This window comes from Brasilonema angustatum, from assembly GCF_059505445.1.
In genome coordinates, this window is sequence record NZ_JCACKO010000006.1 from 1 (window position 1) to 57,671 (window position 57,671).

Consider the following 57,671-nt stretch of genomic DNA (forward strand, 5'->3'; position numbering starts at 1 on the left):
TAAAAACCTGGCTTCTTTGTTTTTATTGATTAATTTATTCTTTGGAAGTCCCTTAAGGTGTAAATATCGTCAGATTTCGCTCCTGTTGACCCATTGAGTAATTCGGCTAAAGTTATTCCCGGCTGCGATGACACAATTACAAGTAATGATTGAGCGATCGCTTCTTCCACTGCTAGGGATTCGGCTCGGTAATAATCTTCTAAGAATTGCAGATTACGTTGCACAACCCAATTGATTTCGCGATCGCAACGGATGCGGTAATAAAGCCCAAACTGGCTAGCATAGACTTCTCCTGGCGGACAATGCCATTGATTATCTTCTTGAGAGTAAAAGTAACGATTGGGGTTTTTCTCTGCTAGTTTTTTCAACTCCTGCTCAGTTTTACACTCTTCCCAACCAGCCGAATTGCTTCGGATGATAAAGAAATCTGGGGTGTGTAAAACGCCTAATCTACGTCCGTTACTTGCTTGATAGTCAAGTTTAATTTGTGGTGGTTGATCGTAGAATTCTAGAACATCTTTATCGTGTTCTGACTGATAGATAATTGGTAGTTCAACCCGATGAGACTCAAATTGAATCGTGACTCCCATCTTGCGACTAGGGTAGCGTCCTGAAACATTCTTGCTACCGCCACCAACGCGACGCGATGGTTCAGATGAGCGAACTTTCTCAATAATTTTTTGCCCTGCCTCGGATATTTGAAGGCGAGCAACCCATTGTTCAAATTGCTCTTTCATATAGTTTTTACTAAGCACTTTGCGCTTTATTTTATGAATCTATCAAAATAAGACCATAAAGTTAGGAACTTGCTTGTCTGATGCTATACTACTTAAGTTTATAACACTTATAGTGTGCAAAAGTCCACTGATAGTAGATGGATTTAACGGCGATACTGGTTCAGTATTGTTTTGTGACACAGAAACACTCCAGTATTGAGTACCGCTTTGGCAAAGCGATTAGGCGGCGAAGGCGAGAGCTAGATTTATCCCAAGAAGAACTGGCTGAAAAGTCAGGGCTTCATCGCAACTACATCTCAGGAATCGAAAACGGAGAGCGTAACCCCTCGTTAAAAAATATTGTTAAGTTAGCGGCAGCTTTGGAGATATCTGTCTCCGATTTCTTTGTTAATTACGGCATTGAGGTTAAGAGTGAATTAAACTAATTTCTGAAATTTGGCTTTTAAAATTAAAGTACCAGCATTTAGGTTAATCCAAGAGGATGACTATTTACTCAGAACATTGGAGCCTAAAACCTCCAGAAATCCCGCAACGGAGTCGGTTATTTTCTCTTGAACCTGTGGCGGTGGGAACTCCTCACACAGAAAGTCTCAGTAGCTATCTCCATCGTTTGGCGCAGGCGCATTGTTTAACCTCTCAAAAGCTCTTAATGGGAGAAATTGCGCCACTTATCCTCAAAGATGAGGATAAATCTGAGCTATTGTCAAAAAATCTGAGTAACCTACTGGGAAATAGCGATGCTAAACCGACTATCAACGGAATGCGAGAAATGACAGGGAAGTTAGTCACTGTCTTAGAAGAGTTAACAATGCGTGAGGATTTACGCTTTTTGACCCTTTTAAGCTGGAAAGGAATGATTTATGATCAGGGGTTATTTCGGAACTATCGCGCTTGGTGTCCTTGTTGTTGGGAAGAGTGGAAGCAGGAGAACAAAACTATCTATGAACCATTATTATGGTCATTTAAGGATATAGAATTTTGTTTGATTCACAAACAGCGATTAATAGAAGAATGTCCTCATTGTGGTTCGCGTTTACCCGTGATGGCTAGGTTTTCATCTGCGGGGTTTTGTTCTCGTTGTTACGGGTGGTTAGGACAGGAAATTAAAGGCGAAGAGGAAATAGAGAAATATCGAGTTAATATTCAAGGAATTGGCGAACTAATTGCACTTACTTCCCAATTAGGATATAAACCCATCCCGATTGAGTTAACCCGAAAATTACAATTAATTTTGCTAGTTTTTGAACAAGTAATTGAAAAGGATTTGAAGTTATTGGGAGATTTAGGAGGAATCATGGAATCTTTGAGGATAGCCTCAACAACAAATCAAAGTCAACCTTATCATTTGGTGAAGTTGATTATTCCTGTGTGCGAAAAGGCGAAGATTAGTGTATCACAGTTGTTTGGGTTAGATTTTAAGGAATTGGGCAAGATATTGTTCGGGAATTTTAATCTGAAATTAAAGTTGTAGAAGTTTTTATTAGTATAAATAAGGATTGTGGCTAATTTTCTTCGCCGTATCGCCGAAGGTGCGCCTTTCGCCATCGCCTGAGCAACCATCGGTTGACCAGGCTGCCAGGTAGCCTACTTCTGCTTAACTGGAAACTGATAGCTTGATTGCCCCTGGTCTGGTGCCAGGTATCGAGTTTGTAAACAACAGATGAATTCGTGAGAAACCTTCCCAGAAAAAGTTTACACAAAGCTACCAGCGTCCAATATAGATGGATGTAAAATAGACTATGAGGGAACAAAGAAAAAGGGAAGGTGAATCAAACAAAGAAGATCGTGTGGTAAAATACACATACAAATACCACACCCCGTAAGCTTGTGTGACCAACGCCACCCAATTACACCACCAACGTAACGAATAACGCCGCAAAGACACTCCCAAAAAGAGGAAAACCCAAAACATACTATACCACCCACACACTATCCCCCAAAGACTGACAATCTCCCCCGACCCACTACCCAAAGGAATTCCTCCCAAGAAGAAAAATATACCCAAAGCTGTGCTTCCAAGCAGCACACTTCGCCGAGCTTTTTTTGAGGATAGAAATCTTACCTGTCTTGGTTGAGGTTGTGAAGGAACGTTTTCTTGTGGTTGCTGTCTAAGTCGTTCATCTTCTTCTCGCTTCAGCCTTTCTTCTGGTCGTTTTTGATGCTCTTGTTTTTCTAGTTGCTTTTGTAACTCTAACTGTCTAGCTCTTTCTGCTTCTTGTTCTTTGCGTCTCTCTTCTTCCTTTAGTTTCTCCTGATACTTAGCAGCCAGAATCGGTTGTTCAATTCGCTGTATATCTTCATGTCTAAGTTCTAAAGACTGCTGCCAACTGTTGATTTGCTGCCAAGCATGACTGCTCAAAGGATATTCTCTTTCCACAGCTTTTGAGAATTCTTGTTCGTATTGACGAAGGTTATCATTATACTCTTCCTGTGCTTGTCGTTCTTTTTGTTTTTGTTTTTGCTGTTGCTGTATTTCAGGAATAATCTTCTGCCTGATTGGCTCTACTTCTTCATCCTGAAGTTCATATCTTTCCTGAATTCGCTTTAATTCTTCCCAAATCCAATCACTATTAAGAGAACCTTCTTCAGCTAATGCTTCTCTCAAAGCCTTTTCATATTTCTTTAGATTTTCTTGTTTCTTCTGAACAGGAGCGAAAACTTCTTGTTCTATTGATTGGGATTCGGCTTGAGATATTTGTAATCTCTCGCGCAAATCTTCTAACGAACTACGAGCAAAAGTAGGAATTTTACCTTGCTTCAAATAACGCTGAATTTCTTTTCGATACCTCTCGCTAGGATCAGTAGTTTTGGCTTTAAAAAGAAGAATCTTAGCTCCTTGCCTCACTGGATAAAACTCTGGGTTCATTTCGAGTTTTGCTTCAGATATTTTGTTCTTGGCATATTCATGTAATTCCTCCAGAGAAAGCCACTCATTGCCGTTTTGATCTGCTTTTCCTGTACGAACACCTTCTAGGAGATAATGGGTATAGACAGAAAGGTCAAATTCATCCTTAGCCCAAGCATATTCCGTGGCACTAGCAGCCGTGAGTATGGCACGTCCCTCACCTCCTAATTGCTCTTTAATTAGAGCGTTAGCAGTACCTTTAGCACTTAATCCCTTAGCAAACGCTCCACTATGACAACAGTCGAGGATAATAGCAACTCGTTTGGATGGACATTGATTCATCCACTGATGTACCCAATTTGATGATATGGCAGTGGTAGGGCGTAATTTACCATTTTCCTTGCGAGTCTCATAAGTAGAAAAAAAGAATATCCAACTTTCATCAGTAATTCCATGACCAGAGAAGTAAAATAACAGGAGATCATCCTTTTTTCGTTTACCTTTATCAAATAAATCATAAACAGCATCTTCCATTCGCTGTTTATTAGGGTGCTTCAACACAGTAATGTCAGATTCTTCAAACCCCCCTAACTCTGGATCTATCAACGCTTCTTTCATTGCATCCACATCCGTAGAGCTTTTCGGTAAAGAGGCTAAATCTCCCGAATAGAATTGACCTACTGCAATTAATAAAGCAATTTTAGCCATCTGTGTTAGCCTTCTCTTCGGTGGTGGAATTACCTTTTGTCCATTCTTGTGCTTTTTGGTAAACAAATTCAAACTCTTCTCTGCTGCTGGCTTTGAGGTTGATTTCTCTACCGTCAGGAGTTTTGAGTGCTAACTCAATCTGTTTATTCCCCAAGCGATCGCCCAAGAATCCCATTAATTTTTTAATATTAGCGGCATTAACCTCTGCGTTTAACAATCCTAAAATGAAGCCACCGAAAGCTTTTGAACCTGCTGGTGCTTGATTAACTGCCACCAAATCTGCGCTTTCTACGATTTCACTTTCCTCAAGTTGTTCTCGCAAGTTCTGAGTTTCTTCTTGTAACTCGTCGTTATCTAAATCTGCATCTTGAATGGCGATAGTGATCTTAAAGTTAGCTTGTTGTGTCATGTTTTCAATTTCCTTAAATAGAGCTTTCTAATAAGTTACTAGGTAAAGCAGACCGTTAATTTTCTTTGTTATGTTCCTCTAGAGCCGCCATTCTCTGCTATATTTAGCTTTCTAACTCAGCCATCTGCTGGCTTAACGGCACACACAATCTCAGCACAACCGAGGTCAGTACCGATCGCGCTGACGACCACATCGGTTTTCGACGTGCCAGCCCGCTCGACCCAGCTGTTGAGCTTGTCATAACGAACTTGGGGTACTTAAAATGTTTTTGACCAAACCTTTTAACTCTAATATTTGAGCTTCCAATGCTGCTACTCTCTAGCTCAAGGTCATTTCTTCGCTTGCACCCAGATACTGAGCTAAAGCATTGAAAATCACTTCTGTTTTGGTTAAGTGAGTCTCGGCAATGTAGACTTCTAACCGTTTGTGAAGATTAGTTGGTATTCGGATACCAATAGAAATATTAGGCATGAGTAGAGGAGGTGAGAAACTGTCTAACAATGTAGCACGAGGTTTACATCCACCTTGGCATCTATCTAAAATTTTTACATTCCTTGGAAATGCGCGATACGCGCAGCGTCAGCCCTTTGGGCTATAGCTGTGCGAATATCTTGAGGACTTACAGCAGTTTTAGTCCGAATCTCAAATAAATCCCGTCTTGTAGTTCTGCTAATTACCAGAACTGATGAATTAATTGCTAAAAGGCTTTTGATACTCTGCCATCTGTGCAAGCGGCATCCTACATCTATGGCAAAACTCATCTTCCCAAAACGCAGGCATCTTGAAAGGTGCTTCACAGATAGTTGTCACAGCGGGTATTTCTTGACCCCACATGGTCAACCCAATAAGGTAAGGTTAACCTGCCTCGATTATCCCTAATCGTCCACTGTCTCACCCCCTCTAGATAATCTTGGGAGACAAGTTTCATCCTTTTAATCAACTGGTCACTTTCTCCCAAAAATAAACAACCAAACCGTCTTACTAGCTCAGGATGGTCAAACGCTAACTGTATCCTCTCCCTTAAACTTGGTTGTATCTTCTCCCCGTCAGAACGAACCCAAATCAAACACTTCAGATTAGACAAAATTTCTTGATAACAGGGAATAACATTCTCTGGATGGCTAAAATCAGTATTCTTAAACCGTCTCATTTGACGCAAAATTCGCGACTTTTTGGGGCTAGATAACATCGCGATCGCCAATTCTACCCCACAGTGGCGATAGACATTCGTTTCCCCTACCAAAGACAACAACATTCCATACACTGTCGCTGGAGGAGGGACAGGATAGGTTTTTCCCATTTCCCTTGCATGGGACTCCCGAAAAGTCGTAAATGGAACATCCAAATAGAGAATTAATGGTGCAATCATTTTGATTCTTATAACCCCAAATCTCTTTTAATGACTGTTTTCAAAGCTTCAATCAGTTCATTTCGATTACGATAAATATGCGTATTCTTAAAATGATAATTCTCAAAATTATCCAATTGCTGTAACTCCTTAACAATTGTTCCCCCAATCCACAATTGACTAGGGTCAATCTGTCCGCATTCTACTTCATCTATAAATTCTTTTGTAAGTTTTGCTTCCTTAGTCTTAGGATCGCAATATTCAAAGCAATAGGAAATATATGAAGCAAAATGATTTGTCCAGTGAAATACCAAACTATCGGGACAGAAAGGATAATTAAAAATATTACTACTCCCTCCTACTTTGGGTAAATCCATAATTCCATCTATCAGAGGTAAAATTCGTGAATAATCTTTGAGATGAGTGGCATTAATCCCAAAATAATGCTGATTTTTACGCCAAATCCTCTAACTTTAAACTGTTTCCCTTCTTTATTGATGGTTAATTGTCTTCGTTGAGGTGTTCCATCTTGTCGGGTAAGAAATTCAATTTTTCCTTGTATTTCTAAATTATCCAGTTGCCGTTGAACAGCTTCAATAAAGTTAGTAGAGTCTTGAAATCCTTTAATTACCACTAATCTGGAATAGACACTTTCTGAAGAAATTAACGGTTTGTAGTCGGGAATATCTAGTTGATAAAAATTTTGACCTATATGAAAAGCTTGACCAGCTAAATAAGGATAAACTAAAGGAATTTGTTGATGATAAATCCGAATTTTTAGACGAGATTGATGAGTGAGTTCAAGCAAATTGTTTCTGCTCGGTATTCCAGCGATCGGATGAATCCCAATAGACTTTAGTTCGTGAAGGCTAGGACAAATACTGGACAAAGCACTATAGATAACATAACCATTATCAAGAGGAATCGGTGCGCCTGTTAGCTTAAACGTTAAGTCTACATATTCCTCACTGTGAATTAATATGGCTGCCATAGATGGAAATTTCGAGAAAAATTTAAAGATGTTAGAGTTTGTTTAATACATCAACATCCTCTTGTGCAAAGTTATCCTCATTGTTATCGCCAACTACTTTGGTTAGAAGGATCTTCTAATACTCCAGTAGTTACTTAGAACAGATGGATAGCCGAAAGTTTCTATTCCATACCAGCATTATCCCATACCAGCATGAACCGCTTTTGCTCCATTATAAAAAATCCGGCGCTTTCCTGCTTTCTATGCTTGATTGGACTCACGGCAAGCTTATCCTTCCAGTTTGGATTAGCGGCAAAGTTATGGTTCCAAACTGTCAATTTCATCCAAAATTAGCTGACGCAAGAATGAGGGTTATAGTGTTATTAACGGCAAAGTTATGCTTCCAAGGGCGGCAAAGTTATGGGTAAAGTCACATTGAAAGTCTCTTGGTGACCGTGTTTTATCATGAGTTCGTGTCCTAATCTACCTGGCGACTGCTATACATTAAAAAATTCTTGTCCTTTTTAAGGAACTAATGTCTTGATGACATTCTCCCCACTCTGCCTAATGGCTGAGGGTCACGTCCACAATATAAGAAATACGGTGTGGAACAAAATGGATATAGGTTTGTAACTCATTGGAGTTTAGACTAATTTTACCTATCAAACCGCCAAATCCTTATCCAGACAGGGATTGATGATTTCTTTCTAGGCTTTTTTTGTTTCAGAAGTCTAAAATGTTTGCCAAACAAGGGTTGTAGCCGAATAAATCGAATTTAGTCTAAACTCCAGTAACTCACTCCGCCAACAAAAACGGGAGATACTCCTATGACAGCACTTACATTAAACCTCAACTCTGTCATTAAACTGACAAGAGAGCAGTTTTATCAACTGTGTGAAGAAAACTCCGATTTAAAATTAGAACGAAATGCCCAGGGAGAATTAATTATAACGCCACCGACGGGAGGAGAAACAGGGAGAAGTAATGTTAATTTAATTCTTCAAGTAGCATCATGGAATGAAAAAAAAGAACTTGGCGAAGTTTTTGATTCATCAACTGGATTTACTTTACCTTCAGGGGCTGACCGTTCTCCAGATGTTTCTTGGGTGGAAAAATCTCGTTGGGATGCTTTGACTAAAGAGCAAAAAGAAAAATTTATTCCTCTATGTCCTGATTTTATCATCGAGATACTTTCACCTAATGACAGCTTGAAAAAAACTCAGAATAAGATGCAAGAGTATATTGAAAATGGATGTCGTTTGGGTTGGTTGATAAACATAAAAAAACAGGAAGTAGAAATTTATCGTCCCAAACAAGATGTGGAAATTTTAAAATTACCTCAAACTCTTTCAGGGGAGAATGTTTTACCTGGTTTTATACTCAATCTACAAAAAATTTGGGGATAATATCATTGCCAGACCCGAAGGAAAAACACCAATTGCTGATGTCAATTGGTGGTTTCAATGGTTATGGTTGTATGCTTTTGTACATCCTAAAACCGGGAAAATTTATTGAAAGATGAGAAAAGCGAACAGACTATGATTACTAAAGAAGAAATTACCATCAAAGTGCCGTCTGAGCTAGCAGAGGCATACCGCAATGCCTCTGAAGAAGAGCGTGAACAATTGCAACTCAAAATTGCGGTAATTATGCAGTCTCAATTTACTACTGATAGACAAGAGGCGATCTGCGCGCAGCGCAGCAGCGAAGCTATCGCCCGTCTGAGAAACACGATGGATAAAGCTAGCCTTGAAGCACAAGAGCGAGGATTAACGCCTGAAATCTTAGAATCGATTTTGAATGATGACGAATAAACAACGGTTTTTTTTGATACTAACGTATTGATTAGCGCATTTTTGTTTAGTCAAAGCAAGCCACGTCAGGCATTGGATCAAGCTCAAGATATTGGTGTTCTCATATTCTCCAGTTCTGTCTTCTCAGAGTTAAGAGAGGTTTTATATCGTCCTAAATTTGATAGATATCTCACCGAGGAAAAGCGGCAATAATTGCTAGAGGATTTAACTCAAACCGCTCAGTTTATTGATGTGACTGAACAGATTTCGGAATGCCGAGATCCAAAAGATAACAAGTATCTGGAATTGGCACTGAGTGGTCAAGCAGAGTGTATTGTTACCGGAGATGATGATTTACTAGTGCTAAACTCATTTCGGGGCATTGAGATTCTGACTGTTCAAGAATTTTTGGCGAGGAACTAGTACCGCTATTAGTTATCAGTTCACTGTTCACTGCTCACTGCTCACTGTTCACTGTTATAAGACTGGCGATTATCGCGTAAGTATTTTAAACTTTTACGGATAGTGATTGTGTTGGGATGATTGACTCCTAAGCTGAGTGAAGCAATTTCCAATGCTTTGATGAACAGAGGTTCTGCTTGGGTGTACTGTCCAAGAGATTTGTAGACTGCTGCTAAATTGTTGAAACTGGTGGCGACATCGGGATGCTCATCTCCCAAACGAGATTGTATCACTAATATACTTTGCTCTAACAACAGTTGAGCCAGCGTATACAAACCCTGTCCAGAATAAAATCTATCCAAGCCAACAAAAATCAGAATTAATTTTTCATCACTGACTGCATAAATCAGATTTTGTGCCACTTCTGCTAAATGTGGAATAGCGTCTTTGACTGACTTAATTATCTCCTGGGTTGGCGACTGGGGAATTGTCTGAGCAATCGCGATAAAAGTTTCTGCAAAAGCGCGTTTAATATTTTCAGGTGTTCTTGGCTTAAACAATTCATTGACTTGTAGAAACTTCCAAATGATTCCAAAAAATTCTTTTGGACGCTTTTGTTGTGCCAATGCTGCTAATTTAGCCTGTAGAAACTCTCTAATTAAAGGATGAATTTTGTAACAAGCCTCTTTCTCTTCTACTTGTTGAATTAGGTGACGCTTGTAAAGTTGCTTTTTCGCTTCATTAATATCTGCCTTTGCCCAATTTAGTTTATCACCCACAGACTCTACTAATCTCCAAGGAATTATATTCGGGGCGAACAAACTTAACAACTTACCGACAAGCTGTGTCATTGAGCCAAGTTCAAGCCAGCTTAATTCAAATGCAGCTAAAACTCCCAACTGCGCTACACTCAAAGTTAGCTGTTGGTGTTCAAGTGCTTCATCTTTCAGTCGCCGCGCCTTCAACCGCTCCAACATCTGTGTCAATGATAAATCTGGATCTTCCGCCAAATACCGCCCCACCAATTCCAAACCCAAAGGGAGATATCCCAGCCATTCACACAAGAGTTTCGCTGTTTGCTCTTCCTTTTGCACCCGTCTTTCACCCACTAGCTTTGTCAATAATTGCAAAGCCTCTTCTTCTGACAGCACATCCAGAGATATCTCCTCAATGTTGGTGTCGAGGTTTGGCAACCGTGTTGTCATCAACACGCGGAAGCGATGAGCCGTTGGCAGGAACTCTCGACAACTCCCCAAATCTGTAATATCATCCAATACTACCAACGCCAGTCTTTCTGGTGGTTGCCAGTGCTGCCAACACCAGTGTACTTGTTCGATGAGACTTAGCTGTCTTCCTCGAAAATTCTGCTGCGGTACTTCCAGATTCATTTTTTGCAAGGCGAACTGCACTATTTCTGCAGCCAGATTCGATGTTCTGGCATTTAACCAGCAAATCCCACCAGGATAATCCGCTTCATGTTGACGTGCATATTGGGTTGCGAGTTCAGTTTTGCCAACACCACCCATACCAGAAACTGCAGAAATTGCGACTGCGCCTGGTTGCAGCAACCTTTCTCGCAGTCGGGAAAGTTCATGCTGTCTGCCAACAAAGTTGGCTGAGCCTTGAAACTGAACATTATTTGGGGGATTTAACTTTGCCCGTTCCCGTTCGGGCGACTACAGTCAAAAAGTCCCACCAATTATAGTATTTCCTTGAAAGACGTTTTTAATTTCCTCAGCTAACTTAGTGTTATTTATAACAGTTGCTGGTTGAGAATTGATGTTAGTTTCTAACTGTTGAAGAACCTTTGAAGCAACTTTTGGATCAGTTTTGGCTGCTGCTACCAATTCCTGCACAGCTTGATTGACTTCAGGATTAGCTTTAGCTGCTGATTCCACATCTAATACAGCTTTACCATAATCGAGTGGTTGAGAGGGCGCTTTTTCAATAGCAACAACAGTATGGGGAGAGTGTTTTTTGAGAGTGACGAGAAACTCACCAGTTTTATTCCATAGAGTTTCTCCTACCTTTTCGCCCGTTTTTTCCAAAGCCTTAGTCGCTATCACAGTTCCAATTGCGATCGCCCCTGCAGTGAGTGGTTCTATATGCTACTTTACATATACGTCTTAATACTTGCTTATGACTACATAATTTGACTTAGATGTTCCGGAAACGTGCTCAAAAAAATCTCACAAAAACTAGGGGATAAAGGTGTAAGGGCTTCAAGCGCAATAACATACAATATTAATGTATTCCCCATTTTTCAGCCCCATGTTTCAACAATTATGGTACAAACAATTCAAGCACGAGATATCAGTCTTTACGATTTAGAAGAAAAATTTGGATTGGAATTAATTACAAGCGCTGATTTTTTGACAGAATGGGTAGAGAACTTACCACCACTAACTGATAGAGAAAGATTCTCTTTAGAGCGAGTTAAAAGCAACTATTTCAATTTAACTAAACGTCGCCCAATGTCAGAAGAAGCAGTGAAGATGATAGTGCTGTCTCCACTGCTAGATTTAGCTGGCTTTTATCAACCACCTTTCGAGATTGAAACCGAAACTTCTACTGAGATTTCTGCTGAAGATGAAAGCATTCTAGTCAAAGGCAATATTGATGTTTTAGTTATACAAAAGCGTCTTTGGATCTTGGTTATAGAATCAAAAAGCACTAAATTTGATGTGATAACTGCATTACCCCAAGCACTAGCTTATATGCTTGATACTCCCAATATTGAACAGCCGACTTTTGGGTTACTTGTCAACGGTAGAGAGTTTGTTTTCGTAAAATTAGTTCAGCAAGAAAAACCAAAATATGCTCGTTCTTATGCTTTATCGATAGAAAAAGAAAGTGAACTACAACAGGTTTTAAGTGTATTAAAAGTTTTGAGTGAATTAGTAGTTAGTCAGTAGAATATAAGCGAAACTTTCTAGATAATAGGTTGTCACGGTTGGAGATGAAGTCATAATAAAGACAATCTCCGCTTCCCGGAACCACCGCGAGTTATCTCCTTGTTGCAAATCTACCTCGCGTAAGTACAACGCTAGAAAGATTACTTATAAAATGGTAACTTGGGAAACTAGGACTTAATTCCTCTTGCCCATTTTTTCGCAAATTCACCCCATGCCATATTTGACTTCAGCTAGCGAAATGCGTTCTCTTGTTGCTGAATATACTCAAGCTCATACTTTGTGGATTGATACAGAAATCGCAGAATACAAAAGTCGTAGTCCGAGACTATCGCTGATTCAGGTATTAGATGATCCAACAGACTTGAGTGGCGATCGCATCCATATTTTAGATGTACTCGACCATCCTGATATTGTGGCAGAGTTTATCGACAAAATTATGGTCAATCCCGAAATTGAAAAAGTCTTTCATAATGCTAACTTTGATGTGAAATATCTGGGTAACAAAAAAGCTACAAACATCACTTGCACTCTGGAAATGGCAAAAAAAATTCCCTACTATGCCTTACCAGTACCTAACTACCAATTAAAAACATTAGCAGCAGAACTTTGTGATTTTAAGAATATAGAGAAACAAGAACAAACCAGTGACTGGGGAAAGCGACCACTCACAGAAGAACAAACAGAGTATGCTTACCTAGACTGCATTTATCTTGCTCAAATCCATCAACGTTTGATAGAATTAAACAAAGAAATTAATCCAGAGCCTACCACAGAGAACTTAACATCACTGAATGCAAGATATGCACAAATTGAGCAACAATGGAAACTTTTAGATTCGGAATTTACACATTTAAAAGAGCGAATCCAAAAAGCTATGCTTGCTCTGAATCTACCAGAAAGTTCGTACTTCAAACTTTCTTCCTCTGAGCGAAAAACAGTGAAGGTAGCATTTGTAGAACTCGCAAAGCTAATACAAACTCAAGATATAGATTTCGATTTTCCGATTACACTAACTCAAAAGCTACAAAAAGATTTAGGAGAAAATTTGGAACAATTGTCTGTAAATATTGAGAAAACCACTGCTTGGCGACTGATTCCTAAAAATCAGGAAAGTCAGGAAAATACTGACGAGTGATGAACAGTTATCAGTTATCAGTTATCAGTTATCAAGGAAGCGCAGTATCAGTTATCAGGTAGGAAACGGACTCGTCCACCCCTTGTTCACTGTTCACTGTTCACTGTTTACTGTTGCCTGTTCCCTGTTCCCTGTTCCCTATGTTTCTTCAAAGGATGACTGGTAAAGAATGAAAGCTGTCTGCATAGCTGCGTTCACCGTATTTGTCGCCCTTGCAACCGTTTCCTGTAGCAACAGTGACGATGTTTTAGTAACAGAAATTGGAGTTCGTCCTGCTGGACGCCCTACAGCAACACCATCTCAAGCTAAAGACTTTTATATTCAAGGTCAGTATAAGCAAATTCAAGGGGATTCACAAGGAGCGATCGCTTCTTATACCAAAGCAATTAACCTCAGTCCCAACTATGGAACTGCATATAACAGTCGGGGACTTGCTCGCTTTGATATAGGAGATCAGCAGGGGGCAATAGAAGATTACGAGCAAGCGCTGAGCATAAATTCTAACGATGCTCAAGCTTATAATAATCGAGGTAATGCTCGCGCCGCACAAGGAGACAGAAACGCAGCGATAGAGGATTACAGCCAAGCGATTCGCCTCAATCCTAAATATGCTGTTGCTTACAATAATCGAGGTAATGCTTTTTCAACAAATGGAGATAAAAACCAGGCTGTAAAGGATTACAGCCAAGCGATTCGCCTCAATCCTCAATATGCTGTTGCTTACAATAATCGAGGTAATGCTCGCAGTGCTCAAGGAGATACACAGGGAGCAATCACAGATTATAACGAAGCGATTCGTCTTGCTCCTAACTTTGCCGCAGCATACAATAACCGAGGAAATGCCTATGCTGCACTAGGTGATAAAGAAAAAGCTAGGCAAGACTTGCAGCGAGCCGCAGAAACCTTTGATAAACAGAATAATAAACTACTCTATCAACAAGTGATGAATAATATTAAAGAGTTAGGGCAATAGTGCTAGACACTCTCAAGTATTTGGAACAACACTATGGTGGAGTTTACAGTAGCTTAATGTTGGATTGCATTTGTTAAAATAGGCAACAAGGTAAAAGTCATTTAACGCTATGTCAAATAGTCTCACTGATATTGGCACTCTCATCGACAGTCATCCTGGAATTCATGGAGGCTGTCCTCTGATTGCTGGCACTGGTGTAACAGTGCGACGAATTGCTATTTGGTATAAACAAGGTCTTAGGGCAGAAGAAATTGCCGCTAGGATTGGGCACTTAACGATAGCACAGGTTTATGCAGCTTTGACGTATTATCATATCAATCGAGAAGAAATCGATGCCGATATTGCTGCCCAAGAGGCAGAAGCTGACCGTATAGAGGCATTACATAAGGCCAGCAGACAGTCGTGAGTCAAATTCGCTACATGGACGAGGATTCCGGTGATATTGCATTAGTACTGGCTCTACAAAATCGTGGTGTAGATGTAATCACAACTCTAAGTGTAAACCGATTAAAATATCCAGACGAAGAACAATTAATTTGGGCAAGGTCGCAAGGTCGCGTTTTGTACAGTTCTAATATTCAAGATTTCTATCGTTTACACATAGCTTTTTTGAGTCAAGAACAACCTCACTCAGGGATGATTTTAGTGCAGCAGCAACGTTACTCAATCGGAGAACTGATGCGTGGTATTTTGAGATTGGTTGCGGCTAAATCAGCAGAGGAAATGGGAAACCAAGTAGAGTTTCTTAGCACTTGGATAGAGGAATAAATGTCAGGGATACCGCTCACACAAATATGGTGCGGGGCTTACCGCGTAGAAGCTAACACTTATTTGTTGTTCTTTGGCACGTCGCTGTAGTATTTGGCATGCGGTAGAAGACGTCATACAGGAGATTCATTCAGATAACCGGTGAGCAAATTAATCAGTTACATGAGATGCTGGTTGATTAATTAGTTTTTACTGACAAATGTCTGTTATTCCTTCTGTATCTATCACTGTTCCGGGGACAACTGCTAATCTAGGACCAGGTTTTGATTGTATTGGTGCGGCTCTCACGCTGTACAACGAGTTTAAGTTCACTCGCTTTGATATACCTTCTTCCCAAGGGAGGGTGAAAATTACTGTCATGGGTGCGGAGGCTGAACGAGTTGTCACTGATGAAAGTAATTTACTCTATCAAGCGTTTTTGAAATTTTATCAACACACAGAGCAGACACCGCCACCTGTCGAGATTGAAATTCATCTTGGTGTTCCACTGGCGCGGGGTTTGGGAAGTTCGGCGACAGCAATAGTTGGTGGGTTGGTTGGTGCTAATTTGTTGGCGGGGGAGCCTTTGAGCCAGTTGGAAGTGATGGAGTTGGCGATCGCCCTTGAAGGACATCCAGATAATGTGGTACCAGCTTTGTTGGGGGGATGTCGGTTGGCGGCGACGGGGGTGGAAGGTGAACCGCAGAGGCGCAGAGAACAAAAGAGTTGGGAGATTTGTGAGGTTTCTTGGTGTGAGGAGATTGTGCCAGTGGTGGCGATTCCAGATTTTGAGCTTTCAACAAAGGAGGCGCGTCAGGTTTTGCCTACTGAGGTGAGTCGTGCGGATGCGATTTTTAATGCGGCGCATCTGGGGTTGTTGTTGCGTGGTTTGGAAACTGGCAGGGGTGATTGGTTGAAGGCTGCTTTGCAAGATAGGTTGCATCAGCCTTATCGAAAAGCATTGATTCGAGGTTACGATGCGGTGTATTCTGCTGCTGTTGAAGCTGGTGCTTATGGGATGGTGATTAGTGGTGCAGGTCCAACATTGTTGGCTTTAACAGATAAGGCGCATTCTCAAGCTGTGGCGCAAGCGATGACAGCAGCTTGGATGGAGGAGGGAATAAAACCAGAGGTGCGATCGCTCTGTGTTGATACTCAAGGGGCAAAATCAATTCAAAATTCCAAACTATAAATTAAATTTCGCATCCTGAAACTTTTGCTTATATGTCAACCGTATTTTTCAGAGAGTTATACGTAACTATCTCTGTCTTTTTATTTAAGTACTGAGCCTTTAACTAGCACCGTTACACGCTCGCAACGAATCAAACAAACACTATCCCCTTTCTTGCCTGTTCCCTATTCCCCATTCCCTGCTCCCCGCTCCCTGCTCCCTGTCTTTCCCACAGAACCCTCCTAGGGCAGAGTTAATATAAAAAATTGTGACGGTGGCTGTTGCCACCTTTTTTGTTGACTTAGCAAAACTTTACAATTAGAATGGATTTGCTTCCAAAAATAAGTATTTGTTACTAATGAAATCTAAAGATTTGGTTTTGATAGAGAAATAACGTTCACAAAAGTATGAACAACTTAATATAATGTCATTAAAAAGAAAAACGTAAAGTGATTGTCACCTGATAAAATATGTTTGATTTTCCTTGGTTAACAACTATAATCCTATTGCCGATAGTGGCTGCTACAGCCATCCCCCTAATCCCAGATAAAGAAGGCACAACTCTGCGCTGGTATGGTTTGGGAGTTGCCTTTACAGACTTTGCCCTGATGATTTATGCTTTTTGGCATAACTACAATTTTCAAAGTTCCGCATTCCAACTGGTTGAAAAATATTCTTGGATTCCTCAAATAGGTTTGAATTGGTCTGTAGCGGTTGATGGTTTATCAATGCCATTGATATTGTTAACAGGCTTGATTAACACACTCGCAGTATTCGCGGCTTGGAAAGTAACTACCAAGCCGCGTTTGTTTTATGCTCTTATGCTGGTGATGTACAGCGCCCAAATTGGCGTGTTTGTTGCCCAGGATTTACTGTTGTTCTTCTTGATGTGGGAAATCGAGTTGGTACCTGTGTACTTGCTGATTTCTATCTGGGGAGGAGAAAAGCGCCGCTATGCAGCTACCAAATTCATTCTCTACACTGCTGCTGCATCAATATTTATCTTGGTAGCGGGTTTTGCAATGGCATTCTCTGGAGACAGCGTTACCTTCGACATGGCAACTTTGGGAATGAAGGAATATCCCAAAGCATTTGAACTTCTAGTTTACGTCTGCTTCTTGATTGCCTTTGGTGTCAAGCTGCCGATTTTCCCTCTGCACACATGGTTACCTGATGCTCACGGTGAAGCACCAGCACCTGGTTCGATGATTTTGGCTGGTGTTTTGTTAAAGATGGGTGGTTATGCACTTATCCGCATCAACGTAGAGATGTTACCCGACGCTCATGTTTACTTTGCTCCAGTGCTAGCAATTTTAGGTGTCGTGAACATTGTCTACGGTGCTTGCTGTGCCTTTGCTCAAACGAATCTTAAGCGCCGCTTGGCTTACTCGTCTGTTGCTCACATGGGGTTTGTGCTGATTGGTATTGCCTCTTACACAGATTTGGGCATCAACGGCGCAATGCTACAGATGATTTCTCATGGTTTGATTGCTGCAAGCTTGTTCTTCCTCGCTGGCGTGACTTACGAGCGCACTCACACCTTGATGATGGACAAAATGGGTGGCATAGCAAAAGTCATGCCCAAAACCTTTGCTTTATTCACAACTGGTGCAATGGCTTCTCTGGCGTTACCAGGGATGAGTGGGTTTGTCGGTGAGTTGATGGTTTTTCTCGGAATTGCCACAAGTGATGTCTACAGCTCTAGCTTCAAGGTTGTCGTCGTGCTGCTGTCGGCTGTTGGTGTGATTCTAACTCCGATTTACTTACTGTCAATGTTGCGCGAAGTCTTCTACGGAAAGCAAAATGAAGAGTTAGTGCTGGATGCAGTGGTACTAGATGTTAAACCACGCGAACTATTCATTACTGCTTGTTTGATACTTCCCATTATCGGTATCGGCTTCTATCCTAAGTTGGCGACACAAACATACGACGTGAAAACCATGCAAGTCGCAACTCATGCCCGTCAAGTTCTACCAGTTGTTGCACGGCAGCAACCAACAAGTTTATATTCCCTTATATTTACAGCACCAACACTGGCTAGTTCAGAAGTTCCAGGTTTGGTTAATATTGCTGAGTAATATCTGTCCCCACAGGAGTGGGACTGTCAAAGAATCCTAGAATGATCATACGGGGGTGATTCAGCAATCACCCCCTCAAATTTAGTAATAAAGTCACATAAGTTCATGACTTTAGTCCCATGCAATTCCTCAGTAGAATTTTTAATATTAATTCGGCATTAACATCAAGCACTCAAAACCTGACCCGAATTAAATCTGGGTTAGGTTTTTTCTGTAGTTCAATCAAACTGCTATTTGCTGTTAATGTGATGTATAGCAGGAAACAGGGAACAGGGAACGCTTAACAGACTTGAAAGTCTCTTGGTGACCGTGTTTTATCATTAGTTCGTGTCCTAATCTACCTGGCGACTACTATATAGCAGTCGCCAGGTAGATTAGGACATATAGCAAGGAATGCTTAACAGGGTTGAAAATCTCGTGATGTCTGTATTTTCTCAGGCGAAATTCGTATTTTAAACCGTAGCAGAAGGTGACGCTGGGGAAAAGCTATCCAACTACCAAATCATTTTTATTTTTGCGTAAGTCCTGATTTATATCATGTTCGCCTAATTAGTTATAATTCGATGCATCTGTGCTAATATCTGAAAACTCTTTCTCCGGTGCTCCCTACCCCCTGCCCCCGAAGAGCCTTAATGATAAGTCTTTAACCGGACACGATATTACTCATCTAACTGGGTACGATATCGGTGGCAAAATCTGCTCCAGGGAAGTTGGCGATGATCCTAGAAGGAGCATCACCATCAGACGGAATTTGGAAAGCAACTAACTGCCCACTCTGCAATCTAAATTTCGTGCTGCTGTTGATTTTGGTGTAGGGCAAAGCTCAACAAAGCAATGGCAATTCCCAAAGCTAAAACCAGAAATACTAATAACAGTGAAGCTTTCAGTAGATGTCGTTCCAAATTGGATCAGTTCGGTAGGATGCGTTAAATCAGCTAATCCTGAAATGCTTTGAGCAGATTCAGACATGGGCAAGTTTTTGCAGAGTTTGGAGATTTTGAGCGAGAAAATCTCCTAAAAGTTTCTTACCAAAAGTCAGCCTTTATCTTCATCCAGAATTGTTCCTTCTAGATTTGCATCATCCAAATTGGTTTGATTTAAATTCGTTTCATGGAGTTCTGCATTCTTGAGATCTGCTTGGCTTAAATCTGCTTTAGCCAAATCAGCACGACTTAGATCTGCTTCATTTAGAGAAACTGCATTGAGGTTAGCTTCTTGTAGATCGGCTTCGCGCAAGTTAGTACCGATTAACTTTGCGATCGTCAAATCAGCTTCACTCAAATTGGCACCGTCCAAAATTGCTCCTTCTAGAATAGCTCCATCTAGAATAGCTCCACTCAAATTAGCTTGTGTGAGATTTGCCTGATTTAGATTGGCTCCATTTAAGTCCGCTTCAATTAAGCTTGCTTGACTGAGATTAACCCTGGTTAAATCAGCTCCATCAAGAATGGCTCTGTCTAAAATCGCTCCACTCAGATCAGATCCTTCCAAGAATGCTTCGCTCAGGTTAACTTCAGTAAAATCTCTTTTACCTGCGGCGTATTGTGCCAAGAGTTCATCTGCTTTCATTGCTTTGCCTCCAACAAGTTTTTACTTCTTTTGTCAGCTACATTAGCAATTTTTTTAGGGCAGAGTATCCCTCTGCCCTCGAAGATGAAACTAATTAACTTTTATTTTCATTTTCAAGCTGCTTCGTTCCAACCAGAAAGTCTATATCTTCCCTTGGCAGTTTGGCAGACAAATCCTTGTCTCCTGGAAGAGGAAACTTAACATCAAACCCATCTTGATCGCATTCTTCAACCTTTCCTACTAAACCTTTTTTCAGATTCTCGTCTACATCACGATTCAGTCCAACTAAATCGTCTTTCTCAATAGGCGTTGAGTTGTTCTTCTCATCAGACGTCATTTTTCTGACCTCCAGTTACTACTAACTTTTTTGAGTGGGCTAGCCAATGCTTTCGCAAAGTATTTTATTAAAGTATCCTATTTATCATGACGCATCAGTTGCAAAATTCACTTCCTACCTTGGCGGGAACTTTGACGCTTTGTACCTTGCCTATGGATGTATTATTAACACTCTCCGCTTTCTCCAGGGTTTTCAGCCTGCCATCCTTATAAAGAAAGATCTAATAGGCGGGGTGTGAACCTAAGGCCTTTTAATACTGAGCTATTGCCGCCACACTCAAAAATGAACTTGCAGTTTTAACTATCAGCCAAGAGTAGCAGGAAAACCCCAAACAATTGCGTGTAAATAGTTTTAGCCAATAAGACATTGCTTTGTTCTTGACCTGTAAGCAGCAGGATAGAATCAAAGTGCCAAATGACAAACATCTGTCGGATGTGCCTGACTGACATCTTGCACCATTCTCAACAAGACCTAAAAAACCGGGTTTTTGAACGGCAAATTAAGGTTTGCAAGTGTAGTTATTCTCAAGAAACCCGGTTTTTGACCCTGGTGCAAAATCTGATCTGAGCGAGATTATGACAATAGTGATTGGATTTGGTCGAACTCACGTTGAATAGCAAAATGTGCAAAAAAAATTAGGGCAACTTTGGAAAAATCCAAAATTACCCTGAATATTACAAGCCAAGAATGAGGATAGAAAAGTTTTGTATTCATTCCTCACTCTTAACTCCTCACTTTTTAAGCAAACGTTGCAGTTTTCACATCGTTGTTTGCCAGCAGTTCTTGCAATTCCTCCGCGTCCACTGTTTCCTTGTCAACCAGCATTTGTGCGATTTGGTCAAGAATGTGGCGGTTATTTTCCAACACTTCTTTGGAGCGCTGGTAAGCTGTTTCTACCAGTATGCGGACTTCTTCATCAATAGCAGCAGCAGTTTCTTCAGAGAAGTCGCGTTCTGCCATGATATCTCGACCGAGGAACATGTTACCTTGCTGACGACCAAGGGCAACTGGACCGAGGCGATCGCTCATTCCAAACCGTGTTACCATCTGACGGGCGACACGAGCAACTTGTTGCAAATCTTGAGCCGCACCTGTGGTCACTTCTTCGTCACCAAAGATAATTTCTTCCGCAAGACGACCACCTAATGCAACAGCCATCTGATTTTCCAGATAAGAACGGCTGTATAAGCCAGTGTCCATCCGGTCTTCACTGGGGGTAAACCAAGTTAAACCACCAGCTCTACCACGAGGAATAATGCTAATCTTCTGCACGGGGTCATAATCTGGCATCAAAGCACCGACAAGGGCGTGACCTGCTTCGTGATATGCTACGAGTTCTTTGCGCTTTTCGCTCATAACTCGGTCTTTCTTCTCTGGACCTGCTAACACGCGGTCGATAGCATCGTTAATTTCATCCATCGAAATTTCGGTTAAATTTCGACGTGCAGCTAGAATCGCAGCTTCATTAAGCAAGTTGGAAAGGTCTGCACCAGTGAACCCAGGAGTACGACGGGCAATTCTTTCTAAGTCCACATCTTTTGCCAAGGTCTTACCACGGGCATGAACTTTCAGAATTTCAACACGTCCAGCGTAGTCTGGGCGGTCTACAACGACTTGACGGTCGAAGCGACCAGGACGCAACAACGCTGCATCTAGAACGTCGGGACGGTTGGTAGCAGCAATGATGATGATACCTGTGTTACCTTCAAAGCCGTCCATTTCTGTGAGTAACTGGTTGAGGGTTTGTTCCCGTTCATCGTTACCACCGCCTAAACCAGCACCCCGCTGACGACCTACGGCGTCAATTTCATCGATGAAGACGATACAGGGAGCATTTGTCTTTGCTTGCTCGAATAAGTCGCGGACACGGGACGCACCGACACCCACGAACATTTCCACAAACTCAGAACCAGAGATGGAGAAGAAAGGAACACCAGCTTCGCCTGCAACTGCACGCGCGAGCAAGGTTTTACCAGTTCCTGGAGGTCCAACAAGCAGTACGCCTTTGGGAATTTTTGCACCAACAGCCGTGAAGCGGTCAGCGTTTTTCAAAAAGTCTACTACTTCGTTGAGTTCTAGCTTCGCTTGGTCAATACCAGCAACATCATTAAATGTCACTTGGGTTTGCGGTTCCATTTGCACTCTGGCTTTGGACTTACCAAAGTTCATGGCTTGGCTACCAGGACCATTTTGAGCGCGGCGGAGCAAGAAAAACAAACCAACTAAAAGTAATACAGGGAAAAATAAGCTGCTAAGTGCCTTAAACCAAAATCCTTCGTCGGTTTGCGGCAAAACACTAATATCTACATTGTTTTGGGTAAGGGTGTTAATAAGGTCAGGATCGTTAACCAAGGTCACCAGCTTCTTATTACCATCTTTAGGCGTCACAAGAGCTGTAGATCGATCTGCACTTAAACTAACTTTGTCTACTCTACGATTTTGAACTTCTTGAATAAATTGACTGTATCGCCATGTCTCTCTGCTTGGTTGTTTTTGGTCAAAAAACGCTGTTCCTAGCGCAATGACAACAATAAACAGCAGTGCATACAGCCCCGCATTTCTCCATCGTTTGTTATTCACCGAGGTTCATCCTCCTACATCTGGTTTTGTGCGATCGCAAGGGTGTCTGTTTGACAGTCCCACTATATAAGTGAAAATAACGCTTGCGCTCATTTTCATAAAAAGCCCTAGTTTTCTAATGTCCACATCCTGCTCTTGTCCATGCCTACTAGGAGGGTTCTAGTAAGACAGCGCTATGCAGGAGAGTTTACCGACCTAGGCGACTGCGGAGCGCGCAGCGTCTTTGCAGGAGATACCCGAAGGGTAAGACAGCCAGACGCATGTTGGTAAAGATAGGCTTTTCTTAGAATTATGTTAACTTATCTTAACGTATAACAAATTTTGCACCTACAATGCTACAAAAAATATCAACAATTCTTCAAAACAGGGATGGTGGGGATTATATTCTAGCTTTCCTGAATGCCAGATAACGATCCGAAGTGGGATCATTTCTACAACACTATTGCTATAGGCAATTGCCTCAAACCCCTTGACTAACTCTGGTGTCCAAGGTTCCTCTCGAACAAGGTGCTGCTTTTTCAAAAGCCAGTCTACAAGTTCTCCTCGCACGACTCCCGGCAAAATTCCTGCTGTTAAGGGCGGCGTCCACCAACAACCATCTCGCCACCCCCAGAGGTTACCTGTACTTGTTTCTAGCCAATTTCCTGCAGTATCTAGCAAAATGACTTCTTGGGCATCTAATTTTTGGGCGTTAGCTTTTGCTAAAAATGGGCTTAGGTAGTTACCTGTTTTATGAGACGGTAAACTGCGAGCAAATTCTGGTTCTGCTAAATTTGCTACTATACCAATTTTCTGGTTTTTTGTCAATTTTTTTGGCAGCAATCTTCCCGTTATCCACTCACGTCCATCAGGAAAGACGGCGATTCTGAGAACAGGGAAGTGCGTCATGAGAATTTCTGCTCCTTGACGCAATCGCTCCTCATCTGGTGTTGGCCAACCAAAGGTTTGTAAACTAAATTTTAGGCGATCGCAGTGGCAGCGCCAGTGAGTTAATCTACTATCGAGCGAGTTATTGTAAACTCGCAGCGTCGTGAAAACAGTTGCTCCGTAGAGTAACCCAGGATCGTCAATTTCTAATTCTAGAGTTCGAGACTCAATTAATTTGCCGTTATACCAGTAAATAAATGTACCTCCGATAAAGTGTTTGGTGGTATGCCTACGACACATTTGAGTCGCTTTGCGACACGCACTCTCATTCGCCGAACAGCCAAAAGTAAGTTGCAGTAGTTTACTCAATTGGTTATCGCCGATACAGCTAAATTCTAAACAATTCAGCTAAAGTCTTGGAAAACAGTTTTGCTTAGCTCATAGAAACATGCTTATACGTCCAGATTTTTCTGAACTGGACGTATAAACCTTCTTAATCTTAGCTGTAGAGGTTTGCTCCTCTCAAATCTGTGGCACAAATATCTGCTGCACAAAAGTCTATCCCACACAGCCTCAGCGCAAGGCACTGCTTCCTCACTTCCCACACCCCAGACGAAGTTTGACAGCTTGTCTTTTGACAAGTTGTCTGACTAATCGTAAGTTGACAAAACTGCTACTAAAATTTTGTCAAAGTTGGGTGCTGTGAGGTATAAAATGAAATTTAGTTTCCTGATTTTTCAAGTTATATTAATTAACTTTGCTTTAGCTCCTGTCACATTTGCACAAGAAAATAATTTAGAGTCAAAAAAGACTTCTATAAAAAAGACATCAGAAATCCCATACTTGAATGAGATAGAAAAACCATATAGAAGTGCAGAATTACTAACTCAAACACCAATTCCATCTAAAAAACCACAAACAACTGGAAATCCAGAACCAAATTCCACAACAAACGAGTCAAAACCCACAGTTGAAGATGACAACGCAATTATTATAGATGTGACAGGGAAGAAAGATGACCTTCCTCAGTCTACTCCGACATATGTGATTGAAAAAGAAGAAATCCAAAAACAAGGTGCTACAAGTGTATCTGATGTGTTGAAAAAATTACCTGGATTTGCTATCAATGACTCAGGTCATGGTGCAGATATTCACACAGGTACATACTATCGCGGAGCCTCGATTAATCAATCTGTATTTCTCATTAATGGCAGACCTATTAACTCTAATGTCAACACATATCATGGTGCAACAGATTTAAATAGTATTCCTGTAGAAGCTATTGAACGAGTAGAGTTGTATAGTGGTGCTGCTTCTACTCTCTACGGCTCCTCAGCTTTTGGAGGAGTTGTTAATATCATCACGAAAGAAGGTAGTACAGTTCCTCGCTTCAATGCAACTGCACAATTTGGGGATTTGAATTTTAATAATCAACAATTAAGCTATGCAGGTGCAACTGGCTCTTTAAGATATAATTTCAGCTTTGAAAGGTCTTTTATTGATAACCGTTACCGCGTTCCTGTTGGTGCGGCAAATCGTGATGAGCGAGGGTATTTCTTTAATGCAGATACAGCTAACAGCACATATTTTGGTAATCTTGCTTTTGATGTAGATAATAGAAATACTCTCAGTTTAGATGTGACTACACTTAGCAGCCGTAAGGGATTAATTTATTTTGGCTTTCCTTTACAAAGAGACCGATTAGATCATGATGGTTTAAATATTGGTTTTGCTTGGAAAACTCGTCTTAGTAATGATAATAGTTCTGTTGTGACAACAACACTAGGTTATAACCAAGATTACTTCAACACTTACGGTCCTAGCAGCCAATTTTATCGTACAGGAACTTTAGATACACAATTATATACAGCTAGGATAGACCATGCGTGGCAACTCACTCCAAATTATAAATTGCGCTGGGGATTAGATTTACAAAACACAGATTTAAATGGTGATGTATTGAGTACAGTTCCTAACCGAGTTGCCTTAAATCAAAAGGAAAACGAAAGTTTACTAAATACCGCATTATTTGCTGTTAATACTTTGAATATCACCGAGAAATTTCAGGTAGATTTGGGGTTGAGACAAAGCTTTGATAGCAAATTTGGTAATTATTTCAACCCAAGCGTGGGATTTAAATATGATATTTCTCCTGCTTTAGCTGTGCGAGGAAGTTGGGCAGGAGGACAACGCAATCCAGGTTTGGATCAGTTGTATGTTTATGATACGGTACATGGATGGCTACCTAACCGTGATTTAAAACCAGAAACTGGCTCATCTTGGACTGCGGGAGTTGATGTCAAATTTTTGGAAAATTTAATAGGACAGTTTACTTATTTCGGCAGTAGTTTAGATGATCGCTTAGGAGTCGTAGAAGGAAAATGGGCAAATATTGGCTTAGTTGACACCAATGGTTTAGAGGCGGCGCTACGGTGCAACATTGGTTCTGGATGGTCAACTTTTGTCAATTACACTTACACAGATGCGAAAATACAAACAGGACCAGAAAAAGGGTTACAGCTGGGTTTAATTCCCTACTCTGTTGCTTCTGCTGGTATTGGTTATGAAATTGCAGGCTGGCAAGCTAATTTATATGCTACTTACTATGGTGGCGCTCGTCGAGCCATATACGCAAAAGCTGGAGAGACAGCTACAGATTTTTCGCCTTCTTTCTTTAATTTGGATTTTAGCGCTCGCGTTCCTGTGACGAGAAATTTAGGGTTGACAGTTTATTTAGAAAATTTACTCGATGAACAATACGAGCGAGTCAATCGTATCTATAGCCCTGGATTTACTTTTCGCTTAGGTTTAACAGCTAATATTTAGACGTTTCAAAGATGTGATTGATAAATAAGTTTCACAGAATCAAGGAAATGCTGTGTCTCAGGTTTCATAGTATTAAAACTCCCAGAACCTTCGCTATCAATTATATAGTTTCCTGATTCAAGCTGAGTCATCAACCAATTTAGAAATGACTCAAAATCATCTCCTAAAACAAATTTAACGTCCTCATCTCTACCAAAATTTATAATTTGCCCCACTCTACCCCTCTCTCCTGGATCAAAATCTATGCCTATGTGGTTTCCACCCCAATCGTGAACAAATGGAATCCACTTCTTGTTGATATATATTTCTTTTACTTTTCCAGGTATATGAGATTTACCGCCAATGTCCTCATTTATTGTCTCATGTTCATCAATTATGTCTGACCATGTTTTCCACTGCTCAAATATTCCTTCCAGAGAAAGAAATTCCAGACCATAAAAAAGTCCGGTAGTCTTACCCTGCTGACCATTATGCCACTTGTAAAATTTTCTAAATGACATTGGTAGCTGAATTCCTATTTTATCTTCTAAAGATTCAATTTCGCTTTCAGTCGCTCCAGGGTTCAAATCCGCCAACACTTTCGGCAGATGCTCATTAAACCATGTTTCAATTCTATTTAGTATCTCTTTCATATCTTCATCAGCAGAAAGTGGTTTGTTAGTTTGCGCTATTTGCGCTCTTTACGGCTTGCTCCAACTTATTGACTTTAATTGACACTATAGTTGGAGAAACTATTAAAAAGATTGTCAGTAGTACAAGCAACAGAATACTCAAATGATGTTTGATTCGCATAAACTATAGCCGAAGTGCTACACGTCGCGTACCTCGACTCAATCCCAACCATAACCGTGATTTTGCTAAATTGCCCCTGATAAGAACGATGTTCACACTTTCCCATTTAGGTTAAAATTTCCAGTATGAGAGCAAAAATTGAAAACGATGTGCTTTTTCTTCACCACGAGGATGTGCCAGAGTATAAAAAAGGCGGTTCCGTGGTGAGGAATAGTTATTTTTGGGCGTTGCGTTCAATCGCTGGTAGAGCTTCGCGTTATACTGATTGGGAATATGAGCCTGAGGTTTGGTTCGCATTGACGCGGATGCTGTTATCCTTCGCTGAATCTGGATACTTAGGATTAAAAGAAACTGTGCTGGAGTTTCCTCTATCTCAAGGGGCAATTCCTGATGTGCTGCGAGATGTTTCCACTTGGGAATAGATAGAACTGGAGGCGGAGCCTCGGAAAATTCATTTTCAGGCTGAGTCTGTAAACAAGGAGAATGTAGCAACCTTTACAGAGAAACTTAATATTAAATTCATTCCAAAGTATAGAGATTAAAGGTGCAAAACTAGCTATGCTAGTTTTGCACCCCGGCAAAAAATTAGACCTCTTGCAAAAGTGAGATTTGACGAGGTTCTGTTAAGAGTTAAATGTTCATAATTTCCTGTTAAGCGTTCACTGTTCCCTGTTAAGCGTTCCCTGTTCCCTACTTCTGCAAGAAGTCTATTAATCTACTGGAGAGTTATAGTTATCCAAAAAATTGACGTTTTAAAATACCTGATGTGCTACGAAATATGTCAACTTGGGAATAGGATAAAACTGGAGACTGAGCCTGGTGAAAATTCATTTCCAGGCTGTAGCCCAAGAATGAGGATAACGGGAAGAATGTAGCGCCATTTACAAAGAAACTTAATATGACATTCATTCCAAAGTATATATGTTTAAGGGGCAAAACAAGCTACGCTTGTTTTGCCCCCGTGCCAAAAATTTAATAGATTGGAGAGTTATGAATAAAAGCTCTGAAGAATACAATCAGTTTATTGAAGAATACGAGAAAATGTTAGAGCACTATGCACGTTGTTCACAACATCTTACAGCCATAAAAACTTCAAAAGACCCAAATACTGGAGTCGCCGCACTATACGAAAAGGCTCTACAAGCACACATAAATGCCACAAAATCATACAAAAATTTACTTGCAATCTATAAAGAGTTACTCCATAAATGGCTTTTAGTAGCGCAATCCTATCAGAAAGATGAATAATTTAAATAGGCTCGAATACCATTTCAGGAATGAGTAGCTTGTCTTTCTCTGAATTTACAAGTTTACCTATTCCTAAAAAGTGCCCATCTTCATGGTAAACTCGTAAAAGCTCTAGTAAATTTTCTAAAACATTGAAAGTTATAGGAATACGTTGACCTTGACACCATTTCTGTGCTGATGTTGGTGGTAGGGTGATAAAAGGAAGATGCTGTAGTGGTGCATCAGGAGCAAGGGGTTGAAATGTCCCAGCTTGCAGCTGTGCTTCTAAGTCAGTCAAGGTGATGCTATTAGCAAGGTGAAACCCACTGCTTTGTGTTCGTGTTAAAGCAGCGAGAGTTCCACCAGTTTGTAAGATTGTTCCTAAGTCACGGGCGATCGCCCGAATATATGTTCCCCCACCACAGGCGATCGCCACATCCAATTCCGGAAACTCCTCTTCACGCCAGTCCAAAATTTCAATTTTAAAAACCTCCACTATCCGCGCGGGTACTTCTACATCTTCCCCTTTGCGTGCCAAGTCGTACAAGCGTTTTCCTTGGACTTGAATGGCGCTGTAAATTGGAGGAATTTGTTCAATTTTGCCCACAAATTGTTGCAATGCAGATTTTACTGCTTCTAAACTTAACCCGGTGCAAGGTTGTGAGGTGATGACTTCACCTTGCAAATCATCGGTTGTTGTACGCACACCCAAACGAATTGTCGCTTTGTAAGCTTTTTCTCCTGGAAGATATTGTAATAGACGAGTTGCTTTTCCAAGAGCGATGGGTAACACTCCTGTTGCTGCAGGATCTAAAGTTCCTGCGTGCCCGACTCGCTTGAGACGCAAAAATTTGCGTGTTTTGGCTACACAGTCGTGGGAAGTCCAACCGAATGATTTGTTGAGATTGAGGAAACCTTGCATATGAGTTCTGAATTTTGATTTGGCTTTTTTGATGATTACTATGTTTTATATCAAGTTCGCCTAATTACTTACAATAAAAAACCTCACCCCTATCCCCTCTGGTGAACTCCAAAGAGGGGTGCCCGGAGGGCGGGGTGAGGTTCATCGAAGGGAGTAAGTTTTGGTTAACGAGTTTTTCCTAAGGCGATAGTAACCGAACCTGTGACAACTAAAACGGCTCCTATGATTCCGAGAGCGGAAATACTTTCCGGTAAGATGAGAGTTGGCATTATGACTGATACAATCCAAACTGATATTAAAGTAACAATAGGAGCTAATGCCGAAACTGCACTAACACGTGAAGCTTCCAAATGTTCTAAAGATTCAGCAAAAGCACCATAAGCAATGAGAGTATTAAAAGCACAAAAAAGTAATAACCCTAAATGGAAAAGATTGAGTTGAAGAATTGCTTTTGGGTTAGCAAATGGAGTGAATAACAAAGCACATCCTGCATAAATCATGAGCATGATGCTAAAAGAAGATAAAGATTGCAGTAATTGCTTTTGTGCCAAAGCATAAAAAGTCCAAGTGGCTGCACCAAAAACAATCAAACCACTACCTAGAAGATATTGACCATGAGCTGTCACTAAATTTTTTAATTGTTCGTGAAAAAAGAGAGTGAATCCTACAATAAGAATCCCTACACCAATCCACTGAAGTAGAGTATAGCGTTCTCTAAAAAGAAATAAACCACCAAAACCCATAAGTAGGGGAGCCAACTGAATAATAACTTCAGCGTTAGCGGGTGCAGTCAGTGCTAAACCTTGCGTGAAAAAAATATAGTTCGCTGCTAAGCCAAGAGTGGCAATTACTAGCAATATCCAAGAAGTGGAACGCAATCTTAAAAGCGGTGGTAATTTTCCTCGCCATCCTAAATAAACAGCTAACAACACAAACGATACCAAAAAGCGAAACCAAATAATGGTGTAGACATCAAGTACTTTCAGAGTTACAACCAAGGCGATCGGTAGAATTCCCCACAAAAAAACGGTCACTAACGATAATGCTAGACCCAAACGCCAGCGACCGGAAGTTGTATGCATTGTAGTTATTAGTTATTAGCTATTAGTCATTAGTCATTAGTCATTAGTCAAAAAAGAAATGACTAATAACTAATTTTTAAAAGAAATCAGCCATCCAAGGAGATGCCCCAGCAAATATTTGAGTCGCTGCAAACCTTGCTGTATCTGTAGCATCAAGTCGTCCTGCAAGTTGCAATTGTTGCGGGGTAAATAAGCCTGTGTAGAGAGGTGCTAATCCTCTAATATCTAGCTTCATTTCGCCTTTTCCTCCACTGGTAACTTCACCGCGTCCATTGGCAACAGACAGAATAAATTTACCATTATTTTCAGCGAGTAAGTCATCTTGGATTTCCAAGTGCAGTTCTGCTTGAATTCCTGGTGGATAACCACGCTTTTCTAGCGCTTTGACTACATTAATCACACGCAGCATCCAATAGCTAGTAGACTTTTGCTTGGCGGTTTGCTCTGGTAAGAGTAAAGTTAGAGATTCCGTAGCAGAACCTTTCCATTGCACATTTTGAATTTGGGAGCGATGCTTGGCAAGAAAACTCCAAAAAGTTTGTGCTGCAGCTGTTGTTAAAACTGCCCAATCTCTGATTCGTATAAAAGAGCCATCCTGGTTTTGGTGCTGGCTGAAGATGATGTAGCCTTGGGGTTGTTCTGCACAACCAATAACATAGGCGTAAATTGCTTCCTTCTTATCTGATTTGAATATACCCTGCCAAATGCTTTGATGTCGCTCTAAGAGTCCATTGTTGAGTCTTGCATATTGCTGATAGAGTTCACGAAAGATTTCATGATCACCTGCTACAGCACCAACAGGTAGTGGCTCTTCCTTCACTAAGATGCTTTGAGTAGGAACTTCCCAAATAGAAGAGATACCCCCCTGTTCATACCCTGCTTTTCGGTATAGGCGTTGAGTCGCTGGATAGAGAGTAGAGATCGGTACTCCCTTGGCGTGGAGTTCTTTAACAGTGTGCTTCATCATTGTTAATGCTGCTCCACCTCCGCGATGTTCCGGAGCAATACCTACTGCAGCTATTCCCGCCATAGGTACACGTTCACCACCCCACCACTGAGGCATCAGGATAATCCCTAGTCCACCAGCAACTTCCTCACCTGCACGAATAACACGGAAGTTTTCTAAACCAATGGAGTTGAAGAAAATTTCGCTCTCACCTGACGACATGAGAAAACACTGCTCAAGAATATTCCCCAGCCGCTGAATGTCCTCTTTGATAAGTTGGCTGTATTCAAATTTTGGCGTCATATTGTACACCCCCTAACACGAATAAACTACAAATATACTACAATAACCAGTCGTGTTAGCGCCTCACCCAAAAGGTTTACCCAAATAAAGGAAGTTTTTTAGTTTTTGAGGAATTCACAAAGCAACACTCAGAATATTTCTACTGACACAATACGGGTAAGAAACTTTTTCTTTACAAGCAATCTTAACCTGTAATATCCATCCCCATACCATTAAGACGACTTAGAAAAGTACGCAGGCGATCGCTTTGAGGATTCGAGAGAACTTGGTGAGGCGATCCTTGTTCTACCACAACACCTTGATCCAAAAAGATAACTCGATGCGCCACCTCACGGGCAAATTGCATTTCATGAGTGACAACGACCATCGTCATACCCTCTGCTGCTAATTGTTGCATGACTTGCAACACTTCACCCACAAGTTCCGGATCTAAGGCGCTGGTTGGTTCATCAAAAAGCATAACTTGGGGATTCATACACAAACTGCGGGCAATAGCGACTCGTTGCTTTTGTCCTCCTGAAAGTTGTTCTGGATATGCAGATGCTTTGTCAAAAAGTCCAACTTTTTCGAGATAAAGTCCTGCCAATTGTGCACTTTCTTTCGCTGATTTCCCCAGCACTTGACGCGGCGCAAGTGTCAGATTTTCTAGTACGCTTAAATGAGGAAACAGGTTAAACTGCTGGAAAACCATGCCGACTTGTGTTCGCAGTTGCCGTAGTTGCCTGTTGCTAAAATTCGGTTGTGATACCTCAACATTGTTGACTAGTAAACGTCCAGAATCAATAGCTTCCAAACGGTTGAAGCAGCGGAGCAAAGTACTTTTGCCACAACCAGAAGCACCAATGACTGCAACGACTTCTCCTCGTTCTATCTTGCCAGTAATTCCCTTGAGAACTTTTAGTGAACCATAACTCTTTTCAATATTTTCAAACAGAATTGCAGGGGAGGAATTGTTCATTTTCTATGTTTATTGAACTACAGATGATTCTAGCTAAACACTCTGATACAAGAAAAGATAAAAGTTATGCTAGTACATATTTGAAGTTATTTAGTTACTATATGGAAATTGATTGTCCGCTTCTGTAGTAGTGTAGGGTGGGCACTGCCACTAAAACCCAAATATAGTGGGCAGGATCTGACTGGCAGTGCCCAACGCCAGATGCTTTAAGCCGGGAAACCCGTCCAACGCACTGGCTCCCCTACGTGTGTTTCTTAAAATTTGATTTTTAGAACATATAATTTCTGTTAACAATTATTTCTTTGGCAAAAAACCATGTTCCAGCCAAAAGCGACGCGATCTGCGCTCCGCGCAGCAGCGAAGCTATCGCGCAAAGCACCGGCCCTAATGACGCGATCGCATTTCATAAAATATTTCTTAACTGGTTTAGGTACGGCTGCGATTTTGTCAGCTTGTGAAAATTCAGGCAGCAATACTAGCAGTACTTCTAAGGGTAATTCACAAACAGCTACAGCAGGAAAAACAATTAAAGTTGCCACAGAACCTGCTTTTGCGCCCTTTGAGTCCAAAGGTTCGGGCAATGAACTCGTAGGCTTTGATATTGATCTGATCAAAGCAGTGGGACAAGCAGCTGGATCCACGATTGAGTTCCAAAGTCTGCCATTTGATGGTATGATTCCCGCACTTCAGGCAAATACCGTAGATGCAGCCGTCAGTGCTATAACTATCACACCGGAACGAGCGCAGACAATATCTTTTTCTCGACCTTATTTTAAAGCAGGGTTGGCGATCGCAGTCCGTCAAGACAACACAACTATCACCAATCTAGATAGTCTCAAAGGCAAGAAAATTGCTGTCCAAATTGGCACAACCGGATCTAAAAAAGCCAAAAGTATCTCTGGTGCTCAAGTTCGGGAATTCGATTCTACCCCTCTAGCTTTGCAAGAACTGGCAAATGGTAATGTGGATGCTGTGATCAACGATGCTCCTGTAACTTTAGATGCGATCAAGAGTGGTAACATCAAAGGTCTAAAGGTAGTTGGTCAACTGCTCACCGAAGAATACTATGGTATTGCCTTGCCGAAAAATTCTCCCAACCTCAACGCCATCAACACAGCTCTTGCAAAGATAATTTCAGACGGTACTTACGCGCAAATTTACAAGAAGTGGTTCAATGCAGAAGCGCCGAAATTACCAGAGACTGCGCCAGCTTCTAGCTCTTGAGGATGAGGCAGTGTCGCTTGGTATGGCGTGTTCAACATGGATACGATCGCGGCTCAGGCGAAAAAGGCCAAACCCATGTCGCGTGACGTTCCCGAAGCACCCGAGTGGCAATTGCTGGGCTGCTTTGCTAACGAGTGCAAACCGAAACAAATTGCAGCAGCGAGTCCAGTCACCTATGTTGACCGCAAGGATCCGCCGATGTTGCTGATCGTCGGGACAGAGGATACGACGCTGCCGCACCAGCAAACGCTGGAAATGGCTCAGAAGTTGAACTCGGCCGGCGTGAAGCACGAGCTCATCGTGCTGCCCGACGTCAACCACAGCTTCATCGGGAAAACCCCGGAGCAGACACGTGATGCCAATCTGAAGGCGCTCGCGGCCACCTTCAAGTTCATCGACCAAACGATCGGCAACGCCCAGAGTGCAAAACGTTGATAAGCGTAGACGCTTTGCGGCTTGCCGTAAGGCATCGCTTTAATATCGTGTTCGGTTAAAGACTTATCATTAAGACCGCAGAGGTGCAGAGGTGCAGAGGGGCAGAGGGGAAGGGTTTTTAAGCTTAATGCATAGATTCGGGAATTATAACTAATTAGCCGAACTTGATATAACTCCTGAAAAGGCAATCAAACAATAAATTTTTGTTCTTCCGTTGATTCACAAATTAAGGTTTTTGATACTTGCGTGCTTAACACGATCATGATTACTACAAAATACAACCATAGAGATAACCACAGAATCTGATTACTACGGGTGTACCAAGCAACAAAAGCCATCGGGATAAATCCTAGACTAAAGGCGCTTAAAGCCGTATTACGCAATAATTTTCCTTCCTTTAAACCAATAAAATATCCTTCTAAAACAAAAGAAGCAGCTAGTGTTCCTAATATTGGAATTAGCCAGATAACATAACTTTGAATCTCGTTAACAACTTCAAGATTATTGGTAAATAATCCAAAGATAAATTTAGGAAAGCAGACAAGAGTAAAAGCTAAAATGGACGACAAAAGTAAGCTGGTTCCAATTGATAATCGAATCAAAGATTTCATTAGCTGATAGTTCCCTTGACCTTTAAAGATACCAGCAAAGCTGGAAGTAGCATATCCAAATCCTTGGATGATGTAAATGCTGGTGTCAATAATCTTCAATAGCAGCCCGTTTTGTATCAAGATAGCTACCCCAAGGGCTGAACTTAAATTAGTGAAAATCAGTAAAGTCGAAAGAAACGACAGATATCGAATCAATAAATTTCCAATAAAAGTAAAAGTTGCCTTAAATGCTACCCAATTCCAGATCTGAGAAATTGTCGATAATAGAATTTTCCTGGGAATTTCCACAAACACAATTATCAGTCCAATTGTCAATGCTAAATACTGACTAACTGCGGCGGCTATTCCAGCACCTGCGCTTTCCAAACCTAATTGAACAATAATTAAATACGCTAGTAAAATATTAATACCGTTGACTACGCAAGACAAAAGTAAGTTAGTAAAATTCTTTTGCTGTCCTAAAAACCAACCAATCAGAACATAGTTTAGGGCAACTGCTGGTGCGCCCCAGATACGAGTATTAAAGTAAGCAATTGCTGCATCTTTAACTTCAGGAGCAGGATTTAGAAGCGCAAACCCAACTGTTTGCAAAGGAAACTGCAAGACTACAATTAGAACACCAATACTCAGAGCAACTATGCCATTTCGATATAGGGTGAGAGCGATCGCTTGTGAGTCATCCTCTCCCACTGCTTGAGCTGTCATAGCATTAGTTGCAGAACGTAAACAGGGGAACAATTGGTATATATATTCAAATAAAATTGTTGCCAGAAGGACACCAGCTAAATTGTCGATATCTGGCAATTTACCTAACAGAGCTGCATCAACTAAACCCACCAATGGGATAATCAGGTTGGAGAGGATATTGGTAATTGACAACAAATAAAACTGAGGGATGAAATCCTCTGTAGAGACAAAGAGTGTATCCGTTTTTGTCGGGTTCATTTAGCGCTCTAGCAATCGGTTACTCTGGATAACCAAATTTTTCTGAGGGGTTGCAATCACGTCTTCAGGAAACTTTGCTAGATCTGTACCTCGCATGAAATCTGTTAATAAGGCAACTGTTGAATAAGAATCGATATTGGTTGCACCACTGTTTGTGACAATGTCGTCGTAATGCACGGTTCTAAAGTCAAGACTCAAGCGTGTTAACCCCGATGTATTGGGAACAGCAGAGTGCATCTGCGCCCCTGAAAAGAGAATCAATCCGCTTGCTGGACAGACGATCCGAATTTCCGGCTCGATTTCGATCTGTTTTTCTGGATGTGGAAATTCAGCCTCGCGGAAATTTGTTTTATAGTCTTTCTCAAACCCTCTGGAATCATTATTGACGGGCTGATTCCAGTAGCGGGGGTGAAATGCAACAGTACGCTCAGACTCCAAATCATAGATAGGAATCCACCAGTTAAGCAAGCACATAGGGGCTGCATACCAAGTGTCACGGTGAGGATCATGGAAAAGACCTTCACCGTTAGGAAGATAACCTCTAGTGGGTGCCATCCGCAACTGAGGTAAATCAAAATAGGTTTTGCTTAAATCACATTCAAATTCCTTCAGGATTGCCTGAATCATCTGCTTGGTGTCAGGATGATTCATCAGTGTTTGCTTCAAGTCAGACTCAATGGTCAGAAACTCATCTACAGGTAGACTATACTCCGCTTTTGTGGGATCGAGTGAACCAAATGCTTCCTTAACCAAATTCCGCACAAATTGGCTCAGATCAATGGTACTGGAACGTGGAGAGAAGACAAACAATTGTCCATTGTGAATTTGTTGTCGCCTGACTGTGTCGTTATTCAACGAATCAAAGTAAATCGTATTCACATTAATTAACCCTTCAATTAAACTCAGTTTTACACAACTGGCATACTATTTAATTCCTGTAACAGCATAAAAATTCCTAGTAAATAAGAATTCATCTTCCTTGACTTGGTTAGTCAGAAATTCTAACCAAGCATCTGCTTGATCCGCAGGAAATCCTTCTGCAACAATCCAATTGCGAATCCGTTCAAAAAATGGACGATCAAAGTTGCGATCAATACGGACAGAAGCATCAACTTGAATATTTGTTAAACCTAGTTTCTTAAACATACTGGGCAACTTGCGCCCAATCCATCCATCACTCCAATAATCAGCTGCCGCATTGAGAACCTTTCTAGTAAGCTGTTTTTCGCCCGGATATAGTACAGCAGTTTCAAAATCCTGATCCATGACAGCGACCTTTCCTCCAGGTTTGGTCACTCTCACCATTTCTTTCAAGATATCTAGAGAGTTCGGCACATGAGCCAGAACAGTAGAAACATAGACTAAATCAAACGTGTCTGAAGGATAGGGTAATTGGCTGGCATCAGCTACCTGAATATGGAAGTCTGGAAAACGCTTAACAGCATTCGTAACTAGATATTCGTCAAGGTCAACACCATAAAAAGATGCCGAGGGTTCGCTCAGTTTCTGGCTACAAAAATTAAGTAAATGCCCTGTTCCACAACCGACATCCAGAATTTTGTTTGGCGTCAAATCAGACAAAATACAACTAAAAAACCAAACAGAAATCGCTGTATAGTAAGTCTCAAATCGATCAAGTAAAACTTTTTCTCCAGCTATCCCTTGTTCCTCTGAAAGACCAGATATTCTAGCATCAAGAATCATTACTTATTGTCCTTTCTATTATTTGCTATTTTTTGTAAACTTACGACTTAATCTTTTTCAATTATGTCATCTTCTATTCGACAACTTTCCTGAATAATTAAGTTGTACAGATTAAGCATAAAATCTTTACTGATTCTCTTCTGAAATCCTAAATCCTGACGACGCTTTTTAACTTCTTCCACTCGTCCCGGTTGCATCATAGGAATTTTTTCTTTTTTTTTGAAATGAGCGACTTCTCTACAAACTTCAAAGCGTTTACTTAACACTTCAATAATTTGCTCGTCTAAGGCATCGATTTCTTTTCTAAACTGTTCAAGTTGATTCATCGCTGATTTTTACCTTTATATAGGAATCCGGTTTGATTTGGTGAAATTGTTTATTAAGGGAGGGAATAGGGAACTGTTAACAGGGAACAGGAAAAAAGGCTCTTTAAGTGTACTGATTTTTTTAAGCGCAAAGCGCAGGCACTTTCACAAAAATCAAATATTAGTCCTATATATCATACACATTTCCATTCTCTTTTTCTCTCCTGATTTACGTAGTTAGTTTTTCATAATTATCAGCAGTTGTTGTTTCTATTTCTAGAATAGAATACATATCTGGTTCAAACTTTCCCTGGATCGTCATTACCATAGTTTGGATTAAAGCTTTCGCTTTGAGTAGCGTTTCCTGAAACTCCATCTCAGGATTAGAAAGCGCGATAATTCCGCCACCGATACCAATGGAGGTTTGATGAGGAGTCAAAACAGCAGTCCGAATGACAATATTCAAATCAGCTGAACCATTCAAACCCAAAAAGCCGATAGCTCCGGAATACACCCCTCGCGCCTCTTGTTCTAAGCGATCAATAATTTGCATGGTGCGGATTTTGGGTGCGCCAGTCATCGATCCCCCTGGAAATGATGCCTGAATGCAATCCACCGCTTGTAAGTCTGATCGCAACTGCCCTCGTACCGTTGTTACTAACTGATGTACTGTTGCATAGGTTTCTACATCCATTAATTTTGGTACGTAGACACTACCAACTTCACAGACTCGTCCCAAATCATTGCGTAACAAATCCACAATCATCAGATTTTCAGCCCGATCTTTTTCGCTGTTGCGTAACTGTTCCCGTAGGACAAAATCTTCTTCTGGGGTTTTTCCTCGCGGTAGCGTTCCTTTTATGGGCTTAGTTTCTACCCATTTTTTTCGATCAATCTTGAGAAACCGTTCTGGAGATGAGCAGGCGATCGCAAAATCACCAAAGCGCAAAAATGCAGAGTAGGGAGCAGGATTGATTTGACGTAATGTGCGATAAAATGTCAATGGATCGGGAGTCGCATGGGTGTAAAGCTGATTCGTCAGGCAAACTTGATAGGTTTCTCCTTCGTGAATTTCGTCCAAGCATTGATGAATATTTTGGATGTAAGTCTGGTAAGTGCGATGCAAATAGAACTTAATTGGCTCTTGATTTCCCTGAGGTACCATCGTTGGCAGAGGAGCAAGGGTTTCGAGTTGTTGTTGGATAGTTCAAACCAAGTTTCTACTTCTTGTGTTTGTCCTTTTTTGACTAATTGCAGCAAATAAAGACACTGTTCTTGATGATCGATAGCAATCATGCGATCGGCAAGTAAGAAAATAGCATCCGGTAAGGGGGACGAATGTACTAATTGCGCTCCGCACTCTGCCTTGAGTTCATAACCAAAATAGCCAACAAACCCACAGTTAAAATCAAAAGGTAGATCATCCGATTGACAACACCGATAGTCTATTTCCCGCTTTAGATATTTAAAAATACTTTCACTGCGACGGATCACGGTATCTGATTGTGTGATCGTGAGTTCTTGCGTTTGGGTATAATAGCGTACCAATAGACTGTTTGCTCCACTCCCATCGCCCATAAATGAAAAGCGAGATAAACCAGGTTCTACACGGCTACTATCTAACCAAAAAGCATTTGGTGCATCCCGAAACATCTGTACAAATATTTGTTCTGTTTCTGGGCAAATATTTAACTTGCGTGTATACAGTTCAAACTTTTCAGACTGTTTTTGCTCAGGATTATTTATAGCAGAACTAACAGATCCATATCCTGTAAAATACCGCTTTGCTGAACTTCTTGATAGTTTCTTCGTAAATTGTAGCGTTATATCTCTAAAGTTTTCGAGTAATTTTTGCCCATATTCTGTGCAGATAGACTCTGGGTGAAACTGCACACCCCAAAAGGGTAAATACCGATGACGCAATCCCATCACCAGCCCTGCTTCAGTCCAAGCAATCTTTTCTAAACACTCAGGTAGTTCATCAGCTACTAACAAAGAGTGATAACGCACTACTGAAAACTGATTGGGAATGCCTTGAAACAATTCAGAACCATTGTGAAAAATTTTACTGAGTCTACCATGTCGAACTTCCGGGGCATGAATCACCCTACCACCATGTAAGTAGCCAAGTCCTTGATGTCCCAGACAAACTCCCAGCAAGGGCATATTCACATTCTCAATTATCTGTCGGCAAACTCCAAAATCTGCCGATTTCTCTGGACGACCAGGCCCTGGAGAAATTACAATATTGTCAAATGCAATCTCTTTGATTTCATCCCACATCATCCGATCATTACGAATTACTAAAGGCAGTTCTCCATTTACTTCCCCAATCATTTGGTACAGATTAAAAGTATAAGAGTCATAGTTATCAATAATTAATGTTCGCATGAAAAAGTAACAGCAAAATATTTACGGTTCAATCAAAATTCAAAAGTAATAATAAATATATCAACTAACGAGTAGGTTTGACATTACAGATAATCAAGAATATTATCATCAAGCAACTAACTTAGTTTCAACATTTCGATAAGGATATGGCGTTTGCGATCATTAATCTTTTCGGTGGATACTAGACATATAACCCTGCTTTTTGAGTCGTTTTAACTGTTTGTAAGTCCATAAGTCCTATTAACCCAAGTTGCTAGTTACTCTTGTAGGCGATACGCGGAGCGTGACGCCTTTGGCGTATCGCAAAGTACCGCCAGAATTTTATAACCCGCAACTTGGGCTTTGCAACCGTGACGTAGTGAGGTATAACCTGTGATTAAAAAGACCAGCATACAAGAGAGGGTAATTCCCGTAAATTGGTCAGGTACAGGAGGGCTAGGAACTGTAACTTAATTCCTACCCAAAGGAACGAGATTGCTACTGATTTTTGGGTAGTTCTGAGATAAGTTGTTCGACAAAACCTCTCAGCCGTTCTTGCCAGTCAAGAACGGCTTTTAGCTTTTCTTTCTGTCCCTCATACCCTCTAAATGCAATCACTTCTTTGTCTAGAGGTCGTTTTAGCCTTTTTTTTGCGCCAAGCTGGTTATTCTTCTGAAATGGCATTTTCATTGTTTGGAGTGTAAGTTAACATACATATAGCATTAATAAAAGGTCGGTTCAATGCTCTTAGGTTTCAAAACAGAACTAAAGCTCAACAACGTACAACGCACTGCATTGATGAAGCATTGTGGAGTAGCACGCCATGCTTGGAATTGGGGACTTGGACTGACCAAACAGATTTTGGATCACAACAAAACTAATCCTGACTCCAAGATTAAATTCCCTAGTGCTATAGACCTCCATAAGTGGTTAGTGGCACTGGTGAAATCTGAGCACGAGTGGTACTACGAAGTCAGCAAGTCCACTCCACAACAGGCATTAATGGCGTTGCGTGAATCTTGGAAACGCTGTTTCAATAAGACTGCTGGCGTTCCTAAGTTCAAGAAGAAAGGTAGGCGTGACTCTTTCACACTTGAAGGTACAGTCAAAATCTTGGGCAACAATAAAATTCAAGTGCCTGTGATTGGAATTTTCAAAACTTATGAACGACTACCGCAGGTTAAGCCAAAGTCTGTTACCATCAGTCGTCAAGCTGATAGGTGGTTTATTAGTTTCCGGTTTGAAATCGAAACTCAAGAATCCAGCCATACAGACGTTGTAGGCGTTGACCTTGGTGTCAAAACTTTGGCGATCCTCTCAACTGGGGAGGTAGTAGAAGGAGCTAAGTCCTACAAAAAGTACGAGGCGAAACTATCCAGAATGCAGTGGTTGAACCGCCATAAAGTCATCGGCTCAGCTAACTGGAAGAAAGCACAACTCAAAATTGCTAGGTTACATGCTCACATAGCCAACATCCGCAAAGATACATTACATAAGCTAACAACACTGCTTGCCAAAAACCACGGCACAGTAGTAATTGAGGATTTGAACGTATCAGGAATGTTGGCAAACCACAAGCTAGCCAAAGCAATTGCGGACATGGGATTTTACGAGTTTCGACGCCAACTAACCTACAAGTGCGAGTTGTACGGCTCCAAGTTGGTTGTAGTTGACCGATGGTTTCCAAGTTCTAAGACATGCTCTAATTGTGGAACCAAGAAAGAAACACTTCACCTGAAAGAGCGAGTGTTTAAATGTGGTGAGCAGCGCCTTGCGGGGGTTCCCCCCGTTGTGGCGACTGCGAACCCGCAGGGTCACTGCGGTTTTGTCATTGACCGTGACTTGAATGCCGCAATCAACCTTAAGAATTTGTACGTATCCGGCAGTTAGTCGGTGAGTGCCTGTGGACTGGATAACGCCGACGTTACCAGAATGAAGCAGGAATTAATCAAAGCCCAGAGTAAATATTTCCAGCAATGGGTAGCTTTGGGCAGGAATTATATAACGGTTGCACCTAAACTGAGTGATCAATCTGCTTGAGACAGACCGAAGCCAATTACACAAATTGGTGGCATGAGCGCGACAGCAATTGCCGTACCAGCTAAACTAGAAGAAATTTTCGGCTGTACTTTGGCATAGCCACTGATTGCCCCAGCAGCGATCGCAATTCCCAAATCTAGTAAGGTTGGTTGACAGCGGGCTACAACTTCGCTGCCAAATTCTGGAAGTCCCACCAGAGAACCGATTAACCAAGCTAAAACAACTGCTACAAGCGTTAACAATCGCCAATTTTATTGGCCCAGATTTTCCACAAGATATCTTGTTTGGGTTGCATCCATAAAGCTGAACTCTGTGTCCACCCTTCGTAATTGGCGAAGGTATTGTTGTACCAACTTAGTTAACAATGATTCAAAGTTTAACTATCATTCTCAACGCTCTACCAAATTTACTTTTTGGCGCTGTAGTCACACTTGAGATTACCGCGCTTTCAGTTGTTTTTGGTATGATTGGCGGTTCGTTGATCGGAATTGCCCGACTTTCGCCCCTTGTACCCTTGCGCTGGGTAACTCGCGCTTATGTTGATTTTTTTCGTGGTACGCCTCTGCTTGTGCAGATTTTTATGATTTACTTTGGTTTGCCAGCACTGGCTCAAAGCATTGGCATACCTCTGCGTTTTGACCGTTTACTTGCTGCTGTCGTTGCTTTGAGCCTCAACTCTGCTGCATATATAGGTGAAATTGTTCGTGCTGGAATTCAATCTATTGAACCAGGACAAGCAGAAGCCGCAAACTCGCTGGGTATGAGTGAAGTGCAAACCATGCGCTACATCATCTTTCCCCAAGCGTTACGCCGTATGATTCCACCACTTGGAAATGAATTTATTACCTTGCTTAAAGATACCAGTCTGGTAGCAGTTATCGGCTTTGAAGAATTATTCCGACGCGGTCAATTAATTGTAGCTGACACTTATCGTTCTTTCGAGATTTACACTGCAGTTGCGTTGGTTTATCTGGTTCTCACCTTAGCAGCATCCCAATTTTTCTCTCGTCTAGAAGTTTGGATGAACCCAATCAAGCGTAAGAAAGCAAGCCAAAAAAGATTGAGTTCACCATAAGTTATATTTGGGCTATTTTTGACCTCGCCTCTGGTTTTTAACTTTCCAACACATTTAAACCTGCTTCCTTTTCTATTCTGTCTAAAGCCCTCTTCGCTCTCAAAACAACTCGCAAATAGGCTACTTGATTACTCCAAGCCAAACGAGGTAACAGAGGTGCTTGAGAGTCTACCTGAGTTTGGGAGTTAGTAATAGTTGTATTTTCTTCAGACATGATTAATGGGTTGTTAATGAAGGGACTGATAATTCTTGTTGCCAACTTTGTGACCATTGAATGCGATCGCCACTAAACTGAAGTGGATCATTGACTGGCAAAGGAGCATCAATTGCTTCCTCAACCAGAGCAAACTCGCCGTTATCAAACGGGTTTCCCTCCGCCTTATGCTGGAGAAACACTCGCTCGCGAACACCACGTTTTGCTTGCGTTAAAGCACGGTGATGACAGTAAGGATTATTACCTCTTTTGTCAAAGAAAACGTGAGCAGTCCAAGAGCAACCACCACGACAGAGTTGAGCAAATTCACAAGTCTTACAGAAACCCCAAAGATGATCTGTTCCTTTAGGAGTATCAGCTCCGAGATTAAATCGTAATTCCTCTGCCTCTTCAATGATTGTTCCCAGTGAGTGGTCACGGATGTTACCTCCGGTGTATGCTGAAGTCGGCAGTGAAGGACAACCTTTGATTGCACCATCGGCTTCAATGCCCAAAGTAGCCAGTCCGGCGTTGCATCCCTGCCAGAAAGCCCAAGCATGTCCTCCCCGCAGCAGTCGTTCGTAGGGACCGTAATAGCCGATATTATTTCCTGGCTGCACCTGCACTCCTTCTTCCTGGGCGCGTTGAGCAACACGAGCTATCATTGGATAGACATCCAGCAGTTCATATGGTTGCAGCAGAATGTCACTATTATCCGCTGCATTGCCCATTGGGACTGTTAACTGAATCTGCCAAGCAAAAATACCAGCATCACGGATACGCTCATAGATTTGGGGAAATTCCGGTGCAGATAAGCGATTGATTTGAGTGTTGCAGCCAAAGATAATACCAGCTTCCTTAAGATGGCTCATGGTCTTAAACGCCCATTCCCAAGAGCCTTTTCTACCCCTGAGGCGATCGTGAGTCGCTTCTAAGCCATCAACCGAAACAGACACTACACTAATTCCAGCTTCCTTCATCCGGCGTGCAGTATCTAAGGTGATACCATAACCACCAGTCGTCATGCCACAACGCATTCCAGCATTGGTAATAGCAGAGGCAATTTCCAACCAATCAGGACGCAGAAAAGCCTCACCCCCAATTATGGTGACTTCTGTAATCCCGACTTCCGCCATTTGTTTGACTAAATCAAGGGCTTCTTCTGTAGAAAGTTCTTTCGCCCTTGTGTGCCCTGCACGAGAACCGCAATGCTGACAAGCTAAATTGCACTTCAGCGTTATTTCCCAAACCGCATAACTCACTCTGCGATAAGTCATTGAAATACCCTCAGCTAATTTGTTCAAATAGGGACAGACTTATGCATCCGTCCCAAAAAACACAAGCTTATTGCTCAAGCTTTTTTAGAGTTCTTCTTTCGATATGACAACTCCATACATTGGCTGATAAATGGGTGGCTTAATAGGTGGCCACTTAATGGGCTTAGTAGGTGGCCACTTGGTGGGTGGTTCAGAAATAATCACTCCATACAGTGGCTGTGCCATAATTCCACCAAAAACAGTTGCCAATTCTTTTTCGTCTAAATCTGCCAGTTCGTCCTCATCAGCATTTAATTCCAGCAGTTGGACTGTATATTCTTGCAATTCTTCTTGGGTGAAATCATAGCCAGCACTTTTGACCGTTTGGCTACATTCATCTTTACTGTTAACCCCTTGAATTTGGGTACGAAAAGCTTCGTCAGTTCCTATTCTTTGGTAAAATGCTTTGACGTCTTCTAGAGACATAATTTCTCCTGGGATTACTTAAATTACAGCTAGTGGCATTGGGCAAAATAGAGCTACGCTCATAACATCTGGTTTTGAGGTTTAAAAAACTCAACAGATATTTTTGCCGACCTGTACTAGTAGTTTTGCTTAAACAAGCGTCAGCTTTACTACTGCATCAATTTTTCTTTATTGGTTATATAAAGTACTGGAGCAATAGAATTACTGACAGAGTAATCTTCTCACCTAAATAGTTTCAATTCAAAATGTCTTAACGATTTTTCAATTTTTGCCAGACGAAGGGAGGAGTTAATATCAAGCAAAATGTTACATATTAGGCTTGATATAACCCGCTGAGCGCATTTCCGATAGGACATAGGGACGAGAGGGAGGGAAGCAGTCCAAACAATTAGTGTCTAAACGAACCCCGCCCTGCATCGATCCCAAAAAACACAAGCTTATTGTTCAAGCTTCCTTTAAATGATTATTCTGGCGATCGCATTACAACACCATATAAAGGCTGAGGTTCCGGTGGTTTCATTACAACACCATATAGAGGCTGAGGTTCCGGTTGAACAATAACTCCATACATCGGGTGTACAGTTGCCCCAGCAAAAATAGTTGCCAATTCTTTTTCGTCTAACTCTGCCAGTTTGTCCTCATCAGCACTTAACTCTAACAGATCGGCTGTATATTCTTCAAATTCTTCTTGGGTGAAATCATACCCAGCACTTTTGACAGTTTGGCTACATTCATCCTTACTCTTAACTTCTTGAACTTGAGTACGAAAAGCTTCGTCAGTTGCCAGTCTTTCGTAAAATGCTTTGACGTTTTCTAGAGACATAATTCCTCTTAGGATGAGTTAAATACAACCAGTGCGATTAGACAACCATGCTGCAATAAAATATTTCTGCATTTCTGCCCTACTGCACTAATAGTTTTGCTTAACCAGCCATCAGTTTTTCCACTGCATCAATTATTCTCTAATTATTCAGTGTTTTTACTTAGCCAGGATAATCACTGGTTAACGATTATCTCACCGATACAATTTCAATTCAAAATCTCTTAATTATTTTTTAAATTTTGCCTTTTGCAAATAAGCTAATATCAAGCAAAATGCTAGGTGATTGAAATATCCTCAGCTAATTTGTTCAAATAGGGACGGATGCAGGTAAGTCCGTCCCAAAAAACACAAGCTTATTGCTCAAGCTTCCTTAGAGTTCTTCTTTCGATACGACAACTCCATACATTGGCTGATAAATGGGCGGCTTAGTGGGTGGCCACTTAATGGGCTTAGTAGGTGGCAACTTAGTGGGTGGTTCATAAATGATTCCATACAGTGGCTGTGCCATAATTCCACCAAAAACAGTTGCCAATTCTTTTTCGTCTAAATCTGCCAGTTCGTCCTCATCAGCACTTAACTCCAAAAGTTCGGCTGTATATTCTTTTAACTCTTCTTGGGTGAAGTCATAGCCAGCACTTTTGACCGTTTGGCTACATTCATCTTTACTATTAACCCCTTGAATTTGGGTACGAAAAGCTTCGTCGCTTCCTAGTCTTTCGTAGAATGCTTGGACGTCTTCTAGAGACATAATTTCTCCTGGGATTACTGAAATTACAACTAGTGTCATCAGGCAAAACAGAGATACGCTCATAACATCTGGTTTTGAGCTTTCAAAAACTCGACAGATATTTCTGCCATATTGCACTAGTAGTTTTGCTTAAACAAGCGTCAACTTTAGTACTGCATCGCTTTTTCTCTCTTGGTTAGTTATATAGAGTACTAGAGCAGTAAAATCACTGACTGAGTAATCTTCTCACCTCAACAGTTTCAATTCAAAATGTCTTAATAATTTTTCAATTTTTGCCTGCGTAGAAGGAGCTAATATCAGGTTAGTTTGATTACCTATGATTCTGGGGATAGGGTACCACAGGCGGGTGATGTTCTTCGTTTGTTATAAGTGTTCATTGGGAAAGGATATGACGCGCTGAGTACAGCCTGTCCAATAGGACATAGGGACGAGACAGAGGGTTTAAAAGAGTTTTTGCGTAAGTCCTAAATCAGTATCCAAACGAAACCCACATTGACACCACCTGTTTCCCAATCACAACCAACGCAACGCCAATCATTACAATCAGCGTCACTTTACCACCAGGAACAAGCGGTTGACTCATGCTATTTGATTGTTCCTGCTCTTGACGTTGCTTCCAAGTCATCAATGCCGGAATAATTCCACCTAAAACTGAAATACTGAACGTTCCAGCATAGTCTAGAGCAGCCAAGAAGATGCTAGGATTAAGCGCCCCAAGACTCATAGGCGGAAAAAGAATCAGTGAAAAAAGCGGTAGACGTTTAGCAGGCTGATTAGATGCTGAAATATCTTTGAACAAATCCAGCAAGCCATACACAAATCCAATGAATGATGTGACAATTGCAAACTCAGAGAAAACGGACACTAACACTGCTAACCATTCTCCTGCACCACCATCACGCAGAATTTGCAGTGGATCAAAAACAGTTCCGCCACCAGAAGTGCCTTGTTGCATATCAGTGCTGACGCTTCCCAAAATCACGGCATTCCAAGCCAAGAACATGATTAAGGGAATCGCAGAACCAATGAAGATGGACTGACGTATTTTACGGACATCACCTTCGAGTTGAGTGACAACTGTTGGCACAACGTTACTGTAAAAGAGCGCCACAAACATCACTGAAACGGCTGCAGGAAGTGCACTCCAATCTTGAAATGAGAAAGAGGAAGTCTTAAGCTGCGTTGCTGCCAACACTAATAGTCCAACAAATGAAGCAAGGACAATTGCCACAAACGCGCTGTTCAATTTTTCTACAAATCTTTCTCGCCCAAGATACATAATGCCACCAAACAAGAGAGTAAACGTTGTTGTCCCCACACTCGCAGGCAGATTATTCTGCACACCTAACACTTTTTCAACAGCAGATCTTAAAATTTCTCCACCTTGGCTGACATAAGCCACAAGCAAGGCATAGTGCAAGAACAGATACGCACCACCAGCAAAGCGCGCACCCAGCTTCCCAAGCGTCCTCTCAACCATCACCAACAAACCTGAACCCGAACTGCCGACAACACGCATTGTGTTTAAAGTCACCTCTGCAATCAGAAGACCTGAAACTAAAGTGTAGAGCCAAACAGCAACAAGCAGAACAGTTGATGGTACAACACCAGATGGCAGAGTTACCGCAGGTAATGCGAGGATACCAGCACCAACTGTCGTTCCAGCGACAAGTGCAGTACTTCCTAAAACACTACCTGGTTGATGATTGAGTTTGTTTCCATAGAGTTCAAGGTTAGAAAATAGTCGAGTGACTTGTGAGGTATCCGAGTTGAGAACTGCCTTCATATCGGTCTTGTTAAAGTACGCGCATTCTGAAACAATTTGTAACTTAACATAAATTAATGTAAATTATTTTAGCAAAAACAGTTATTTTTATCACCCTGGTGCTTGTTATCACTGCTATTTTCAAAGGCTATGCTGTTTGACGAGATGTTTTATAGATCAAACCAATTTAACCAACCGTCCCAACTTTGCACGATTTCTGCAAATTTTGCATAACCACCTGCTCTGGGATGAGCACCATCATTGGCTCTCGCTTCATCTTGCCAAATCTTTGACTTTTGCAAAATAGGAAAAATATCTAGATAAGGTATATTGAGTTGATCACAAACCACAGCAAACTGTTTAGATAAATTCACTATTCTGTGATCTCTTCCATCTTGTTCTTCATCTGCACATGGTGGTGGACCAACCATTAAAATAGGATACAACTGTTTAGCTGTACTCAAAATACTGCGGACATTTTCTATTGATTCTGCTAATTCAACACGAGGTTTACCATTTACCAGTGTTGTATCATTCACTCCAAAAGAAAATACAACTCTGCCATCATACTCTTTTGGTAAACGATAAGAAACTTCTTTTAACCAACGTTGTCTTAGCTGTGTACTCGTTTCCCGCCTAACTCCTAAATTATAGAAGGTGATATCATAGCCTTTTCTCGTGGCATCAACACAGATTCTTCCAGTCCATCCAAGAAACTCAGGATCACCAGTACCGTTGACAAATGATTCGCCAAGGAAACAAATCCTGATTTGTGGTCGATATTTTGACATAACTCAATCGAAATTCTGTCTTTATTCTTTTTGCATTGTCTGCATTTAAGTTGCGAGTACCTCAAGTTTTTCTAGGAATAGTTGACTTGACTGACTCACGCTCGTGTAATCTCTCAAACCATTCTCTCAAATAAGGGTACTGAAGAAGCCAATCCTCATTTAAGCGCAGGCTGTAATAACCCAGAGAACATAACGCTGCTACGTCTGCTGCAGTCCAACTTTCGCCGCCTAACAAATATTTAGCAGATCGCAGTTGTTCTTCAAAAATTGGTAAAAGGCGATTAATTAATGTTTCATATTTTGTCCGATAATAATTAGGAGCTATATCGCCCGTCAAGTTTAATACCCACAGATTGATAACATTATCACCTAAAGTATCTGCTAGTTCTTCCCATTTACGAGACTCAAGTTTTTGACGAGGAGCGCTTGGATAAAAATTTGGTTGTGGATAAGTTTCGTCTAGATACTCTGCAATTAGTGTTGAATCCCAAATAGCTGTGCCGTCTTCATCCACAAAAACAGGTACTTTAGCAATGGGATAATTTTTGATAAATTCAGGGGGTTTATTAAGTAAATTAACTTCAATTAGTTCGCAGTTCAAATTTTTCTCTGCCAACAGTATTCTGATCTTTCGAGAAAAGTTTGATTGCTGATGATAATATAACGTTCTCTTCATAAGATTTATTTTTGCTCGAATTTGTGTCTAAGATCAATTTACATTCAAGCAGCATAGAAAAGAGCTTCAAGAATAAAGTTATACAAAATCAACAAATAAATAACACACTATAACGTGAGATTACTGAGAACATCATGGAGGCGATGCTCCAGCAGGGTTACGGCGATATTTTCACATTTTTTAACAGAAGGGCAAAAAGCTGGTTGCGTCTGCTACGTCTGTTAAGACTACGTTTCTTACACTTGCTTGTGTTTCAATGATATTGAGGTTTTGTTAAAGAATTTGAGATAAGAATTTGCGAGTGCGATCGTGTTTTGGGTTTTGAAAGAAAATACTTGGTGTGGCTTCCTCTATAATTGTACCGCTATCCATTAAAATTACGCGGTCAGCAGCTTCGCGAGCAAATCCAACTTCATGGGTGACAACAACCATTGTCATACCATCAGCAGCAAGGGTTTTGATAACATCCAAAACCTCTCGCACCATCTCCGGATCTAAAAAGGCATTTACCCACGAGGAAACTTTAACCGAAATTTGTGCAAATTTTAACTTAACTTTTACTCTTAGTATCTTACTCTATCTAAGGAATTAAGAAATAATACTAATTCTAAGTCAATACCTCTGTTTTCCATGACTCCGCGTTCGCAAAACGTATACTTCGTGCATAGGCTGACAAGTCTCGTATAGCCGCACTGTGCCAGGGTTAAGAGAGGGTTATGAAAGCGGATTTAGTATAACTATGATAAACTACGGAAAGCTAATCAATATTTAGATATATGCAGCACAATCAATAAATGTTCCACAAAACAAATCAGTCTAAAACTGTCATTCAAAGCAAAATCAACAGAGCCTAAGAATTCCAGTCGAGAACGAGAATCCTTGTAAAGTGCTTCACGAGGTTAAACTGTGTCTTTTTATAGCTTAGAAAAATTATTTTCTAAGTGATGATATTTAGAAAATAGACTCAGCTTGTTTTTTCTGTCGTGGTTTTTACTAAAATTTGAGGATGAAACAATGTTTAAGGCGATCGCGTGTGCTTGGATACTCCTTGTTATTGGTGACTTCCTTTCTACTTTTTGCTATCACGTACCTGAACACGTTTTTGGTATCCTTCACTTACGAACTCACCACTCCTACAAGAAGAGCTTTCGCCATTATGCCATCCTAACTTTCAATTCCCAAGTTCTTCTGGATGGTATTCTGGGTGCTTTACCTTACTTACTCGTAGCAGCAGTTTTATGGTCTTTTTCCCCGATTGGTGTTGTGTGTGGGCTACTGTTTGGTCAGTTTCATGTATGGTGGAGACACACGACTACCTTGGGTTGGCAAACTCCAAAGTTAGTAGAGATTTTATGCCGAATTCTGTTCCTCACGACTCCAGAAAGACATTGGGAACATCACCAAAAAACCAACCAGGGTTATGGCGATATTTTCACATTTTTTGAACAGCCAGCGAAAGGCTGGTTGCGTTTGTTACGTCTGTTTAGGTTGCGTTTCTCGCACTTGGTTGTGTCTCAATAGTATGTTTGAGGTTTTGTTAAAGAATTTGAGATAAGAACTTGCGAGTGCGATCGTGCTTGGGATTTTGAAAGAAAATATTTGGTGTGGCTTCCTCTACAATCGTACCGCTATCCATTAAAATCACACGGTCAGCAGCTTCGCGAGCAAATCCAACTTCATGGGTGACAACAACCATTGTCATACCATCAGCAGCAAGGGTTTTGATAACATCCAAAACCTCTCGCACCATCTCCGGATCTAAAGCGGAAGTGGGTTCATCAAAAAGCATAACTTTAGGCTGCATAGCTAAAGCTCTGGCAATGGCTACCCGTTGCTGCTGTCCACCTGACAATTGTCCTGGATATTTCTGTGCTTGTTCCAAAATTCCCACTCGTTCTAGCAACTGCATAGCCGTTTCTTCTGCTTTGACTTTCGTCCACTTGCGCACCCAAGTTGGTGCCAAAGTGATATTTTGCAACACACTCAAATGAGGAAACAAGTTAAACTGTTGAAACACCATCCCCACTTCTCGCCGAATTGCTTCTATATTTTTTAGGTCATTTGTGAGGTCAATTCCATCAATTTCAATTTGTCCCTGTTGATATTCTTCTAAAGCATTAAAGGTGCGAATAAAAGTCGATTTTCCTGAACCTGAAGGTCCCATAAGTACTACGACTTCTCCACGATTGACACTTAGGCTAACCCCTTGGAGAACATGAAAATTTCCATACCACTTATGGATATCTTGGGCAATAAGAATGGGCTTTTGTTGATTCATAATTATCAGTCATTAATCATTGATCATTAGTTAGGAGTTTTCACCCCACTTGTTCACTTTCTCACTTTTGTTATGAGTCATGATATTTGAGCCGACGCTCACTTCTGTGAGTCGGGTTCATTGAAGCCATTACTTGGAGAAGAAATTTTAAAACCGGGTGCTGTGTAGTCTTGAGAAAGATAGTTTTCCGGAATGGCAATCTGATTGCCATCTCGAATAGCATAGTATTGAGGCGAGAGGATTTCAATGCCTGCTTCGTTACACTTGTCTTGGATATTCTGATGCAATTCGGAGTAGATTCTTGCCATGATGTGGGGTTTTTTAGTGTGGGCATTCAACTCATAGCTAACATAGAAATCATCTAAACTGGTTTGTAACACGAACGGTGTAGGATCTTTCAAGATGTGTTGAGTGGCAAGAGCTGCGTTAATTAAGACTTCGTGGATTTTTCGCCAGGGTATATCATAACCCAGTGTTAATTTTGTGTGCAAAATAAGCGGTGTGTCGGAGTCTTGAATCAAGGCGCTATAGTTAGTCACCTGGCTATTGAGAACTGTTGAATTGGGAATTGTGATCACCACATTCTTGACAGTACGAATCCGCGTTACCAGAAGTGTCTTTTCTGCAACATCTCCAATAGCATCGCCAATTTTGACGCGATTACCAACCTGAAACGATCGCGTGTAAATGAGAATTACGCCAGCAACAATGTTTGCAACCGCAGCGGAAGAACCAAGTGACAACAAAAGCCCCAGAAAAATAGATATACCTTGAAATGCAGGAGATTTTGATCCAGGTAGATAAGGAAACGCCACCACCGCTGCCAAGGCGATAATCAAAAATGTTGCTAACTTGTAGGTGGGTTCTGCCCACTCTGGATAAAACCAGGGAAAAGTCCTATCCCTGCCTAAGGCTTTGAGAACCAGCCGGGTAAAGCGAAGGATATAGTAGGTAACAACAATAATCACAGCAATCATCAAGAAGTTAGGGAGATTGGCTAAAAAACTCTCCCAAGTATTCTTAACAGCAACAAGCAGGTTGTTAACTATAACGGCTTCCAATCCCCTTGTCCAAGGGAAGAAGCTGATAACCAGTGTGAAATAAACTGCTAGAATACCTAGCCACAGAGCCAAGCGGACTAACTCAACGAAGCGAGTCAGTACAGAGGAAACCTGAGCTTCAGATAGCAACTCAAAATTGTCGATTCTCACTGCTGGAACTGTTTGTTCATGATGATTAAGTCTGGCAAAAATTCGGGCAAAGCCCTGATTAAGTAATTTTAATAAAATTAATAAAGTAATCGTGGCAATGACGCTATAAAAAACTCCAAACAAGATGTACTTTAAGCTATGTTCTTGCCTGTATTTCTTAATCACAGTTTGAATTTTGCTAGTATACTCACGGGCAAGTTCTTGCTTGGGTTTGCCTGCGGCTTTAGCATCTGCCTCTGTAACTGTAAAAAGTACCTTCTCTCCTGCTAATATATTTACAGTATTTTCTTGTTCCTCAGTCTTCAGCGCCGTAAGTGGAATAGATACATCCTCAGCAAGCACTTGCAGTCTAGTGTTAACTGCTTGCGATCGCTCTGCTGCTGAGAATGATCCAACACGTTCCTGGATTACGAAAATTTGATCGTCCCCCAGAACTACAGGAGTTCCATCGACTGGATTACCACTTGTAGAATTTGTTTGAGAATAGGCAAAGGGTACTGCTGTAATCGTCACAAATACTGCCAGGACTAAGGAAATGAATTCATTTAACTGCTTTTTCAAGCTAATTCTCATTCTTTTTTGCAAATTATTTAGAGGAAGTTTATAAAGTAATATAACTCTAAATAAACACAGGGAACAGAAAACAGGGTAGAAGGGGGATGGTGTTTCTTTTTTCTTTCATATGTTGCTAGCACGTAGCGGCGCTAGTGAGAAGGCTCTCAACAAACATATTAGGTGAAGTGAAAAATGGGGATAAGCTTTCAGCCAAAAGCTTGAGCTTTTTTCTTTAATAATTCAAGCTGATACTTGAGAGCTACTAAGCGTTGCGTTTCGTCTGAGTTCTTGTCGATGTACTCTAGTATCTTAGTCATATTTTCGTAGTTTAAAGCTCATTTAATATCTTTTTATCAGAAAATATATAGATTTATGAAATGTCTAGTATCGCTGTTGTATTTTGTTATAGTCTATTATACGTTTTGACCCTTGGACTGACTAGATCTCGCCTACCTTTAGTGTAAATACCAGTTATTAAGTCTTGCGTGTTTTCATTCTTATTTGTACCCCCTGAACGCTTACAATAAATTTTATCGCAACCTAACCAGTGGTCACGCACACTTACTACTGTGAGGTAGGATATCAAATACCCACTCGCTGGGAAAATTAATGAAATGGCAACAAAATGACAGTAATGATGAACAAATTAAAATACTTTACCATGTTAGCTTTATGTGTCGTTTTTATGGGCGAAGCGACTATAAATATTTCTGCCCAGGCTGCTGGAAGTAAAGTTTTATTAACGGCTGAAAACCAATCTCTCAGCCAATCGGATATTGATCAAGTTATCGCTTTTTACGAATGGGCATTTGCAGCAAAATTCACTAGCAAACAGCGCAGTGAATATCAGTCAATCAAGTTAAATGAATATAGCAAAGATCCAGCAGGAACCAGAAAAAGCATTGACAATCTAATTTCTAATTATACAAAAGTTCGTGCTAAGAATGAAGAGGAACAAAGCCAAGTTCGGCAAGCATTTAACAAAGAATATATTGGGCAATTGCGAAATTTGCCGGATGATGCGGAAGCTAAACTTTTACTGTCTGTTTACAACAGCGCACACACGGGCGAAACCGCTTCAAATAATGCGGATGATTCATCTGGCAGCGTTGGAGATATTTCGTCTATAGTTGGAAAATGGGTCTGGACGCGTACCGGAAGCAGTACTTACAGCACGGGTGGCGCATATATGGGTTCAAACGGTTCGCGTTTCACTTATCAATTTCAGCCGAACGGAACAGCCGAATTCACAGGAATTATGAACGTGATGAACGGCGGCTGCAACCAGCAAATTTTCCAATCTCGAAAAGGAAAAGTCCGTCTGAGCGGCAGTACAATGACAATTAACTGGTCTCCAGGAACTTTCACTCGTGACTTTTCGTGCGACAGAGCGAACAACTACAAGAAAACTTTGGCTGCTGAAAACGAAACTTATCAGGTGAAATTCAAAACCGATCTGGGTCAGAAACAGCTTTGTCTCAGGGGTAAAGACGAAACCTGTTACAGCCCGACAAAGTAGGCAAAATCACGATTTTTTATAACCCAAGTTGCGGGTTATCAATTACAGATTTGTCACAATTATGCGATAGCTTCGCGCTCTGCGCTCTGCGCCATCGCCCTTGGGGTGGCTTCCTGCTTACGCATCGCCCACAGCACGCACAGCGGTTGCGCGTAGGTGCAATTGTTTCATTTAGCATATACCCCTCCTACATTTCTGTTCTAGAGGGGATTTTATTGTTTAAAGTACTTTTTTGCATCACCGTTGATCCACACCCAATTCCTTTTCTAAGCGTCGAGAAGCTAGCGACATGGAATAGCAAAAGACCCAATAAATAAATGCAATGAATAAATAGACTTCTGCATAGCGAGCAATAAATTGAGGTTGAGCCAGGATAGCACGAGAAATTCCTGTTAATTCCAATAATCCAACAATTGATAACAAAGAAGTATCTTTAAACAAACCGATAAATTGACCAACAAGCGCTGGGATAACAGCACGTAGCGCTTGGGGAAGAACAATGAGTAATACTGTTAAAGGAGCATTCAACCCCAGTACTTTGGCAGCTTCAATTTGTCCGCGTGGAACTGATTGAAGACCACCACGTACATTTTCGGCTAAATAAGCAGCACTAAAGAAAATTAAACCAGCAATTCCTCTTAAAACTCTGTCTAAACGGTATTCTACTGGTAGAAATAAGGATAACATCACTTGAGCAAAGAACAAAACTCCAATCAGTGGTAGTCCTCGGATAATTTCAATGTAGAGGATACTAAACCAACGCACAACAGGTAGCTGACTTTGACGACCTAATGCTAATAAAACACCCAAAGGAAAAGAGAGAACAATACTAATTACCGCCATCACCAAAGTAAGCAGCAAACCATTCCACAAATTGCTTTCTACTGGTTGCAGTCCAAAACCTCCCCCAATCAGCCATAGGATAATTGGAAAAGAAAGCGCCCACCCAAGTGGTAACCAACTGTTCATTTGACGGGGTAAACGTTTCGTAAAAGTTCCCCATGACAAACCAAAAAGACCGAGGATAATAAACAGTGCTAGCCACAGTCGCCAGTAAAGTTGTTGTGGGAAACGACCAACAAAAAATAAAGATAAGTTGGCTGTGATGACTTGCCATTTTGCTTGAGTCAATATCCAAGTCAGGACAGCTTTGATACCAAAAAAAAGCAAAAAGAGACAGACAACAGTGAGAAGACTGTTGTACCAGTTGTTAAACAGATTTTTCTGTAGCCATTGTAGAATAGTAGGCTTTTGATTTTTAAAAGAACTCATTTGAAAAAACTCATCTTTCCTTGAGTTGCACGCTACGGTTTAACAAATTCATCCCTGAAGAGATGATCAGGCTAATGGTCAGATAGGTAACCATAATTAACAGAATAACTTCTACAGATCGACCTGTTTGGTTAAAAGTTGTGGAAGCCACAAAGTAAATATCAGGATAGCCGATCGCAATTGCTAAACTAGAATTCTTAGCTAAATTAAGATACTGACTGGTTAATGGTGGAATAATCAGCCGCAAAGCTTGGGGAAAAATCACTAGCCGTAAGATGAGATTCGGCTTAAAACCTAATGCTCGTGCTGCTTCCCATTGTCCTTTAGGAACTGATAAAATCCCCGCTCTGACAATTTCGGCGATGAAGGCACCAGTGTACAGCGTTAATCCTAGGATGAGTGTTGATAATTCAGAAGAAAGTTCTATTCCAAAAGGAAGGGTAACTCCTCGATTATTAATATTTATAAACCCAAGTAGGGAAATTTGATTTTCTGTTTTTGGCAAACTGAGGAAAACCGCAAAATACCAAAAGAACAATTGCAGAAGTAAAGGTGTGTTGCGTAAGATTTCGACATACACTAGAGCTAGCTGACGTACTAACCAATTATCCGATAGCCGCCCCACTCCCACAGTAATGCCAATAATTGTTGCCAGAATGATGCCAAAAACTATCACTCGCAGCGAGTTCACTAATCCAACTAATAAAGCACGGCTGTAGGAATCAGAAGATTTATAGGGAATGGGGGTT

The 57,671-nt window shown here is 41.1% G+C and carries 54 protein-coding genes and 9 pseudogenes (1 of these 63 running past the window's edge); 21 read left to right on the forward strand and 42 right to left on the reverse strand.

Annotated elements, in window-relative coordinates:
- Positions 1-29 precede the first annotated feature (29 nt).
- Positions 30-737: a TnsA endonuclease N-terminal domain-containing protein gene (locus tag AC5JM2_RS01170; RefSeq protein ID WP_495833084.1), complete on the reverse strand. Its 708-nt coding sequence runs from the start codon at positions 735-737 to the stop codon at positions 30-32.
- A gap of 173 nt (positions 738-910) precedes the next feature.
- Between AC5JM2_RS01170 and AC5JM2_RS01175 the strand changes: the two genes are divergently transcribed.
- A complete protein-coding gene (locus AC5JM2_RS01175; RefSeq protein WP_495833085.1) occupies positions 911-1,162 on the forward strand; it encodes a helix-turn-helix domain-containing protein in 252 nt (83 codons plus the stop codon).
- A gap of 56 nt (positions 1,163-1,218) precedes the next feature.
- The gene (locus tag AC5JM2_RS01180; protein WP_495833086.1) at positions 1,219-2,208 is read left to right on the forward strand and encodes a TniQ family protein; all 990 of its coding nucleotides are present in this window, start codon (positions 1,219-1,221) and stop codon (positions 2,206-2,208) included.
- 231 nt (positions 2,209-2,439) lie between these two features.
- Here the strand turns inward: AC5JM2_RS01180 and AC5JM2_RS01185 are convergent, their stop codons facing one another.
- The 7 genes from AC5JM2_RS01185 to cas6 all read right to left on the reverse strand — a co-directional run bounded on the left by AC5JM2_RS01185 (position 2,440) and on the right by cas6 (position 7,038).
- Positions 2,440-4,290, reverse strand: a complete 1,851-nt coding sequence (locus tag AC5JM2_RS01185; RefSeq protein ID WP_495833087.1) for a caspase, EACC1-associated type — start codon at positions 4,288-4,290, stop codon at positions 2,440-2,442.
- Complete coding sequence (locus AC5JM2_RS01190; RefSeq protein ID WP_495833088.1) at positions 4,283-4,699, reverse strand: sugar ABC transporter permease; 417 nt, start codon at positions 4,697-4,699, stop codon at positions 4,283-4,285. The genes AC5JM2_RS01185 and AC5JM2_RS01190 overlap by 8 nt, the downstream gene beginning before the upstream one ends.
- 318 nt (positions 4,700-5,017) lie before the next feature.
- Positions 5,018-5,170 carry a hypothetical protein gene (locus AC5JM2_RS01195; RefSeq protein ID WP_495833089.1) on the reverse strand — a complete coding sequence of 51 codons (153 nt, stop codon included), beginning with the start codon at positions 5,168-5,170 and terminating at the stop codon, positions 5,018-5,020.
- A 74-nt stretch (positions 5,171-5,244) separates the two neighbouring features.
- The gene (locus tag AC5JM2_RS01200) at positions 5,245-5,460 is read right to left on the reverse strand and encodes a hypothetical protein (protein ID WP_495833090.1); all 216 of its coding nucleotides are present in this window, start codon (positions 5,458-5,460) and stop codon (positions 5,245-5,247) included.
- Between the two features lie 32 nt (positions 5,461-5,492).
- Complete coding sequence (gene cas5 / locus AC5JM2_RS01205; RefSeq protein WP_495833091.1) at positions 5,493-6,068, reverse strand: type I-MYXAN CRISPR-associated protein Cas5/Cmx5/DevS; 576 nt, start codon at positions 6,066-6,068, stop codon at positions 5,493-5,495.
- A gap of 8 nt (positions 6,069-6,076) precedes the next feature.
- Positions 6,077-6,424, reverse strand: a complete 348-nt coding sequence (locus AC5JM2_RS01210; protein ID WP_495833092.1) for a hypothetical protein — start codon at positions 6,422-6,424, stop codon at positions 6,077-6,079.
- An 11-nt stretch (positions 6,425-6,435) separates the two neighbouring features.
- Positions 6,436-7,038, reverse strand: a complete 603-nt coding sequence (cas6, locus tag AC5JM2_RS01215; RefSeq protein ID WP_495833093.1) for a type I-MYXAN CRISPR-associated protein Cas6/Cmx6 — start codon at positions 7,036-7,038, stop codon at positions 6,436-6,438.
- Positions 7,039-7,844: 806 nt separating this feature from the next.
- On the opposite strand from cas6, the gene AC5JM2_RS01220 reads away from it, so the two are divergent.
- From AC5JM2_RS01220 to AC5JM2_RS01230, 3 genes and pseudogenes are all read left to right on the forward strand, one after another.
- Positions 7,845-8,423, forward strand: a complete 579-nt coding sequence (locus AC5JM2_RS01220) for a Uma2 family endonuclease (RefSeq protein WP_495833094.1) — start codon at positions 7,845-7,847, stop codon at positions 8,421-8,423.
- Between the two features lie 132 nt (positions 8,424-8,555).
- Positions 8,556-8,831: a hypothetical protein gene (locus AC5JM2_RS01225; RefSeq protein ID WP_495833095.1), complete on the forward strand. Its 276-nt coding sequence runs from the start codon at positions 8,556-8,558 to the stop codon at positions 8,829-8,831.
- 42 nt (positions 8,832-8,873) lie between these two features.
- Positions 8,874-9,233: pseudogene (locus AC5JM2_RS01230) on the forward strand (putative toxin-antitoxin system toxin component, PIN family).
- Positions 9,234-9,274: 41 nt separating this feature from the next.
- On the opposite strand, the gene AC5JM2_RS01235 reads toward AC5JM2_RS01230, so the two are convergent.
- The 3 genes and pseudogenes from AC5JM2_RS01235 to AC5JM2_RS01245 all read right to left on the reverse strand — a co-directional run bounded on the left by AC5JM2_RS01235 (position 9,275) and on the right by AC5JM2_RS01245 (position 11,317).
- Positions 9,275-10,189, reverse strand: a complete 915-nt coding sequence (locus AC5JM2_RS01235) for a tetratricopeptide repeat protein (RefSeq protein ID WP_495833153.1) — start codon at positions 10,187-10,189, stop codon at positions 9,275-9,277.
- 126 nt (positions 10,190-10,315) lie between these two features.
- Positions 10,316-10,798 (reverse strand): annotated as a pseudogene (locus AC5JM2_RS01240) (NB-ARC domain-containing protein); the annotation flags it as partial.
- Positions 10,799-10,894: 96 nt separating this feature from the next.
- Positions 10,895-11,317 carry a hypothetical protein gene (locus tag AC5JM2_RS01245; protein ID WP_495833154.1) on the reverse strand — a complete coding sequence of 141 codons (423 nt, stop codon included), beginning with the start codon at positions 11,315-11,317 and terminating at the stop codon, positions 10,895-10,897.
- Between the two features lie 180 nt (positions 11,318-11,497).
- Here AC5JM2_RS01245 and AC5JM2_RS01250 point away from each other — a divergent pair, with 180 nt between their 5' ends.
- From AC5JM2_RS01250 to AC5JM2_RS01280, 7 genes are all read left to right on the forward strand, one after another.
- The gene (locus AC5JM2_RS01250; RefSeq protein WP_495833096.1) at positions 11,498-12,127 is read left to right on the forward strand and encodes a type I restriction endonuclease subunit R; all 630 of its coding nucleotides are present in this window, start codon (positions 11,498-11,500) and stop codon (positions 12,125-12,127) included.
- 211 nt (positions 12,128-12,338) lie between these two features.
- On the forward strand, positions 12,339-13,262 hold the full coding sequence (locus AC5JM2_RS01255) for a ribonuclease D (protein ID WP_495833097.1): 924 nt from the start codon (positions 12,339-12,341) through the stop codon (positions 13,260-13,262).
- Between the two features lie 169 nt (positions 13,263-13,431).
- The gene (locus tag AC5JM2_RS01260) at positions 13,432-14,235 is read left to right on the forward strand and encodes a tetratricopeptide repeat protein (RefSeq protein WP_495833098.1); all 804 of its coding nucleotides are present in this window, start codon (positions 13,432-13,434) and stop codon (positions 14,233-14,235) included.
- A 109-nt stretch (positions 14,236-14,344) separates the two neighbouring features.
- A complete protein-coding gene (locus AC5JM2_RS01265; protein ID WP_495833099.1) occupies positions 14,345-14,641 on the forward strand; it encodes a DUF433 domain-containing protein in 297 nt (98 codons plus the stop codon).
- Positions 14,638-15,003, forward strand: coding sequence for a DUF5615 family PIN-like protein (locus AC5JM2_RS01270; RefSeq protein ID WP_495833100.1), 366 nt, complete (start codon positions 14,638-14,640; stop codon positions 15,001-15,003). The genes AC5JM2_RS01265 and AC5JM2_RS01270 overlap by 4 nt, the downstream gene beginning before the upstream one ends.
- 199 nt (positions 15,004-15,202) lie before the next feature.
- Positions 15,203-16,174: a homoserine kinase gene (thrB, locus tag AC5JM2_RS01275; protein ID WP_495833101.1), complete on the forward strand. Its 972-nt coding sequence runs from the start codon at positions 15,203-15,205 to the stop codon at positions 16,172-16,174.
- 449 nt (positions 16,175-16,623) lie between these two features.
- Positions 16,624-18,231 (forward strand): NAD(P)H-quinone oxidoreductase subunit 4, encoded by a 1,608-nt coding sequence (locus tag AC5JM2_RS01280; protein ID WP_495833102.1) that lies wholly within the window; start codon positions 16,624-16,626, stop codon positions 18,229-18,231.
- Between the two features lie 785 nt (positions 18,232-19,016).
- Here AC5JM2_RS01280 and AC5JM2_RS01285 read toward each other — a convergent pair.
- The 6 genes and pseudogenes from AC5JM2_RS01285 to AC5JM2_RS01310 form a co-directional block, all read right to left on the reverse strand.
- A pseudogene (locus tag AC5JM2_RS01285) lies at positions 19,017-19,200 on the reverse strand (hypothetical protein); the annotation flags it as partial.
- 66 nt (positions 19,201-19,266) lie between these two features.
- A complete protein-coding gene (locus AC5JM2_RS01290) occupies positions 19,267-19,800 on the reverse strand; it encodes a pentapeptide repeat-containing protein (RefSeq protein WP_495833103.1) in 534 nt (177 codons plus the stop codon).
- Positions 19,801-19,894: 94 nt separating this feature from the next.
- Positions 19,895-20,137: a hypothetical protein gene (locus AC5JM2_RS01295; RefSeq protein ID WP_495833104.1), complete on the reverse strand. Its 243-nt coding sequence runs from the start codon at positions 20,135-20,137 to the stop codon at positions 19,895-19,897.
- Between the two features lie 296 nt (positions 20,138-20,433).
- Positions 20,434-20,586 (reverse strand): hypothetical protein, encoded by a 153-nt coding sequence (locus AC5JM2_RS01300; protein WP_495833105.1) that lies wholly within the window; start codon positions 20,584-20,586, stop codon positions 20,434-20,436.
- A gap of 289 nt (positions 20,587-20,875) precedes the next feature.
- Positions 20,876-22,717 (reverse strand): ATP-dependent zinc metalloprotease FtsH3, encoded by a 1,842-nt coding sequence (gene ftsH3, locus AC5JM2_RS01305; RefSeq protein WP_495833106.1) that lies wholly within the window; start codon positions 22,715-22,717, stop codon positions 20,876-20,878.
- A 327-nt stretch (positions 22,718-23,044) separates the two neighbouring features.
- Positions 23,045-23,884 carry an aminotransferase class IV gene (locus tag AC5JM2_RS01310; RefSeq protein WP_495833155.1) on the reverse strand — a complete coding sequence of 280 codons (840 nt, stop codon included), beginning with the start codon at positions 23,882-23,884 and terminating at the stop codon, positions 23,045-23,047.
- A gap of 414 nt (positions 23,885-24,298) precedes the next feature.
- On the opposite strand from AC5JM2_RS01310, the gene AC5JM2_RS01315 reads away from it, so the two are divergent.
- On the forward strand, positions 24,299-26,410 hold the full coding sequence (locus tag AC5JM2_RS01315; RefSeq protein ID WP_495833107.1) for a TonB-dependent receptor plug domain-containing protein: 2,112 nt from the start codon (positions 24,299-24,301) through the stop codon (positions 26,408-26,410).
- Between the two features lie 5 nt (positions 26,411-26,415).
- Here the strand turns inward: AC5JM2_RS01315 and AC5JM2_RS01320 are convergent, their stop codons facing one another.
- Positions 26,416-27,042, reverse strand: a complete 627-nt coding sequence (locus tag AC5JM2_RS01320) for an SMI1/KNR4 family protein (protein ID WP_495833108.1) — start codon at positions 27,040-27,042, stop codon at positions 26,416-26,418.
- A 285-nt stretch (positions 27,043-27,327) separates the two neighbouring features.
- Here AC5JM2_RS01320 and AC5JM2_RS01325 point away from each other — a divergent pair, with 285 nt between their 5' ends.
- Both AC5JM2_RS01325 and AC5JM2_RS01330 read left to right on the forward strand, forming a co-directional pair.
- Positions 27,328-27,624, forward strand: coding sequence for a hypothetical protein (locus tag AC5JM2_RS01325; RefSeq protein ID WP_495833109.1), 297 nt, complete (start codon positions 27,328-27,330; stop codon positions 27,622-27,624).
- Positions 27,625-28,192: 568 nt separating this feature from the next.
- A complete protein-coding gene (locus AC5JM2_RS01330; RefSeq protein WP_495833110.1) occupies positions 28,193-28,450 on the forward strand; it encodes a hypothetical protein in 258 nt (85 codons plus the stop codon).
- A 1-nt stretch (position 28,451) separates the two neighbouring features.
- On the opposite strand, the gene truB is transcribed toward AC5JM2_RS01330, so the two are convergent.
- The 4 genes from truB to AC5JM2_RS01350 form a co-directional block, all read right to left on the reverse strand.
- Positions 28,452-29,351: a tRNA pseudouridine(55) synthase TruB gene (truB, locus tag AC5JM2_RS01335; protein WP_495833111.1), complete on the reverse strand. Its 900-nt coding sequence runs from the start codon at positions 29,349-29,351 to the stop codon at positions 28,452-28,454.
- A 164-nt stretch (positions 29,352-29,515) separates the two neighbouring features.
- A complete protein-coding gene (locus AC5JM2_RS01340; RefSeq protein WP_495833112.1) occupies positions 29,516-30,433 on the reverse strand; it encodes a DMT family transporter in 918 nt (305 codons plus the stop codon).
- Positions 30,434-30,509: 76 nt separating this feature from the next.
- Complete coding sequence (locus AC5JM2_RS01345; protein ID WP_495833113.1) at positions 30,510-31,682, reverse strand: GNAT family N-acetyltransferase; 1,173 nt, start codon at positions 31,680-31,682, stop codon at positions 30,510-30,512.
- A 184-nt stretch (positions 31,683-31,866) separates the two neighbouring features.
- Positions 31,867-32,640 (reverse strand): amino acid ABC transporter ATP-binding protein, encoded by a 774-nt coding sequence (locus AC5JM2_RS01350; protein ID WP_495833114.1) that lies wholly within the window; start codon positions 32,638-32,640, stop codon positions 31,867-31,869.
- Positions 32,641-33,027: 387 nt separating this feature from the next.
- Between AC5JM2_RS01350 and AC5JM2_RS01355 the strand changes: the two are divergent.
- Together AC5JM2_RS01355 and AC5JM2_RS01360 are read left to right on the forward strand one after the other, a co-directional pair.
- Positions 33,028-33,849: pseudogene (locus AC5JM2_RS01355) on the forward strand (basic amino acid ABC transporter substrate-binding protein); the annotation flags it as partial.
- Positions 33,850-33,888: 39 nt separating this feature from the next.
- Positions 33,889-34,299, forward strand: a pseudogene (locus AC5JM2_RS01360) (alpha/beta hydrolase family protein); the annotation flags it as partial.
- Positions 34,300-34,487: 188 nt separating this feature from the next.
- Here the strand turns inward: AC5JM2_RS01360 and AC5JM2_RS01365 are convergent.
- From AC5JM2_RS01365 to AC5JM2_RS01390, 6 genes and pseudogenes are all read right to left on the reverse strand, one after another.
- A complete protein-coding gene (locus AC5JM2_RS01365) occupies positions 34,488-35,855 on the reverse strand; it encodes an MATE family efflux transporter (RefSeq protein WP_495833115.1) in 1,368 nt (455 codons plus the stop codon).
- Entirely contained in the window at positions 35,856-36,734 is an 879-nt protein-coding gene (locus tag AC5JM2_RS01370) for a hypothetical protein (protein WP_495833116.1), read from the reverse strand.
- Positions 36,735-36,779: 45 nt separating this feature from the next.
- A complete protein-coding gene (locus AC5JM2_RS01375; protein ID WP_495833117.1) occupies positions 36,780-37,559 on the reverse strand; it encodes a methyltransferase domain-containing protein in 780 nt (259 codons plus the stop codon).
- Positions 37,560-37,606: 47 nt separating this feature from the next.
- Entirely contained in the window at positions 37,607-37,885 is a 279-nt protein-coding gene (locus AC5JM2_RS01380; protein WP_495833118.1) for a chorismate mutase, read from the reverse strand.
- A 208-nt stretch (positions 37,886-38,093) separates the two neighbouring features.
- Positions 38,094-40,255, reverse strand: a pseudogene (pabB, locus tag AC5JM2_RS01385) (aminodeoxychorismate synthase component I).
- A 477-nt stretch (positions 40,256-40,732) separates the two neighbouring features.
- Complete coding sequence (locus tag AC5JM2_RS01390; RefSeq protein ID WP_495833119.1) at positions 40,733-40,924, reverse strand: hypothetical protein; 192 nt, start codon at positions 40,922-40,924, stop codon at positions 40,733-40,735.
- Between the two features lie 51 nt (positions 40,925-40,975).
- On the opposite strand from AC5JM2_RS01390, the gene AC5JM2_RS01395 reads away from it, so the two are divergent.
- Entirely contained in the window at positions 40,976-42,124 is a 1,149-nt protein-coding gene (locus AC5JM2_RS01395; protein ID WP_495833120.1) for an RNA-guided endonuclease InsQ/TnpB family protein, read from the forward strand.
- A 140-nt stretch (positions 42,125-42,264) separates the two neighbouring features.
- Here the strand turns inward: AC5JM2_RS01395 and AC5JM2_RS01400 are convergent.
- Positions 42,265-42,510, reverse strand: a pseudogene (locus AC5JM2_RS01400) (DUF389 domain-containing protein); the annotation flags it as partial.
- Positions 42,511-42,647: 137 nt separating this feature from the next.
- On the opposite strand from AC5JM2_RS01400, the pseudogene AC5JM2_RS01405 reads away from it, so the two are divergent.
- Positions 42,648-43,349, forward strand: a pseudogene (locus AC5JM2_RS01405) (amino acid ABC transporter permease); the annotation flags it as partial.
- A 37-nt stretch (positions 43,350-43,386) separates the two neighbouring features.
- Here the strand turns inward: AC5JM2_RS01405 and AC5JM2_RS01410 are convergent.
- The 9 genes and pseudogenes from AC5JM2_RS01410 to AC5JM2_RS01450 form a co-directional block, all read right to left on the reverse strand.
- Positions 43,387-43,563, reverse strand: coding sequence for a hypothetical protein (locus tag AC5JM2_RS01410; RefSeq protein WP_495833121.1), 177 nt, complete (start codon positions 43,561-43,563; stop codon positions 43,387-43,389).
- 2 nt (positions 43,564-43,565) lie between these two features.
- A complete protein-coding gene (locus AC5JM2_RS01415) occupies positions 43,566-44,819 on the reverse strand; it encodes a nif11-class peptide radical SAM maturase 3 (protein ID WP_495833122.1) in 1,254 nt (417 codons plus the stop codon).
- Positions 44,820-44,903: 84 nt separating this feature from the next.
- Positions 44,904-45,284 carry a Nif11-like leader peptide family natural product precursor gene (locus AC5JM2_RS01420; protein ID WP_495833123.1) on the reverse strand — a complete coding sequence of 127 codons (381 nt, stop codon included), beginning with the start codon at positions 45,282-45,284 and terminating at the stop codon, positions 44,904-44,906.
- A gap of 463 nt (positions 45,285-45,747) precedes the next feature.
- The gene (locus tag AC5JM2_RS01425; RefSeq protein WP_495833124.1) at positions 45,748-46,107 is read right to left on the reverse strand and encodes a Nif11-like leader peptide family natural product precursor; all 360 of its coding nucleotides are present in this window, start codon (positions 46,105-46,107) and stop codon (positions 45,748-45,750) included.
- 370 nt (positions 46,108-46,477) lie between these two features.
- Positions 46,478-46,855, reverse strand: coding sequence for a Nif11-like leader peptide family natural product precursor (locus AC5JM2_RS01430; RefSeq protein ID WP_495833125.1), 378 nt, complete (start codon positions 46,853-46,855; stop codon positions 46,478-46,480).
- A 469-nt stretch (positions 46,856-47,324) separates the two neighbouring features.
- A complete protein-coding gene (locus AC5JM2_RS01435; protein ID WP_495833126.1) occupies positions 47,325-48,641 on the reverse strand; it encodes an amino acid permease in 1,317 nt (438 codons plus the stop codon).
- 149 nt (positions 48,642-48,790) lie between these two features.
- A complete protein-coding gene (locus AC5JM2_RS01440; protein ID WP_495833127.1) occupies positions 48,791-49,411 on the reverse strand; it encodes a GDSL-type esterase/lipase family protein in 621 nt (206 codons plus the stop codon).
- 61 nt (positions 49,412-49,472) lie between these two features.
- Entirely contained in the window at positions 49,473-50,087 is a 615-nt protein-coding gene (locus AC5JM2_RS01445; RefSeq protein ID WP_495833128.1) for a glutathione S-transferase family protein, read from the reverse strand.
- Positions 50,088-50,360: 273 nt separating this feature from the next.
- Positions 50,361-50,585 (reverse strand): annotated as a pseudogene (locus tag AC5JM2_RS01450) (amino acid ABC transporter ATP-binding protein); the annotation flags it as partial.
- 516 nt (positions 50,586-51,101) lie between these two features.
- Here AC5JM2_RS01450 and AC5JM2_RS01455 point away from each other — a divergent pair.
- A complete protein-coding gene (locus tag AC5JM2_RS01455) occupies positions 51,102-51,608 on the forward strand; it encodes a sterol desaturase family protein (RefSeq protein WP_495833129.1) in 507 nt (168 codons plus the stop codon).
- A gap of 16 nt (positions 51,609-51,624) precedes the next feature.
- Here the strand turns inward: AC5JM2_RS01455 and AC5JM2_RS01460 are convergent, their stop codons facing one another.
- Positions 51,625-52,365 (reverse strand): amino acid ABC transporter ATP-binding protein, encoded by a 741-nt coding sequence (locus tag AC5JM2_RS01460; protein WP_495833130.1) that lies wholly within the window; start codon positions 52,363-52,365, stop codon positions 51,625-51,627.
- Between the two features lie 98 nt (positions 52,366-52,463).
- The gene (locus AC5JM2_RS01465; protein WP_495833131.1) at positions 52,464-54,149 is read right to left on the reverse strand and encodes a mechanosensitive ion channel family protein; all 1,686 of its coding nucleotides are present in this window, start codon (positions 54,147-54,149) and stop codon (positions 52,464-52,466) included.
- A gap of 607 nt (positions 54,150-54,756) precedes the next feature.
- Between AC5JM2_RS01465 and AC5JM2_RS01470 the strand changes: the two genes are divergently transcribed.
- On the forward strand, positions 54,757-55,650 hold the full coding sequence (locus AC5JM2_RS01470; RefSeq protein ID WP_495833132.1) for a hypothetical protein: 894 nt from the start codon (positions 54,757-54,759) through the stop codon (positions 55,648-55,650).
- A gap of 237 nt (positions 55,651-55,887) precedes the next feature.
- Here AC5JM2_RS01470 and AC5JM2_RS01475 read toward each other — a convergent pair whose 3' ends face one another.
- Positions 55,888-56,922 (reverse strand): amino acid ABC transporter permease, encoded by a 1,035-nt coding sequence (locus AC5JM2_RS01475; protein WP_495833133.1) that lies wholly within the window; start codon positions 56,920-56,922, stop codon positions 55,888-55,890.
- Positions 56,923-56,932: 10 nt separating this feature from the next.
- Positions 56,933-57,671: the 3' portion of an amino acid ABC transporter permease gene (locus AC5JM2_RS01480; RefSeq protein ID WP_495833134.1), read on the reverse strand. 179 nt of this gene lie beyond the right edge of the window; 739 of the gene's 918 nt are visible here — the last part of the coding sequence; the start codon falls outside the window, past its right edge; it ends in the stop codon at positions 56,933-56,935.

Coding starts and splice junctions, on each gene's coding strand:
- AC5JM2_RS01170 (WP_495833084.1), bottom strand. CDS start 737: ATGAAAGAGCAATTTGAACAATGGGTTGCTCGCCTTCAAATATCCGAG.
- AC5JM2_RS01180 (WP_495833086.1), top strand. CDS start 1,219: ATGACTATTTACTCAGAACATTGGAGCCTAAAACCTCCAGAAATCCCG.
- AC5JM2_RS01185 (WP_495833087.1), bottom strand. CDS start 4,290: ATGGCTAAAATTGCTTTATTAATTGCAGTAGGTCAATTCTATTCGGGA.
- AC5JM2_RS01190 (WP_495833088.1), bottom strand. CDS start 4,699: ATGACACAACAAGCTAACTTTAAGATCACTATCGCCATTCAAGATGCA.
- AC5JM2_RS01195 (WP_495833089.1), bottom strand. CDS start 5,170: ATGCCTAATATTTCTATTGGTATCCGAATACCAACTAATCTTCACAAA.
- AC5JM2_RS01200 (WP_495833090.1), bottom strand. CDS start 5,460: ATGAGTTTTGCCATAGATGTAGGATGCCGCTTGCACAGATGGCAGAGT.
- cas5 (WP_495833091.1), bottom strand. CDS start 6,068: ATGATTGCACCATTAATTCTCTATTTGGATGTTCCATTTACGACTTTT.
- AC5JM2_RS01210 (WP_495833092.1), bottom strand. CDS start 6,424: ATGGATTTACCCAAAGTAGGAGGGAGTAGTAATATTTTTAATTATCCT.
- cas6 (WP_495833093.1), bottom strand. CDS start 7,038: ATGGCAGCCATATTAATTCACAGTGAGGAATATGTAGACTTAACGTTT.
- AC5JM2_RS01220 (WP_495833094.1), top strand. CDS start 7,845: ATGACAGCACTTACATTAAACCTCAACTCTGTCATTAAACTGACAAGA.
- AC5JM2_RS01225 (WP_495833095.1), top strand. CDS start 8,556: ATGATTACTAAAGAAGAAATTACCATCAAAGTGCCGTCTGAGCTAGCA.
- AC5JM2_RS01235 (WP_495833153.1), bottom strand. CDS start 10,189: ATGTTGGAGCGGTTGAAGGCGCGGCGACTGAAAGATGAAGCACTTGAA.
- AC5JM2_RS01250 (WP_495833096.1), top strand. CDS start 11,498: ATGGTACAAACAATTCAAGCACGAGATATCAGTCTTTACGATTTAGAA.
- AC5JM2_RS01255 (WP_495833097.1), top strand. CDS start 12,339: ATGCCATATTTGACTTCAGCTAGCGAAATGCGTTCTCTTGTTGCTGAA.
- AC5JM2_RS01260 (WP_495833098.1), top strand. CDS start 13,432: ATGAAAGCTGTCTGCATAGCTGCGTTCACCGTATTTGTCGCCCTTGCA.
- AC5JM2_RS01265 (WP_495833099.1), top strand. CDS start 14,345: ATGTCAAATAGTCTCACTGATATTGGCACTCTCATCGACAGTCATCCT.
- thrB (WP_495833101.1), top strand. CDS start 15,203: ATGTCTGTTATTCCTTCTGTATCTATCACTGTTCCGGGGACAACTGCT.
- AC5JM2_RS01280 (WP_495833102.1), top strand. CDS start 16,624: ATGTTTGATTTTCCTTGGTTAACAACTATAATCCTATTGCCGATAGTG.
- AC5JM2_RS01290 (WP_495833103.1), bottom strand. CDS start 19,800: ATGAAAGCAGATGAACTCTTGGCACAATACGCCGCAGGTAAAAGAGAT.
- AC5JM2_RS01295 (WP_495833104.1), bottom strand. CDS start 20,137: ATGACGTCTGATGAGAAGAACAACTCAACGCCTATTGAGAAAGACGAT.
- AC5JM2_RS01300 (WP_495833105.1), bottom strand. CDS start 20,586: ATGTCAGTCAGGCACATCCGACAGATGTTTGTCATTTGGCACTTTGAT.
- AC5JM2_RS01310 (WP_495833155.1), bottom strand. CDS start 23,884: ATGTGTCGTAGGCATACCACCAAACACTTTATCGGAGGTACATTTATT.
- AC5JM2_RS01315 (WP_495833107.1), top strand. CDS start 24,299: ATGAAATTTAGTTTCCTGATTTTTCAAGTTATATTAATTAACTTTGCT.
- AC5JM2_RS01320 (WP_495833108.1), bottom strand. CDS start 27,042: ATGAAAGAGATACTAAATAGAATTGAAACATGGTTTAATGAGCATCTG.
- AC5JM2_RS01325 (WP_495833109.1), top strand. CDS start 27,328: ATGAGAGCAAAAATTGAAAACGATGTGCTTTTTCTTCACCACGAGGAT.
- AC5JM2_RS01330 (WP_495833110.1), top strand. CDS start 28,193: ATGAATAAAAGCTCTGAAGAATACAATCAGTTTATTGAAGAATACGAG.
- truB (WP_495833111.1), bottom strand. CDS start 29,351: ATGCAAGGTTTCCTCAATCTCAACAAATCATTCGGTTGGACTTCCCAC.
- AC5JM2_RS01340 (WP_495833112.1), bottom strand. CDS start 30,433: ATGCATACAACTTCCGGTCGCTGGCGTTTGGGTCTAGCATTATCGTTA.
- AC5JM2_RS01345 (WP_495833113.1), bottom strand. CDS start 31,682: ATGACGCCAAAATTTGAATACAGCCAACTTATCAAAGAGGACATTCAG.
- AC5JM2_RS01350 (WP_495833114.1), bottom strand. CDS start 32,640: ATGAACAATTCCTCCCCTGCAATTCTGTTTGAAAATATTGAAAAGAGT.
- AC5JM2_RS01365 (WP_495833115.1), bottom strand. CDS start 35,855: ATGAACCCGACAAAAACGGATACACTCTTTGTCTCTACAGAGGATTTC.
- AC5JM2_RS01375 (WP_495833117.1), bottom strand. CDS start 37,559: ATGATTCTTGATGCTAGAATATCTGGTCTTTCAGAGGAACAAGGGATA.
- AC5JM2_RS01380 (WP_495833118.1), bottom strand. CDS start 37,885: ATGAATCAACTTGAACAGTTTAGAAAAGAAATCGATGCCTTAGACGAG.
- AC5JM2_RS01390 (WP_495833119.1), bottom strand. CDS start 40,924: ATGAAAATGCCATTTCAGAAGAATAACCAGCTTGGCGCAAAAAAAAGG.
- AC5JM2_RS01395 (WP_495833120.1), top strand. CDS start 40,976: ATGCTCTTAGGTTTCAAAACAGAACTAAAGCTCAACAACGTACAACGC.
- AC5JM2_RS01410 (WP_495833121.1), bottom strand. CDS start 43,563: ATGTCTGAAGAAAATACAACTATTACTAACTCCCAAACTCAGGTAGAC.
- AC5JM2_RS01415 (WP_495833122.1), bottom strand. CDS start 44,819: ATGACTTATCGCAGAGTGAGTTATGCGGTTTGGGAAATAACGCTGAAG.
- AC5JM2_RS01420 (WP_495833123.1), bottom strand. CDS start 45,284: ATGTCTCTAGAAGACGTCAAAGCATTTTACCAAAGAATAGGAACTGAC.
- AC5JM2_RS01425 (WP_495833124.1), bottom strand. CDS start 46,107: ATGTCTCTAGAAAACGTCAAAGCATTTTACGAAAGACTGGCAACTGAC.
- AC5JM2_RS01430 (WP_495833125.1), bottom strand. CDS start 46,855: ATGTCTCTAGAAGACGTCCAAGCATTCTACGAAAGACTAGGAAGCGAC.
- AC5JM2_RS01435 (WP_495833126.1), bottom strand. CDS start 48,641: ATGAAGGCAGTTCTCAACTCGGATACCTCACAAGTCACTCGACTATTT.
- AC5JM2_RS01440 (WP_495833127.1), bottom strand. CDS start 49,411: ATGTCAAAATATCGACCACAAATCAGGATTTGTTTCCTTGGCGAATCA.
- AC5JM2_RS01445 (WP_495833128.1), bottom strand. CDS start 50,087: ATGAAGAGAACGTTATATTATCATCAGCAATCAAACTTTTCTCGAAAG.
- AC5JM2_RS01455 (WP_495833129.1), top strand. CDS start 51,102: ATGTTTAAGGCGATCGCGTGTGCTTGGATACTCCTTGTTATTGGTGAC.
- AC5JM2_RS01460 (WP_495833130.1), bottom strand. CDS start 52,365: ATGAATCAACAAAAGCCCATTCTTATTGCCCAAGATATCCATAAGTGG.
- AC5JM2_RS01465 (WP_495833131.1), bottom strand. CDS start 54,149: ATGAGAATTAGCTTGAAAAAGCAGTTAAATGAATTCATTTCCTTAGTC.
- AC5JM2_RS01470 (WP_495833132.1), top strand. CDS start 54,757: ATGACAGTAATGATGAACAAATTAAAATACTTTACCATGTTAGCTTTA.
- AC5JM2_RS01475 (WP_495833133.1), bottom strand. CDS start 56,922: ATGAGTTCTTTTAAAAATCAAAAGCCTACTATTCTACAATGGCTACAG.